The 57,671-nt window shown below is 29.6% G+C and carries 56 protein-coding genes, 7 pseudogenes and 1 riboswitch (2 of these 64 only partly in view); of the genes and pseudogenes, 49 read left to right on the plus strand and 14 right to left on the minus strand.

Features of this window, described 5'->3' with window-relative positions; translation table 11 throughout:
- Positions 1-202 carry the 3' end of a magnesium transporter CorA family protein gene (locus tag AGR56_RS14010; RefSeq protein ID WP_053242750.1) on the plus strand. It extends 749 nt beyond the left edge of the window, so 202 of the gene's 951 nt are visible here — the last part of the coding sequence; its start codon lies beyond the left edge, outside the window; its stop codon occupies positions 200-202.
- A gap of 548 nt (positions 203-750) precedes the next feature.
- Positions 751-861, minus strand: a riboswitch (SAM riboswitch).
- Between the two features lie 191 nt (positions 862-1,052).
- On the opposite strand, the gene AGR56_RS14015 is transcribed toward AGR56_RS14010, so the two are convergent.
- Genes AGR56_RS14015 through AGR56_RS23500 form a run of 4 tightly spaced genes read right to left on the minus strand, consistent with a single transcriptional unit; the run spans position 1,053 to position 3,587 of the window.
- Positions 1,053-1,481, minus strand: a complete 429-nt coding sequence (locus AGR56_RS14015) for an EamA family transporter (RefSeq protein WP_053242751.1) — start codon at positions 1,479-1,481, stop codon at positions 1,053-1,055.
- Positions 1,482-1,517: 36 nt separating this feature from the next.
- Positions 1,518-2,969, minus strand: coding sequence for a PLP-dependent aminotransferase family protein (locus AGR56_RS14020; RefSeq protein ID WP_053242752.1), 1,452 nt, complete (start codon positions 2,967-2,969; stop codon positions 1,518-1,520).
- Positions 2,966-3,283, minus strand: coding sequence for a LysE family transporter (locus AGR56_RS23495; protein ID WP_347460483.1), 318 nt, complete (start codon positions 3,281-3,283; stop codon positions 2,966-2,968). Before AGR56_RS23495 ends, AGR56_RS14020 begins: the two co-directional genes overlap by 4 nt.
- A complete protein-coding gene (locus AGR56_RS23500; protein WP_347460484.1) occupies positions 3,228-3,587 on the minus strand; it encodes a LysE family transporter in 360 nt (119 codons plus the stop codon). The genes AGR56_RS23495 and AGR56_RS23500 overlap by 56 nt, the downstream gene beginning before the upstream one ends.
- 397 nt (positions 3,588-3,984) lie before the next feature.
- Between AGR56_RS23500 and AGR56_RS14030 the strand changes: the two genes are divergently transcribed.
- Positions 3,985-4,407 (plus strand): hypothetical protein, encoded by a 423-nt coding sequence (locus tag AGR56_RS14030; RefSeq protein ID WP_084757040.1) that lies wholly within the window; start codon positions 3,985-3,987, stop codon positions 4,405-4,407.
- A gap of 91 nt (positions 4,408-4,498) precedes the next feature.
- Here the strand turns inward: AGR56_RS14030 and AGR56_RS22925 are convergent, their stop codons facing one another.
- The 4 genes and pseudogenes from AGR56_RS22925 to AGR56_RS14045 form a co-directional block, all read right to left on the minus strand.
- Positions 4,499-5,059 carry a glycosyl hydrolase family 18 protein gene (locus tag AGR56_RS22925; protein WP_278279643.1) on the minus strand — a complete coding sequence of 187 codons (561 nt, stop codon included), beginning with the start codon at positions 5,057-5,059 and terminating at the stop codon, positions 4,499-4,501.
- Positions 5,028-5,795 (minus strand): LysM peptidoglycan-binding domain-containing protein, encoded by a 768-nt coding sequence (locus AGR56_RS22930; protein ID WP_278279644.1) that lies wholly within the window; start codon positions 5,793-5,795, stop codon positions 5,028-5,030. The genes AGR56_RS22925 and AGR56_RS22930 overlap by 32 nt, the downstream gene beginning before the upstream one ends.
- Positions 5,796-5,843: 48 nt before the next feature.
- Positions 5,844-7,290: pseudogene (locus AGR56_RS14040) on the minus strand (DEAD/DEAH box helicase).
- A 160-nt stretch (positions 7,291-7,450) separates the two neighbouring features.
- Entirely contained in the window at positions 7,451-7,774 is a 324-nt protein-coding gene (locus AGR56_RS14045) for a hypothetical protein (protein WP_053242754.1), read from the minus strand.
- 211 nt (positions 7,775-7,985) lie between these two features.
- Here AGR56_RS14045 and AGR56_RS14050 point away from each other — a divergent pair, with 211 nt between their 5' ends.
- Positions 7,986-8,324 (plus strand): class I SAM-dependent methyltransferase, encoded by a 339-nt coding sequence (locus AGR56_RS14050; protein ID WP_084757042.1) that lies wholly within the window; start codon positions 7,986-7,988, stop codon positions 8,322-8,324.
- A 25-nt stretch (positions 8,325-8,349) separates the two neighbouring features.
- A pseudogene (gene yfcE / locus AGR56_RS14055) lies at positions 8,350-8,891 on the plus strand (phosphodiesterase).
- A 99-nt stretch (positions 8,892-8,990) separates the two neighbouring features.
- Here the strand turns inward: yfcE and AGR56_RS14060 are convergent.
- Entirely contained in the window at positions 8,991-9,824 is an 834-nt protein-coding gene (locus AGR56_RS14060; RefSeq protein ID WP_053242756.1) for an AraC family transcriptional regulator, read from the minus strand.
- A 384-nt stretch (positions 9,825-10,208) separates the two neighbouring features.
- Here AGR56_RS14060 and AGR56_RS14065 point away from each other — a divergent pair, with 384 nt between their 5' ends.
- The 5 genes from AGR56_RS14065 to AGR56_RS14085 all read left to right on the plus strand — a co-directional run bounded on the left by AGR56_RS14065 (position 10,209) and on the right by AGR56_RS14085 (position 14,713).
- Positions 10,209-11,492, plus strand: a complete 1,284-nt coding sequence (locus tag AGR56_RS14065) for an extracellular solute-binding protein (RefSeq protein WP_053242757.1) — start codon at positions 10,209-10,211, stop codon at positions 11,490-11,492.
- Positions 11,493-11,639: 147 nt separating this feature from the next.
- Entirely contained in the window at positions 11,640-12,551 is a 912-nt protein-coding gene (locus tag AGR56_RS14070) for a sugar ABC transporter permease (RefSeq protein WP_053242758.1), read from the plus strand.
- Between the two features lie 25 nt (positions 12,552-12,576).
- Positions 12,577-13,428 carry an ABC transporter permease subunit gene (locus tag AGR56_RS14075; RefSeq protein WP_053242759.1) on the plus strand — a complete coding sequence of 284 codons (852 nt, stop codon included), beginning with the start codon at positions 12,577-12,579 and terminating at the stop codon, positions 13,426-13,428.
- Positions 13,429-13,463: 35 nt separating this feature from the next.
- Positions 13,464-14,225: a PHP domain-containing protein gene (locus AGR56_RS14080; protein ID WP_053242760.1), complete on the plus strand. Its 762-nt coding sequence runs from the start codon at positions 13,464-13,466 to the stop codon at positions 14,223-14,225.
- 35 nt (positions 14,226-14,260) lie between these two features.
- The gene (locus AGR56_RS14085; protein ID WP_053242761.1) at positions 14,261-14,713 is read left to right on the plus strand and encodes an MgtC/SapB family protein; all 453 of its coding nucleotides are present in this window, start codon (positions 14,261-14,263) and stop codon (positions 14,711-14,713) included.
- A gap of 328 nt (positions 14,714-15,041) precedes the next feature.
- Here the strand turns inward: AGR56_RS14085 and galU are convergent, their stop codons facing one another.
- The 3 genes and pseudogenes from galU to AGR56_RS14100 form a co-directional block, all read right to left on the minus strand.
- Positions 15,042-15,974, minus strand: coding sequence for a UTP--glucose-1-phosphate uridylyltransferase GalU (gene galU / locus AGR56_RS14090; protein WP_053242762.1), 933 nt, complete (start codon positions 15,972-15,974; stop codon positions 15,042-15,044).
- A gap of 417 nt (positions 15,975-16,391) precedes the next feature.
- Positions 16,392-18,099: pseudogene (gene hcp, locus AGR56_RS14095) on the minus strand (hydroxylamine reductase).
- A 113-nt stretch (positions 18,100-18,212) separates the two neighbouring features.
- Positions 18,213-19,049: a pentapeptide repeat-containing protein gene (locus AGR56_RS14100; protein WP_053242763.1), complete on the minus strand. Its 837-nt coding sequence runs from the start codon at positions 19,047-19,049 to the stop codon at positions 18,213-18,215.
- A gap of 379 nt (positions 19,050-19,428) precedes the next feature.
- Between AGR56_RS14100 and AGR56_RS14105 the strand changes: the two genes are divergently transcribed.
- From AGR56_RS14105 to AGR56_RS22080, 20 genes and pseudogenes are all read left to right on the plus strand, one after another.
- Positions 19,429-20,262: a hypothetical protein gene (locus AGR56_RS14105; RefSeq protein ID WP_053242764.1), complete on the plus strand. Its 834-nt coding sequence runs from the start codon at positions 19,429-19,431 to the stop codon at positions 20,260-20,262.
- Between the two features lie 84 nt (positions 20,263-20,346).
- A pseudogene (locus AGR56_RS14110) lies at positions 20,347-20,553 on the plus strand (transposase); the annotation flags it as partial.
- Between the two features lie 210 nt (positions 20,554-20,763).
- Positions 20,764-20,949 carry a hypothetical protein gene (locus AGR56_RS14115; protein WP_053242765.1) on the plus strand — a complete coding sequence of 62 codons (186 nt, stop codon included), beginning with the start codon at positions 20,764-20,766 and terminating at the stop codon, positions 20,947-20,949.
- 74 nt (positions 20,950-21,023) lie between these two features.
- Complete coding sequence (locus AGR56_RS14120) at positions 21,024-21,584, plus strand: DUF4355 domain-containing protein (RefSeq protein WP_242851460.1); 561 nt, start codon at positions 21,024-21,026, stop codon at positions 21,582-21,584.
- Between the two features lie 105 nt (positions 21,585-21,689).
- Positions 21,690-22,535: a phage major capsid protein gene (locus tag AGR56_RS14125; RefSeq protein ID WP_053242766.1), complete on the plus strand. Its 846-nt coding sequence runs from the start codon at positions 21,690-21,692 to the stop codon at positions 22,533-22,535.
- Positions 22,536-22,612: 77 nt separating this feature from the next.
- Positions 22,613-22,864: a helix-turn-helix transcriptional regulator gene (locus AGR56_RS14130; protein WP_053242767.1), complete on the plus strand. Its 252-nt coding sequence runs from the start codon at positions 22,613-22,615 to the stop codon at positions 22,862-22,864.
- Between the two features lie 261 nt (positions 22,865-23,125).
- A complete protein-coding gene (locus tag AGR56_RS14135) occupies positions 23,126-23,869 on the plus strand; it encodes a hypothetical protein (protein WP_053242768.1) in 744 nt (247 codons plus the stop codon).
- A gap of 147 nt (positions 23,870-24,016) precedes the next feature.
- Entirely contained in the window at positions 24,017-25,912 is a 1,896-nt protein-coding gene (locus tag AGR56_RS14140) for a hypothetical protein (protein WP_084757174.1), read from the plus strand.
- 415 nt (positions 25,913-26,327) lie between these two features.
- Complete coding sequence (locus AGR56_RS14145; protein ID WP_053242770.1) at positions 26,328-26,747, plus strand: hypothetical protein; 420 nt, start codon at positions 26,328-26,330, stop codon at positions 26,745-26,747.
- The gene (locus AGR56_RS14150; protein ID WP_053242771.1) at positions 26,747-28,318 is read left to right on the plus strand and encodes a terminase large subunit; all 1,572 of its coding nucleotides are present in this window, start codon (positions 26,747-26,749) and stop codon (positions 28,316-28,318) included. The genes AGR56_RS14145 and AGR56_RS14150 overlap by 1 nt, the downstream gene beginning before the upstream one ends.
- A gap of 46 nt (positions 28,319-28,364) precedes the next feature.
- Complete coding sequence (locus AGR56_RS14155; protein ID WP_053242772.1) at positions 28,365-28,697, plus strand: hypothetical protein; 333 nt, start codon at positions 28,365-28,367, stop codon at positions 28,695-28,697.
- Entirely contained in the window at positions 28,666-30,057 is a 1,392-nt protein-coding gene (locus tag AGR56_RS14160; RefSeq protein WP_084757047.1) for a phage portal protein, read from the plus strand. The genes AGR56_RS14155 and AGR56_RS14160 overlap by 32 nt, the downstream gene beginning before the upstream one ends.
- Before the next feature lie 422 nt (positions 30,058-30,479).
- Positions 30,480-31,367 carry a tyrosine-type recombinase/integrase gene (locus tag AGR56_RS14165; RefSeq protein ID WP_053242773.1) on the plus strand — a complete coding sequence of 296 codons (888 nt, stop codon included), beginning with the start codon at positions 30,480-30,482 and terminating at the stop codon, positions 31,365-31,367.
- A gap of 178 nt (positions 31,368-31,545) precedes the next feature.
- Positions 31,546-31,971, plus strand: coding sequence for an FxLYD domain-containing protein (locus tag AGR56_RS14170; RefSeq protein ID WP_053242774.1), 426 nt, complete (start codon positions 31,546-31,548; stop codon positions 31,969-31,971).
- A gap of 106 nt (positions 31,972-32,077) precedes the next feature.
- Positions 32,078-32,602 carry a hypothetical protein gene (locus AGR56_RS14175; RefSeq protein WP_053242775.1) on the plus strand — a complete coding sequence of 175 codons (525 nt, stop codon included), beginning with the start codon at positions 32,078-32,080 and terminating at the stop codon, positions 32,600-32,602.
- 40 nt (positions 32,603-32,642) lie between these two features.
- Positions 32,643-32,993 (plus strand): hypothetical protein, encoded by a 351-nt coding sequence (locus AGR56_RS14180; protein ID WP_053242776.1) that lies wholly within the window; start codon positions 32,643-32,645, stop codon positions 32,991-32,993.
- A gap of 154 nt (positions 32,994-33,147) precedes the next feature.
- Complete coding sequence (locus AGR56_RS14185) at positions 33,148-33,504, plus strand: hypothetical protein (protein WP_053242777.1); 357 nt, start codon at positions 33,148-33,150, stop codon at positions 33,502-33,504.
- 1 nt (position 33,505) lies between these two features.
- Entirely contained in the window at positions 33,506-34,606 is a 1,101-nt protein-coding gene (locus AGR56_RS14190) for an Ig-like domain-containing protein (RefSeq protein ID WP_053242778.1), read from the plus strand.
- Between the two features lie 432 nt (positions 34,607-35,038).
- Positions 35,039-36,361: pseudogene (locus AGR56_RS14200) on the plus strand (IS3 family transposase).
- Between the two features lie 198 nt (positions 36,362-36,559).
- Positions 36,560-36,871 (plus strand): hypothetical protein, encoded by a 312-nt coding sequence (locus tag AGR56_RS22080; protein WP_242851461.1) that lies wholly within the window; start codon positions 36,560-36,562, stop codon positions 36,869-36,871.
- Between the two features lie 343 nt (positions 36,872-37,214).
- On the opposite strand, the gene AGR56_RS14210 is transcribed toward AGR56_RS22080, so the two are convergent.
- A complete protein-coding gene (locus AGR56_RS14210; protein ID WP_053242781.1) occupies positions 37,215-37,994 on the minus strand; it encodes a hypothetical protein in 780 nt (259 codons plus the stop codon).
- A gap of 220 nt (positions 37,995-38,214) precedes the next feature.
- On the opposite strand from AGR56_RS14210, the gene AGR56_RS14215 reads away from it, so the two are divergent.
- The 19 genes and pseudogenes from AGR56_RS14215 (at position 38,215) to AGR56_RS14290 (ending at position 56,353) form a co-directional block, all read left to right on the plus strand.
- Complete coding sequence (locus tag AGR56_RS14215; protein ID WP_198150060.1) at positions 38,215-38,682, plus strand: hypothetical protein; 468 nt, start codon at positions 38,215-38,217, stop codon at positions 38,680-38,682.
- Between the two features lie 545 nt (positions 38,683-39,227).
- Positions 39,228-39,401 carry a hypothetical protein gene (locus tag AGR56_RS20390; protein ID WP_157055777.1) on the plus strand — a complete coding sequence of 58 codons (174 nt, stop codon included), beginning with the start codon at positions 39,228-39,230 and terminating at the stop codon, positions 39,399-39,401.
- A gap of 324 nt (positions 39,402-39,725) precedes the next feature.
- On the plus strand, positions 39,726-39,983 hold the full coding sequence (locus tag AGR56_RS14220; protein ID WP_053242783.1) for a hypothetical protein: 258 nt from the start codon (positions 39,726-39,728) through the stop codon (positions 39,981-39,983).
- Positions 39,984-40,152: 169 nt separating this feature from the next.
- Positions 40,153-40,599 carry a hypothetical protein gene (locus tag AGR56_RS14225; protein WP_053242784.1) on the plus strand — a complete coding sequence of 149 codons (447 nt, stop codon included), beginning with the start codon at positions 40,153-40,155 and terminating at the stop codon, positions 40,597-40,599.
- A 64-nt stretch (positions 40,600-40,663) separates the two neighbouring features.
- Entirely contained in the window at positions 40,664-41,539 is an 876-nt protein-coding gene (locus tag AGR56_RS14230) for a hypothetical protein (RefSeq protein WP_053242785.1), read from the plus strand.
- 866 nt (positions 41,540-42,405) lie between these two features.
- Positions 42,406-43,287: a hypothetical protein gene (locus AGR56_RS14235; RefSeq protein WP_053242786.1), complete on the plus strand. Its 882-nt coding sequence runs from the start codon at positions 42,406-42,408 to the stop codon at positions 43,285-43,287.
- A 1-nt stretch (position 43,288) separates the two neighbouring features.
- Positions 43,289-43,672 carry a hypothetical protein gene (locus AGR56_RS14240; protein ID WP_053242787.1) on the plus strand — a complete coding sequence of 128 codons (384 nt, stop codon included), beginning with the start codon at positions 43,289-43,291 and terminating at the stop codon, positions 43,670-43,672.
- Between the two features lie 12 nt (positions 43,673-43,684).
- Positions 43,685-43,987: a hypothetical protein gene (locus tag AGR56_RS14245; RefSeq protein ID WP_053242788.1), complete on the plus strand. Its 303-nt coding sequence runs from the start codon at positions 43,685-43,687 to the stop codon at positions 43,985-43,987.
- A 90-nt stretch (positions 43,988-44,077) separates the two neighbouring features.
- Positions 44,078-44,269: a YwbE family protein gene (locus tag AGR56_RS14250; RefSeq protein ID WP_053242789.1), complete on the plus strand. Its 192-nt coding sequence runs from the start codon at positions 44,078-44,080 to the stop codon at positions 44,267-44,269.
- Positions 44,270-45,014: 745 nt separating this feature from the next.
- Entirely contained in the window at positions 45,015-45,521 is a 507-nt protein-coding gene (locus AGR56_RS14255) for a GNAT family N-acetyltransferase (protein ID WP_053242790.1), read from the plus strand.
- Positions 45,522-45,879: 358 nt separating this feature from the next.
- Positions 45,880-46,449, plus strand: a complete 570-nt coding sequence (locus tag AGR56_RS22085; protein ID WP_242851462.1) for a hypothetical protein — start codon at positions 45,880-45,882, stop codon at positions 46,447-46,449.
- Between the two features lie 187 nt (positions 46,450-46,636).
- Positions 46,637-47,296, plus strand: a complete 660-nt coding sequence (locus AGR56_RS22090; protein WP_242851463.1) for a class I mannose-6-phosphate isomerase — start codon at positions 46,637-46,639, stop codon at positions 47,294-47,296.
- A complete protein-coding gene (locus tag AGR56_RS22095) occupies positions 47,259-47,639 on the plus strand; it encodes a hypothetical protein (RefSeq protein WP_242851464.1) in 381 nt (126 codons plus the stop codon). Before AGR56_RS22090 ends, AGR56_RS22095 begins: the two co-directional genes overlap by 38 nt.
- Before the next feature lie 467 nt (positions 47,640-48,106).
- On the plus strand, positions 48,107-48,682 hold the full coding sequence (locus AGR56_RS14265; RefSeq protein WP_053242791.1) for a restriction endonuclease subunit S: 576 nt from the start codon (positions 48,107-48,109) through the stop codon (positions 48,680-48,682).
- Positions 48,679-51,888: an HsdR family type I site-specific deoxyribonuclease gene (locus tag AGR56_RS14270; RefSeq protein WP_053242792.1), complete on the plus strand. Its 3,210-nt coding sequence runs from the start codon at positions 48,679-48,681 to the stop codon at positions 51,886-51,888. The genes AGR56_RS14265 and AGR56_RS14270 overlap by 4 nt, the downstream gene beginning before the upstream one ends.
- Positions 51,889-51,901: 13 nt before the next feature.
- Complete coding sequence (rhuM, locus tag AGR56_RS14275) at positions 51,902-52,918, plus strand: RhuM family protein (protein ID WP_053242793.1); 1,017 nt, start codon at positions 51,902-51,904, stop codon at positions 52,916-52,918.
- Positions 52,899-54,128 carry a restriction endonuclease subunit S gene (locus AGR56_RS14280; RefSeq protein WP_053242794.1) on the plus strand — a complete coding sequence of 410 codons (1,230 nt, stop codon included), beginning with the start codon at positions 52,899-52,901 and terminating at the stop codon, positions 54,126-54,128. The genes rhuM and AGR56_RS14280 overlap by 20 nt, the downstream gene beginning before the upstream one ends.
- Before the next feature lie 32 nt (positions 54,129-54,160).
- Positions 54,161-55,751, plus strand: a pseudogene (locus AGR56_RS14285) (type I restriction-modification system subunit M).
- A gap of 137 nt (positions 55,752-55,888) precedes the next feature.
- Positions 55,889-56,353: a restriction endonuclease subunit S gene (locus AGR56_RS14290; RefSeq protein ID WP_053242795.1), complete on the plus strand. Its 465-nt coding sequence runs from the start codon at positions 55,889-55,891 to the stop codon at positions 56,351-56,353.
- A 20-nt stretch (positions 56,354-56,373) separates the two neighbouring features.
- Here AGR56_RS14290 and AGR56_RS14295 read toward each other — a convergent pair whose 3' ends face one another.
- A complete protein-coding gene (locus AGR56_RS14295) occupies positions 56,374-57,300 on the minus strand; it encodes a site-specific integrase (protein WP_053242796.1) in 927 nt (308 codons plus the stop codon).
- Between the two features lie 356 nt (positions 57,301-57,656).
- Between AGR56_RS14295 and AGR56_RS22100 the strand changes: the two are divergent.
- Positions 57,657-57,671 (plus strand): annotated as a pseudogene (locus tag AGR56_RS22100) (hypothetical protein) (its annotated part continues 210 nt past the right edge of the window); the annotation flags it as partial.

Below are 57,671 nucleotides of genomic sequence, written 5' to 3' on the forward strand. Positions count from 1 at the left end.
TCAAAACTTAGTAATTAAATTTTTAACAACGATCACAATAGTACTTTCAGTACCAACAATGATATCAAATTTATTTTCAATGAACGTTACAGGTATTCCTCTAGCTAACTATAGATATGGTTTTGAAGTAATTTGCGGCATCTCCCTACTCTCCGTGATCATAGTAGCCTTGCTACTGTATAAAAGAGATATACACTTATAGGGGTTTGGGTGGAACCCATGTGATTCTGAAATTATATATTAGCGTTTCTATATTCTAGGGGTTTGGGTGGAACCCATGTGATTCTGAAATTATATATTAGCGTTTCTATATTCTAGGGGTTTGGGCGGAGCCCATGTGATTCTGAAATTATATATTAGCGTTTCTATATTCTAGGGGTTTGGGTGGAACCCCATAGCCATCAACCTAAGAAAAACAAAAATATGCATATATGATATAATTTTAGAAAAAAGTCTAACAAGGAAGGATGTTTAAAATGCCATTATGCATACAAAAATTCAATTATTAAATAAACACTTAAAAGATTTATTTTTAATTGAAACAATAAATAAATTAGCACGCAAAAGTGGTTTTACTCCAACTTTTTTTTTTTTTTGCCTCCATCTTCATAAACTTTTTATTATATTTTTTTAGTTCAATCACAATAATCCCCCTTTCCAAAATTCACGATATAAAAAATCCTCTTCCAAAAAGAAGAGGACAATATTAATAAAAAAAACCAGCGGAAGGGTTCTATTATTAAATACCTTCCCTCATCTTTCAGAATTTAATCTGCAGGATTTAGCACCTTTGCATGCAAATGAAACACGCTGGTTGCTGAAACGTCATCGGGCCAGCCCCTCAGTCTCTCTCGATAAGGATTTTATTCAATTTTGTTATAAACAATATACAAAAAAAATTTTTTGATGTCAAACAAGCAAAAAATTTTAATTTTTTATTTTTATGTGCATATTTTTACGTAACACATAATTGTTTTACGTTTACAAATACATATAAGTTTTTAATACAATATTATTTTTAACAATTGTATATTAATTCCTACTAATCTAATTCATTTTCTATTTATTAATATTAACCCAATTATACAAAAGGCTGCTCCCATTATTTTGTTAACTTCAAATCCCTCTTTATAAAATATAATTCCTATAGGTATAAGCACAATTGCTAAAATTATATTTGCAACTAGTGAACCTACACTAATATTCCATCCTGCTCTATATGCCATTAAATATCCAAATTCCAACCCAACTATTGAAAATCCCAAAACTATACTTGTCCAGTTTAATTGTTTAAATGAACCCCAAATCCCTTTATCATGTTTTGTAAAAAGCAGTGCCATTGATGATAAAACGGTCGCAGTAAAGTACGTAACAACTAAAGCCGAAAAAGGATTGGCTTTTTCTGGTGTTGATTTTTGGCATATATTATAAAACACATTTGATAATACTATCAGTACAATTGAAAAAACATACATAAACATAAAGTTTTCCTCCTTAAAACAAAGCTTTCTTATTTTTTAAAACACAGTCAAGTTTCTAATTATCTCTGAAAGTTTTCTTAGCCCTAAATACATTTCATCCTTCGAGGCATAGGAATAAGATATTCTTATATTGTTATTCTTATGAAAATCATATATATATCCAGGATTAATAAGTATGCCATTTTTCCAAGACATATTAAACAGTTTAATCATGTCTATCTTAACCTTTAATTTTAACCATATATAAAATCCACCTTTAGGTACGTTCCAATCAGCTATATCACAAAAATATTCTTTAAGTAGACTTATTGTAAAATCTCTCCTAATTTTAAGTCTATATCTAAGTTCCTCAATATAATTGTTATATAGTCCACTTGAAATCCATTCAACCGCAGCATATTGTGAAAGCGAACTAGCCCCATAATCCATTTGCATTTTAACATCTCCTAATCTATCTATAACAGCCTCAGGACCAATAACCCAGCCAATCCTCATGCCAGCAGAAAGACATTTTGATATTGTGCCTATATAAAGTACAATACCGTTATTATCCATAGACTTTAAAGTTTTAGGTGGAACTTCATCAAAACATAATTCTCTATATGCATCATCTTCAATAATTGGAAGTCTTTCTTTTGTACACACTTTAATAAGCTCATCTCTTCTATCATTACTCATTACTATGCCTGTAGGATTTTGAAAAGTTGGTATTGTATATAAAATAGAAGTTTCTTTACTTATGTTTTTTAGTACATCCCTTATATCAACCCCGTATCTATCCATAGATATTCCTTTTAATTTCATACCAGCAGATTCAAAAACATTAAGTGACTTTATGTACGATGGTTTTTCTACTAATACGTCATCTCCGGGTTTAAGTATACTCATAGAAATTAGCTGAAGCGCTTGAAGTGATCCTGAAACAATCAAAATAGATGATGCCGAGACATTAATTCCAAACTTTTTTACATAATTACTTATTACCTGCCTAAGCTCAAGCGAGCCCTTAGTTCTCTCATAACCCAATGAATTTATATTATCTGCCACCTTTAAAAGTACACTTTTCATGGTTTCCTTAGGAAAAAGCTCCGGCGAAAGTTCTCCCGTCCCTAGCCTAATAATGTTATCCTCATATTCAAGTTTATTTATCATTTGAATAGTAGATAAATTAGGTTCGTATATGCCGCTTTTTATATATTTTTGCCAATTTAGAGTTGGATCTGAAGCCAAAAGAGACCATGTATTATTAACTATTACTGTCCCACCCTTTGTCTTTCCCTCAACTAAACCATATGATTTTAATTCATCAATAGCTTCCACTACAGTACTTCTATTAACTCCAAATATTTGTGACATCTTTCTTTGAGATGGCAACCTTTCTCCTATACTCCATTCTCCTTTTGATATTTTTTCTTTTATATAATTCACTATTTGTCTAAATAATGGCAAATTAGAATTTTTATCAGGTTTCCAATCAATATTTATCATAAAACACCCAACCCTTTAATAAAACTAACTGCAAGCTTTAGTCCATAATAAGTTATTACAACTCCGCATATTTTATTAATTATCCCGACCAACCTCACACTAAAATTCTTTTTAAAATAATTTACAATTAATGAAAGACTTGTAAACCATAAAAATGAAGCAGTACAAACTCCTAGTATAAACAATTTAGAAGTTGAAAACGAAAGAGAAGCTTTAAAACCTCCAAGCATCAATGATCCATCAATAATAGCCTGTGGATTAAGCCATGTAACCGTAAAACAAGCAGTAACTAATTTTAAAAAATTTTTTGTCACTATTAACTTCGCCAAAAGAATTAGGTACTTCCATTATAAGCCTAACCCCTATATAAATAACAATAATTGCACCACACAAAAGTATAATATCTTTTAAAATTTGAGATTTACTTAAAACAATTCCAACACCATAATAACATGTAATTGCAAGTGAAATATCAAAAAATACTGTTACTAAGGCTGTTGTAAGTGCCATTATTCTCTTATTACATATAGCGGAATTAATGACATATAGATTTTGAACTCCAATCGGAGCAACATATGTAAATCCCAAAATTAGCCCTTCAATATAATATTTTATCACAGTTTTACCTCCAATACCTTATATAGGAAAATGTAAAAAATGTAGATATTCTTTTTTACGGGCCGCTCGTAATGCTTTATGCGTAGTGTAGCAAAACCTATATAATACCTTTTTTCACAATCTCTTATAGATAAACAAGCTGAAAGTTTCAAACTTTCACAAGTAATATTTTTCTGGTTCACAGTGCACTGTAAATTGTGCGCTTATTTCCTATAAATTAAATGCTACCAAAAAACTTTTCACTATTTTAACTTATAGGCTGTATACATTAATTATATACACCCAAGCCCCTTCTGTCTTCAACCATATCTTAAAATTTAATACCAACCAAATATCTTTCTAAAATTTAATAATAAAATTGTGAATAATAGTGAAGGAATAGTGACAAACTAATTGTATGAAAATTTTACGATTTATAATATATGGTTTAGCTGGATGGTGCATGGAAATATTATGGACTGGATTTGGTTCTCTTTTAAGCGGAGACATTTCAATGCATGCTTGGACCAGTATGTGGATGTTTTTAATATACGGTCTAGCAATTTTTATGGAACCAATACATAATGCTATAAGGCGTTGGCCAATTTTGATACGAGGAGGTATATATGCTGTACTTATATTAATAGTTGAATTTTGCACAGGTTCAATTTTGCGTCTTACAATAGGAACATGTCCATGGTATTATGATAAGGGTATTACAATACAAGGTATTACAAGACTAGACTATGCACCATATTGGTTTATCGCAGGACTTCTTTTTGAAAAACTTCACGATGAATTAATAAAAATACACAATATTTCAAGAGAATCTACAATCTAACTTGAAGTCGAAAAAAAGCAGTTGGAAGGGGGACTTACCAACTGCTACAAATTTTTATAATAATTATTAACTTTTTATCTAAGCTCAGTTATTATTTTATCACCTTTTCTATGTTAAACATATTATCTAAAACTTTAAAATTTTGAGGAAAAGGTTGTGCAAGTACCCAATAACTGACACCCCTAAGCCCATATTCACTAACAAGCTTATATTTTTCTTCTACACTTCTTGCATCTTCAAACCATACAACGTGCTGTCTGCCCGCTCTATCCGTATAATTATAATAAGGAGATTGTGATTTTTCGTCATATTTTATTTGTGCTCCGTATCTTCCTGCCCTAAGTATTGCCTCTTGATTTCCTATGCTTTCAGCAAATTCTCCTCCAGGCATATACGGAAGTGTCCAATCGTACCCATAAAGAGGCATCCCCATCATTATCTTTTTAGGAGGAATTACACTTACTGCATAATTTATTACTTTTCTCACTTCATTTATAGGTGCTACAGCCATTGGTGGACCTCCAGACCATCCCCATTCGTAGGTCATTATAATTACAAAATCAACGATTTCTCCATGTGCTCTATAATCATGAGCTCCATGCCATGCTCCCGTAGTAACATCATAAGTTTTTGGTGCAAGTGCTGTAGCCACAATATAATTTGGATGAAGCGCCGCCACAAGTTTTCTTAAAAAAATTATTATATTTTTGTCTGTCTTCAGGTGGAATTCTTTCAAAATCAACAACAACCCCATAGTATCCTTTACTTCTTATCATATTTAAAATATTGTTTATTAATGTTTGCTGCAGTGAATTGCTATTTAATATATTGCTTATAAGTTCACTATTAAAATTTGCACCTGTTGTACCTGATATATTTGTAACTGAAAGCATTGGCGCAACTTTATTTTCCTTTGCTATTCTTATTATATTCTCATCATTAAGTGGTGTAAGACCCGCATCGGCAGTTACATGGTGACTAAAAGGCGTTACGTAAGTTAAATATTGTATAGCCTCACCCAAAACAGCATTTTCTTTTTGTGGATTGGAAGGTTGTATAAACGCATTAACTTCAATATATCCATAATTTTTTGCATTTTCAGGTATTCTTATCATAAGTCCCGGATAAATTGGCGATGAATTTGTAATATTATTTAGTTGTGTAATAGCATCTACTGAAACTCTAAATTTCCTTGCAATAGACCACAAAGTGTCGCCAGATCTTACTCTATAAGCTATTTCTGTACTTGGAATAACAAGTGTTTGCCCAACTACTAAGCTGCTGTCCTGTGAAAGCTTATTTGCATTTATAATGCTTTGAGGTGTTACTCCAAACCTTCTAGCTATAGACCAAACAGTATCACCAGGTTTAACTACATATATTCTCACTAAATTCCTCACAAAAATTTCTATCAATAATTATTATATTCAATTAAACTATTTTTGTGCCTTTTCAGCCCTTATGGTTTTCCCCTTTATAGTTTTATTTCTAAGCCCTTCCAATACCAGTTCTCCTTTTCCAGAAAGGATTTCTACGTAAGAAAAATTATCTTGTATATCAATGATTCCAACATCTTCTGGATTAATCCCTTCAATGCTAGATACAGTACCAGCTATATCTCCTGGTCTTATTTTTTTCTTTTTTCCAGCACTAATATATATCTTTGTTATTTCTTTATTTATTTCTTTATTTTTAGCTTTCTTAAGTTTTACAGGATTTTTAAGCTTTTTATTGTATATTTCTTTTCCCTCTTTAACTTCCTCTTCTGAGGGAATATCACCTTTAAGAATTTTAAGAGCAAATTGTTCTTCAATCTCCTCCAAAAATCTATATTCCCTTGAGGTTACAAAAGTTATTGCAGTCCCTCTATTTCCTGCACGACCAGTTCTCCCCATTCTATGAATATAGCTTTCCTTCTCCATAGGTATATCATAATTTATAACATGAGTGACATCTTCCACATCAATTCCTCTAGCAGCTATATCTGTAGCCACAAGAAAATTAAATTCTCCTCTTTTAAATTTATTCATCATGCTAGTTCTATCATCTTGAAGCATTCCACCATGCAGAGCATTACATGAATATCCTTTAGTCTTCATTTGTGAAGCCAACTTTTCTACATTTTCCTTAGTTCTACAAAATATCATTGCGCTTTCTGGTCTTTCTACATATATCAATTTATTTAACAAATTAAACTTCTTATCACTTTCTACTTCATAATAAATTTGCTTAATTCTATCTGCAACAGAACTTTTAGCCTTAATTTCTATGCTAATAGGTTCTTTCATATATTTCTTGCTAAGTTCTAATATTTCCTCTGGCATAGTTGCCGAAAAGAGAAGAGTCAACTTTTTTATTAGGAAGCTTTTTCATTATATCCTTAACCTGATCTATAAACCCCATATTAAGCATTTCATCAGCTTCATCTATTACAAGATAGTTTATTCTAGAAACATCTAAAGCCCCTCTTTCTATAAGATCAAAGGTTCTCCCAGGTGTGCCAACCACAACATGAACTCTTTGTTTCAGTTCATTTACTTGAACACTTACTGGTTGTTTTCCAAAAATTGCTGAACATCTAAGCCTTTTGAATCTCCCTATATTGCCAAAATCCTCTTTTATTTGATATGCTAATTCTCTTGTTGGAGCTAAAACTAATACCTGCGGCTTATTTTCTTCAAGTTCTATTTTTTCTGAAATAGGTATTGCAAAGGCAGCCGTTTTTCCACTTCCCGTCTGTGATTTCGCCATAACATCTTTACCTTTAAGTATTAATGGTATAACCTTCTCCTGAACTTCCGATGGTTTTTTATATCCTAGCTTTTCTATTGCTTCTAAAATCTCTTCACTTAATCCTAAATCTTTAAAATTTGATTCACTCATTTTATTACCTCATACTTTACTCATTTTATATACACATGGTAGTATACCACGAATAAAGTTAAATTAATATTTTCAATAAAAAAAAGTTAAGTAACAGTTTCTAAAAAATGAAACCATAACCTAACTCAAATTCTTTATATCTAAAAATAGTGAATGTATTTTATTTTACAGCCTTTAATTTTGCAATATCCGACCAATTACTTGCAGTTATCATTTCTACATTACTTAAATCTTTTCTTATGCCTTTAACTTCTCCCTTAACTTCAGCTAGCTCATGTTTTAAATTTTCCTGTCCAGCTGAAATAACCGCTGTTCTATGTTCCAATGCTCTTAATAGCTGCATGTGCTCATCTTGAACAGCTTTTATTGATTTTACGTCTTCTTTAATTGTTCCAAGTTCTTGTTTTACAGATTTTACATCCTCTTTAAGTGACTTCATATCTTGCTGCATTGATTTTAAAATTTCTAGCATCTCTTTCTCCATACATTTCACCACCTAAGGAAATTATATCAAATTTTTAATTTTTAATCTATAAGAAAAACATGGAAATAAATTATAATTAATTTATAAAAAACTCGCTTTGTAAGTGATAATATTTTGAATAAAAAATTTAAAATTGACAGCACATGGGAAAATTACGAACTCTATATAACAAAAGAATAATACCCTATGATGATAATTTTTTGATGCTGTAATTTGTACTTCAACTTTGCATCATGCAACTCTTAGTGATATTAAACAAGGAATCAATGAAATATGCAGAATATTAAAGCCGAATAGATATTTTGTATTCAATTTTCTCTCTACATTAGATCCTTCTTATGGGATTGGCACTAAAATTGAAGAAAATACTTTTGTGGGCTCAAGAATCGGCGAAGAAAACATTCCACATCATTATACCGACGAAAACGAATTAGAAGCATTGCTAAATAAATTTTCATTTGCTAATATAAATAAAAGTATTTATAATTTTCATGATTCTAAAAATAATGAATACACATCAAAAGTATTTGATATACTAGCTGTTAAGTAAAATAAAAAAAGGGTTGGTGATACAAATGAAAATATTTTTTATATCTGATATTCACGGTTCACTGCATTATTTAAAAAAGGCTATGGAAAATTATGAAAAAGAAGCAGCAGATTTTATAGTAATCCTTGGAGATCAACTATACCATGGCGCAAGAAATGATCTGCCTGAAGGCTATAATCCTAGAGGCGTAACTGAACTTTTAAATAAATATAGCGAAAAAATAATTGCTGTAAGAGGAAATTGTGATAGTGAGGTTGATGAAATGGTCCTAAATTTCCCTATAATGTCAACCTACTCAACAATACTATATAATGGAAAAAGATTATTTTTAACTCATGGTCATATATATGGAGAAAATAATTTACCTAACTTAGCAATGGAGATGTACTAATTTATGGTCACACTCACATTCCTGTTGCAAAGAAAAAAGATGGCATTTTTATAATAAACCCAGGTTCTATATCTCTTCCAAAAGAAAATAATCCAAACTCTTATGGAATTTTGGAAGACAATGCTTTCAAAATAAAAGATTTAGCTGGAACTACCTTCATGAATATAAACCTATAAGAGGTTTGGGCTTTGCCCATTATCCTTCTAGAACAAAATATTATGCACTATAAGCTAATTGACTCGTGCTAAAATAGTAAAAAATATACACCTCCTAGCTTAATCTAAACTAGAAGGTGTATATCCTTTTATTTTTTTGAAAGCACGATTAAAAGTACGTACGCTATTAAAGCCACATTCAAAAGCAATTTCTGCAATGGATTTAGAAGTTGTTTTAATTAAAAACTCTGCATTTTCAACTCTCACTTCATTAAGGTAAGTTCCAAAATTTATTCCAGTAAATTTCTTAAACATTCTAGAAAAATAGCATGCACTAAAATGTACTCTTTGAGAAATATCATTTAAAGTTATATTATTTGCATAGTTATCTTCTATAAATTTCATAGCATTTTTAATTCTATTAATATCAGGAAGTCTATTACCTTTTTTAGTTTTATCACTACTACTAATAGGTAAATATCTTAGCGCAAAAGCACATAGTTCAATTAGTTTTCCTTTTATACATAAGTCATAGGCAGTTTCTTTATCCTTCATTTCATTGACAATTGAATGGAATATGTCTGCTATCTTTTTATAATTTTCTAGTTTTATCTTATTAATAACAGACTCATTTATAAAAGGAGTATTGAGTTTGAAAGTTTCAGGCCAACCAAAAGAATTACCCACAATATCAGGACGAAAAATAATCATATTGATTTTTGAACTCATATTGGTGCTATCAAGATAATGTATATCTGTGCTTCCAAATATGGCCATATCCCCTTTATTTAATATTTTAGAATCATCATTTATCCCTACCTTTATACTTCCTTCAATTACTAAAATAATTTCTACATCTATATGCCAATGAGGCATATTACTGCAATTTTCTAAGCAATATAATTTCACAGCAAGCTCTGATGAATACAATTTAGTTTGAAGATATGGATTCATAATTTTCACCCCAGCGGCATTATTTGTAAATAAGTGTATAGATTATTTAATACAAATAAATATTTATGTATTTATTATATATAAAAGGACAAAATTTGTCTACTAATAAGATAATATTGACGAGATATATGGAAATATTAAAGATATAATATACACATAGCAACAAACAAATTCAATTGATTCATATTATTAGGTTTTGAATTAAATTATAGTTGCACTAAAAAAATAAGAGAGAGGTGTAAGAACCTAAGTTTTAGGTAAAATAAGAAACAATAATTGGGGTTTATAATGTTAGCCTAAGCACTTATTATTATTTTACCACTTTATTTAGTCGATAAAGGAAAACGTATTCAATATCGTTACGTTTTAAAAACTAGGGAGATCATGAATCATCATTTAAAAAAACTTCTAACTTGTATAACAACACTTACTTTAGTATCAAGCGTGTTGGTAGGCTGTGGCAGCAGTGCCGATACAGCGAAAAAAAGTCAAGATACTACCATCAATAAAAAGGTTTCTTTAAAATTATGGATAGCAGAAAATAGTGCTACTCAAAAAGCAATCAATGACTTAAATGCTAAATTCCATAAGAAATATCCTTTAATTAATGTTACAGTATCCCAATTCAACCTAGAAGATATGAGAAAAAACTTTGTAAGTACTTCTGTTTCAGGCAGTGGACCAGATATTATTCTTGGACCTGGAGACAACATTGGAGTTTTTCAAACTGGTAATCTTATTCAACCTATTGAAGATGTAGTTGCAAAAGACTTTTTAAACAGATTTACCAAAGAATCCGTTAAAGCTGCTACATATAAAGGAAAAGTTTGGGAGGTACCAGATAGAGTAAGTAGTGGATTATTCTTAATATACAATAAAAAAATTGTTGATAAAATACCTAATACTTTTGAAGACTTACAACTATTAGGCAAAAAGTTACAAGATGAGAAAAAGGTTCAATATGGATTAGTTTTTGATGAAGTGGAGCCATATTATTCTTCAATGTTTATGAGCTGTTTTAATGCAAAATTCTTTGATAATGTAAATGCATCCAAACCTAAGCCAACTCTTGACTCTAATGCAATGAAACAATGGGCAACATATTTAAATAAATTGCATAGCAGCGGCTTAATTCCTAAAGAAGCAGATGCAAATATGGCAGATAACTTATTCGAAGAGGGTAAATCCGCTTTTATAATAAGTGGACCATGGGCTTTCAACACTTATAAAAAAGCAGGTGTTGACTTTGGAGTTGCAACACTTCCAACCGTCAATGGTAAACTTATGAAGCCTCTATCTTCAATTAGTGGTTTTGCAGTTTCTGCAAATGTAAAGGATGCCACTAAAAAAGCTGCAGTTGCTAAATTTTTAGATTTTATGTCATCAAAAGGTTCTCAATTAACGTTATCTGATGCACATGGCAAGTTACCTACTAATACTGAAACATTAAAAACTGATAAATACAAAACAGATCCTATATATTCAATACAAACTGAACAATATAAAAACTGTTTACCAATGCCTATTATTCCACAAATGAGAGCAATATGGGATGCTATGAGACCTGTACAACAAGATATGTTTAGTGGAAAAGTATCTCCAAATGAAGCACCAGCTCAAATGCAACAAAAAGCAGAGGATGGAATTAAAAATTTAGGAGTAAACTAATATATTTGAAATAAAGGGCTGTTTATATTAATAATTTAAAAATAAATCTAATAAACTTCTTGTGCTATGAAAACCTTTATATTGTTAATTATATAAAATTATAATAGCAACAGCCCTTTAAAATAAATGAGGAAAAGGAGAAAAACAATGGAATGCTCTAAAAATAAGAAACATTTAACTATCAAAGCTCAAAAAAAATTAGTAACAATTTGTTTTTTACTTCCTGCATTTTTAGTTATGTGCGCCGTTATCTTATATCCGTTATTATATGAATTAAATTTATCCTTTAGAAATGTAACACTTATGAATTTAAAATCTAATATTTACCCATTTATTGGATTTGATAATTATTTAAGCATTTTAAAAGATAGTTCATTTTATAGTACATTATTAAGGACATTAATTTGGACATTTGTAAATGTAGGGCTTACGGTTTGCATAGGTTTATTTTTAGCAATGTTACTAAATGCTAAATTTCCAGGGAAGAAAATTTACAGAACGCTATTAATACTTCCATGGGCTGTACCAAGTTACATTTCGGTACTAACCTGGAAAGGTATGTTCAACTCCCAGTATGGTGCAGTAAATATAATTCTATCTAAAATATTTCCATGGGCACATTCTATTCCATGGCTTACTGATCCAAGTTATACATTTTTAGCATGTATCTTTATTAATGTATGGGTAGGTATACCATTCATGATGATGATATCTATTGGTGGTTTACAAAGTATATCAAACGAATTATATGAAGCAGCAGATGTTGATGGTGCTACTAGATGGCAAAAAACAAAAAATATAACCCTACCACTTATGAAATCTGTTTTAACACCATCTATAGTTTTAAGTTGTGTTTGGACATTTAACGTAGTTAATACAATATTAATAATGACAAGTGGTGTCCAATCTGAAAAATCTCAAATACTTGTTACATTAATGTACAAAGATGCATTTGAGTACTATAAATATGGTCATGCCGCAGCTTTCTCTGTAATAATATTCTTAATATTATTATGTTTTAGTTCATTGTTTTTAAAAGCCCAAAAGCTAGATGACTAATTTTTAAAAAATGGAGGAAAAAATGATGAAAAAGGAAAAATTCGGTATTAGGGATACTAAGTTTATGATAATATTTAGATATGTAATATTAACCTTTGCTGCAATTCTTACCGTATATCCTATATTAAACGTACTAGCAGTAGCTCTAAGACCATCAAATAATTTATATTCAACCTCACTAGCAATAGTAACTAAAAACTCAACACTTAACAATTTCAAATTAGCATTTACGGAATATCATATTCAAGATTGGCTTTTGCACAGCTTAATTATAGCCGGTTCTGCAACTGCTATTAGTGTAACAATCTCAATGTTCGCTTCGTATGCCTTCTCCAGGTTTGAATTTAAAGGAAAAAGAGCTGGAATGGTTTCCTTACTAATTACACAAATGTTTCCTGCAACAATGATGCTGCTTCCACTATTTATGCTTATGTTCAAAATAGACCTCATAAACAAATTCCAAGGTTTAATTATAGTATATATTTCTACAGCAGTACCTTTTAATATATGGATGATGAAGGGATACTTTGATACAATTCCTAAATCACTTGAAGAAAGTGCTTATGTAGATGGGGCCAGTATACCCTATGCTTTTTATAAAATAATATTACCTTTAGCTAAACCTGCTATTGCACTAACCACATTATTTTCATTCATGAATAGCTGGTCTGAATATATAATCGCTAGAGTTATAATTACAGATCCAACAAAGACAACTCTTCCTGTAGGTCTTGTTAATATGCAAAGCCAATTTTCAACCGATTGGGGAGTATACTCAGCTGCAGCATTAATTACCTCTGTACCAGTAATAATTTTGTTTGTATGTCTTTCAAAATATCTCGTAGGAGGTCTTACAATAGGAGGTGTAAAAGGTTAATTAAAATATAATTTTTATAGGATGGAAGTGTATATATGAAAATAGATTTACATGTTCACGATAAAGAACGTTCAGCTTGTAGTAAATCAAGTGAGGAAGAACAAATTAGAGCTGCAATAAAGTTCGGTTTAAATGGTCTAATATTTACAGACCATAATATTCTAACACCGCTAGAACGTATAAAAGAACTTAATGATAAGTATAAGCCATTTAAAATTTATGGTGGCATTGAAATTGAAATGCAGGATACACATGAACATATTCTTGTTCTTGGATTGCATGATAAAATACTTCAAGATAAAAAATGGATATATGAGGAATTACATGCTTATGTAAGAGAAAATAACGGGTATATCGCATTTGCTCACCCTTTTAGATATAAGGACTTTATAAAGGAAAATCTAGAAAAGTTCGTACCTGATGCAATAGAAATACATTCTACCAATATAGGAATAGACGATACAGAAAAAATTAGACAGTTAGCTAAAAAACTAAACACCAATTTAATTGCTGATTCAGATGCGCATCATTACACTAATGTTGGAATTTACTGCAATAATCTAGTAAATTCCCCTAACAGCGAAAAAGAACTAATTGAAATGCTAAAAAATGGGGCTTACAAGATTTCTTCAGATCAAGAAAGAATTAAAAAGCACAATAATGAAGTAAATAAAAAAGAACTTCTAATAAAAAAATTGATCAAAGAAGGTAAAGATAAAAATTATTATCACAGCATTACTGGAAATTGGGAAGGTGAATTTGAAAGAGTTGCACAAGGAAAAACTTATAAAATTTAATTTAATTTTAATTTAATAAGAAAAGAGGTGATCTTTTGTCTGACTTTTTTATAAGAATAACCTTATCTGGAATTCTTTCTGGAATAATTGGATTAGAAAGAGAAAGACGCTCAAAAGATGCAGGCCTTAAAACACACTTTTTGGTTGGCATAGGCAGCGCTCTCATGATGATAGTTTCATTATACACATTTCATGATAGCAGAGTAGCCGCTCAAGTTGTATCTGGAATTAGTTTTTTAGGTGCTGGAACAATAATCCTAGAAAAACATTATGTAAAAGGTTTAACTACAGCAGCAGGAATTTGGACAACATCTGGTATAGGTTTAGCAATCGGTTCTGGAATGTATACACTTGGGATATTTTCAACTACTTTAGTTTTAGCTGGTTTAGAAATACTAGATAGAATATTTAAAAATACTTCAAGTAAATATTTATATATAAATATATGGGTAAAACCAGAAGAATTAATTAATTTAAGTAAAAAATAGATGATAATAGTTTTTCTATTATTGAATACAAAACTGAAAGAATTGAATATAATGGTGATGAAAACGTAATGTTTGTTGACCTAAAACTAAAAATTCCAAATAAAAAAGATTATTACAAATTAATGGATAATTTATATAAAAATATAGAAATATTAAAAATAAAAATCTTATAAAACTTACTATATATGATATCAACTACAAAATGGAGAAAAAAATATGATTTTAAATTGATTTAAAATCATATTTTTTCCCCCATTAAAGGTTACCACAATAAAACTTATATTGCATACATAAGTTTTATTGCGGTAACCCTATATATTATGACCTATCACTTAATTTTTTCCAAATTTTTCATGAGAGATTTTTCACTATTAAAAAACAAACCTTTAAATTCATCATTTTTCTGTAGTTCCTTAAGATAAGCCGCAAATTGACCATTTATTCCTTTTCTTTTTAAGGCATATTCAACAGTAGCTTCTAAAAATCCAAGTTTATCTCCAACATCGTACCTTCTACCCTCAAAAGCACACGCGTACATGGCCTCTGACTGCATTAAAGCCTTTAGTGCATCAGTTAGTTGTATTTCTCCACCCTTCCCTGGTTTTGTATTAGATAATACATTAAATATTTCTGGTGTTATTATATATCTTCCTAAAATAGCCATATCTGAAGGTGCTTCTTCAAGTTTAGGTTTTTCAACCATATCTTTTACCTTATATACATTATCTTCTATATGCATTGCATCTATAATTCCATATTTATAAACATCATTGTGGTTTACCTTTTGAACGCCAACAATAGTTGTTTTATATTGATTATAACAATCCATAAGCTGCTTTAAACATGGTTTTCTTGAATCTACTACATCATCTCCAAGCATAACAGCAAATGGCTCATTTCCAACAAATGTTCTAGCACAACTAATCGCATGCCCAAGTCCTTTAGGTTCCTTCTGCCTTATATAATATATATTAGCTAAGTTAGATATATCCCTTGCAATCTTAAGCAAGTCTTTTTTTCCTTTACTCTCAAGTTCATTCTCAAGTTCTACAGATTTATCGAAATGATCCTCTATAGCTCTTTTATTTTTTCCAGTGATTATAAGTATTTCTTCTATCCCAGAAGCTACTGCTTCTTCTACAATATATTGTATAGTTGGTTTATCAACTATTGGAAGCATTTCCTTAGGTTGTGCTTTTGTTGCTGGTAAAAATCTAGTTCCAAGTCCTGCTGCTGGTATAACAGCTTTTTTAACTTTCATAATCGTTACTCCCCTCTAGTTATAATAAATATATTTTATTTATACTCTTACAAATGTTATATAATTATAATAAAACATAAATATTAAAATACTATTACGAGAATGTGGCAAAAATAAGGCAACATTTCATTATTATATATAAACAACCTGGAAGGTTTAAAATCTAATTAGCAAATTTTACAAATAATTTATAAATATTAAGAGTAAGAGGAATTTTTTCCTTGTACTACCGTGGGAGCAAAGTAATAATGCTGAAGGAACGATTTAAAAAGGATCCAATAAATCTTGGTAGAAAAATCACAAAATGCTTAGATATTTCAATCTGTCTGAGCATCCAGCGAGTTATTGAAATATCTTAAGATTTTGTGATTTTTCTACCTTAGATTTATGGATTCTTTTTAATGTTACAAAGCATTATTACTTCGCAATATTTTCAAACATTTTTATATCATCATCAACATTAGTTATTCCACCAATTCCAAAGTTATCTACAAGAACCTTAGCAACATTTGGAGATAAGAATGCTGGTAGTGTTGGTCCAAGGTGAATGTTTTTAACTCCAATGTATAATAGTGCAAGTAATACTATTACAGCTTTCTGCTCATACCAAGCTATATTGTAGGATATAGGAAGTTCATTTATATCTGAAAGTCCAAATACCTCTTTAAGCTTAAGTGCTATAACAACCAATGAATATGAATCATTACATTGTCCTGCATCAAGTACTCTTGGAATTCCGCCTATATCTCCAAGGTTCAATTTATTGTACTTGTATTTTGCGCAGCCAGCTGTAAGAATCACAGAATCCTTTGACAGTTTTTTCGCAAATTCAGTGTAATAATTTCTGCTCTTTGCTCTTCCATCACAACCTGCCATTACATAAAATCTCTTAATTGCTCCAGATTTAACTGCTTCAACAACCTTGTCTGCTAAAGCTATAACCTGATTATGTGCAAATCCTCCAATTATTTCTCCCTTTTCTATTTCAGTTGGTGGTGCACATTTTTTTAGCATGTTCAATTATTGCAGAAAAATCCTTTGGCTTTCCATTTTCAATATGCTTTACTCCTGGATATCCTGTTACACCTGTTGTATACATTCTATCTATATAAGATGCTTTTGGAGGAACTATGCAGTTTGTAGTCATGAGTATTGGTCCATTAAAGCTTTCAAATTCTTCATTTTGTTTCCACCATGCATTACCATAGTTTCCAACAAAGTGGCTGTATTTCTTAAATGCAGGATAGTAGTTTGCAGGAAGCATTTCACTATGAGTGTAAACATCTACTCCAGTTCCTTCTGTCTGTTTTAAAAGTTCTTCCATGTCCTTCAAATCATGTCCACTTATTAAAATTCCAGGGTTATTTCTAACACCTATATTAACCTTTGTTATTTCTGGATTTCCATAAGTTTCTGTATTAGCTTTATCTAAAAGTGCCATTGCATCAACGCCATACTTGCCACATTCTAAAACTAATGCTACTAATTCATCCGCTCCTAATGTGTCATCTAAAGTTGCCGCTAGTGCTTTTTGCATAAAACCATGTATGTTCTCATCATTATAATTTAAGTTATTTGCATGCTTAATGTACGCTGCCATGCCTTTAACTCCATATGTCAAAAGTTCTCTTAAAGATCTTATATCCTCATTTTCAGTTGCAAGAACTCCTACTTTTTCTGCCTTCTTATCAAATTCTTCTACATTATTAGCAAGCCAAACAGCTGCATCTGGAAGTTTTGCTTCTTCTTCTTTTTTAAGTCCTACTATATTCAACATTTTTTCTACCCATGTAGAATTCTGAGGTAATTTTCCACCCGCATTTACATACTGGTTTTTAATTTGCTCTCTCAACAAAAGTCCTGTTTTGATTCTATCTATAAAAATATTTCTATCAAAATTAGCATTAGTTATAGTAGCAAATAAGCTTTCCATTATAAATTTATCAACATCTTTATTTACAATGTTAATTTCTCTTGCCTTAGTGCTGTATATTGAAATTCCCTTTAAAATATATATTAATAAATCCTGTGATTTAGCTAAATCTTCTGTCTTTCCACAGACTCCTCTAACTGTACATCCTTTGCAGCCTGCTGCTTCCTGGCATTGATAACAAAACATACTCATATTTGTAACCTCCATATAAATTAATTTTTTAATTTGCTATGGTTAGATTATATTGTTATATGAGCTTTTAATCGGTAACCTATGTTACAAATTTTAAAAATATATTTACTTTTTTAAAGATGCTTTAACCAATAAGTTGGTTTAACAAGTAACTTAGGTAATTTTGTATCACTATCCCCCTTAGCCGCATTAACTTGAGCTTGCGTTAGATAAATACTCCTAGAAAGGTTTGCTCCACTTATATCAGCATCCCTCATATCTGCGCCAATAAGGTCTGCAAAACTTAAATCAACCCCTTTTAAGTTTGCTGCAATAAGGTATGCACCACTTAAATCTGCACCTCTAAGATTTTTTCTTCTGAGGTCTGCTCCCATAAGATTTAGCCCTCCAGCAATAGTTTTTTTGCCTTTTAAAGAGTTTTTTTGATTATAAGCAGCCTTTTTTCGCATAAGTTCACTTGTCTTAAAAAGCAGCGAATTAACCCCTACCCGTATTGTTACTAAATCCAATTTTATAATTGCTTCTGCACTTAAATGAGTTAATTTTTCTATTTCTTCTATTTTAGAATTTATCTGATCTTTCATATTATTATCAGCCTGCAGCAAAAACGCTTCCGTCAAATACCAAAGCATTTCATGAAGCTGCCTCATAATGATAAACACCTCAAACATTTCATTTGAAGTTTCTGGTTTTTCTCTCCAGCTATGCCCATCATAAGCAACCTGAGATACCTTCTGCCCTGCACCAAGACATTCATAAGAAATGCAACCCTTAAGTCCTTTTTTATTTAAACTTTCGTGTACCTTACATCTGAAATCTTCTTTTAAATTAATGCAAGACTTTCCTGCCACCTTATCTTGTGGAAAACCTTCAGCAGCTGAAAAATACAATGCAGTGCAGCAAAGTCCAAAACATTTTTCACAATCTGGTTTTAAATCATAGCTATTCATATTACTTCATCTCTCATTCGTAAATTATACATTATTAATTTTTTAATTATATCATAGATAACAGTTTATTTAATATCTATTTTGTTATAAAAATTTGTATATGGACTGTACAAGTTTAAATCTAAAATTCCGTAGGTACGGAGAAATTTTTTCCTTGCACTACCGTGGGATCGAAGTAACAATGATGAAGGAGCAGTTTAAAAAAATTCTAATAAATCTAAGTTCTTTTTCTTCCAAAAACATCCCACCTACACTATGTATGACAATTAAATCAGAAAAAAGTTCATTATTTTTATAATATCATATAAAATAAGTTTAAATGGCACTAAAGTTAAGCTATAATATAAAGATATTTTTCTTTAGAAAAGTGGTGAAAAAAGTGAATTTAGAAGAATTAAAGAACATAATTTCATGCTCTTCTTCAAATATTATTAGAAAATATGGCAAAGAACTTTTCCTTGGTGGAGCAGTTTCAAGTATTAAGGGTAGAAAAATAGATAATGTATATCATATATATGGTGATGTAATAAATAGCATTAATTTTACACATTATAAAACTCATATAAAAATAGATTTATTAAATAAAAAACTAATAGGCACAAATTGCAGCTGTGATGATTTTACAGAGAATTCTATACACGGCTATAATTTCATGTGCCCTCATTTAAGTGCAACAGCATACAAATTTTTTGATTCAGTATATAAAAAAAGTAACATTAAAAGAACTGCAAATATGGAAAGTAAAAAAACCCACATAAACATTGGCATAAAAATAATTTCTATTTTAAATAATAATATCCTTAATTTTAAAGTTGAATTTAAATTAGAAGAAAAACATAAATATTTGATTACCGACTTAAAAGATTTTATTTTAAATTTAAAACTTATGAAACCATTTTTCCTAAACAACCAATTTGTATACAATCCTTCAAAATTTGATATTGCACCTAGTGACATAAAAATATTAAATTTTATAAAACAGCATGCTCATAAAAACACAACAGATTCAGGAAGAGCACTTACAGTTGAACCTGAAAAGCTAAGCGAATTTTTAAAATGTGCTGAAAATAAAAAAATACAATTTAAATATAATGGTCTAGAATACCCAGTTACCATTGTTAAAGCAAACTTACCCGTTAGTTTTACTTTAAAAACTGAAAATGATTTTTTTATACTAACTACTCATAAAAAAATTGCCTATACCCCTAACTAAAGATAAATCAGTATACTTTTTAATGATAAACTATATTTACCTTCAAAAGAGCAGCTTTCAAGATACAATCCCCTATATGATAATGATCAGCATGCAAATTTGAAATATAAATATGGCAACAGAGAATTTTGGTGTAGAGGATACTATGTTGATACAGTTGGAAAAAACAAAAACAAAATAGAACAGTATATAAGAAATCAATTGCAAGAAGATTTGGCATATGAACAGATGAGTATAAAAGAACTTGTTGATCCGTTTACCGGTGAGCCAGTAAAGAAGAACAAAAAATAGTCGCTTTAGCGACTGCACGGAAAAGTATGCGGGTGGCGGACCATTCAGAGGGCTTTTAGCCCAGCCAGTAATATGCCTTACAGGGCTGAGCAAACCACCGGCTTAGCCGGTGGTCATGATTATGTTTACAATTAAAAATTTATATATATTTTTTTTATATGCAACATTTGTTGGTGTAAATTTATAGAAATTAATAGAGGAGAAAGGAAAATGAATGATGATGAAATAAGGAAACAAGTAATTAATTATGTTGAAAGCAGAGGTATTAAATATACATATATAGCAACAAAAATTTGTGTACATAAGAGTACACTGAGCCATTTCATGAAAAATGATAGAAAAGTAGCAGACAAAGTTAGTAAGAACTTACAAGAGTTTTTACTTAATAATAAATAAAATTTTTATAAGGGTCTTCTATTGTAACTATTTATAGGGATGATATAGGAAACTTGAAAGGAGAAATGATTAATATGGCAGAAGAAACAAAAACTGAAACACAAGAAACTAAACAAGATGATACAAAGGTAAATGAGGTAAAAACTTATACAGAAGAGGAAGTAACACAATTACTTAATGCAAAAATTCAATCTGAAACTGATAAGGTTAGAACAGAATACAGTAAAAAATTAAAGACAGCAGAGGATGAACTAAATAAGTACAAGCCAAAAGAGAAAAGTGATGGTGAAATTGAACTTGAAAACAGGTTGAAAGTGCTTGAGGATAAAGAAAAAGAAGTATCTAAGAAAGAAAAATTATTGAATATTGAAAATGAACTTAAAGAGCAGGGTTTGCCTTCTGGACTGGGAAAATATCTTACAGGAGCAGAGGATGTAAAAACTGAAATAAGCAGTTTAAAGGAGATATTCAATAATACAATAAAAAACAATGCAATAGATAATTCGTATAAACCTACACAGCATAATTCACAGAAGGATTCTATTACAAAGGAACAATTCTTAAAAATGAGTTATACGGATAGAGTTAATTTATTTAAAAGTAATAAAGATTTATATAATAGATTATCAAAATAATTAAAACTTAATAAAAATGTGTGTAATTAACAACTGATCTGCAATTGTAGGTCAGTTGTTTTTTATATAAAAAAATAATTGAAAAACGAAAGGATGATGTTTATTATGGCATTTACAGGAAGTATGAGAGCAGATATGTTAATCCCCGAGGTGTATACACCATTTATAGAACAAGCAATTTTAACTAATAGTGTTATGTTAGGTTTTGCTGATGTTAATAATGATTTAGAAGGACAAGCAGGCGATAGTTTAACTATCCCAAAATGGAGTTTAGGAAGTTCAGCAGTTATTTTAAATGAAGGAGATTCAATTCCTTATGATAAGCTAACACATACAACTCAAAAAATTGAACTACAACAGTTTGCGAAAGGTTATCAGATAACAGATAGAGCATTACTTGCAAGTTATGGTGACCCAGTAGGTGAAATGTCTAAACAAATAGGACAATTAATTGCAGAAAAATTAGATGATACAGTTGTAAGTGTAGCAGGTACTACACCACTTGTTTCAAATTGTGCAAGTGCAACAACTATAACAGCAGCAGAAGTAGATACTGCATTAAATCTATACGGAGACAAGCAAAATATAGCTGATTTTGAAGGCATAGTTATTAGTCCAAAATTGAAATCTGCATTTATTAATATGCCTGAATTTGTAAATAGTACAAATACTACAGTTACAAAAGATAATGGAATTATAAAGCAGAATATAATTGGAGATTTTAGAGGTCTGCCCGTTACATTATCTTCTAAAGGAACATGGGATGCAACAAATAGCCAATGCATAACATACATAATAAAGAAAAATTCATTATTAGTTGCATATAAGAGACAACTTAATACAGAGCAAGCAAGGGATATTGATACAAAATCAACTAAAATCAATGCAGATTTAATTGCAGGTGTTGGCTTAGTTAATGATGCAGGTATAGTTGTAATAAAAAATAAATAGTTTTTATGGAGTAGGTGGGTAAAACTATCTATTCCTTTTTTTTAATTAACTTTTAAACAAAGAATGGAGGAAAACTAATGTTATCAGGTAGACAGATAAAAACAGTTTTAATAATGAAAGATATTAGGCAACAAGAAATTGCAAATTATTTGGGTGTTTCAAAAAATTATATATCTATGATTATGAATGAAAAAGAAATTATACCTTCAGTAAATTATGAAAAAATTATAAAATATATAAATTTAACTGAAGGCGAAAGAAAAAAGGTAAAAGAACTATTTAAAGAAGAATCTAAAGAGGAAGTTAAGAAAAAAACAACTAAAAAATAGCCATTATGAGCGTTATTTAGTGTTTAAATTGGAGTAATGTAATTACACTAATTAGCGTTTAAAATGCGTTCTAGGGGCAAATAACACTTATACAATTTTACATATAAAGAAATGTAATACAGAAACAAAATTTTGAAAGGTAGGTGTAAAAATGTTAATAATTAACATTGTAACTTAGAATAGTACGGGAAGGTGAGGCGATGGAAACAGAAAAATATATAAACGTTTTTTTACAATAATAAATTATAAACATAAAAAATTATGAATAAAGAAATTAAAAAGAGTTTTCCAGCATGGGTTGATAATGATAAGAAATATTATATGTGTTTAACAGACGATATAGATAGTTTATTTTCATGTATTTTATTACAGCAGATAAAAGGATATGAACTATCTCATTTTTATAGTTTTAGTAAGTTGTATAGAGCAGATAATTATAAAAATGGCTTAAAATTATGTGGAATTGATATGGATTTAAATGTTGGCAGGTGTTGGGGAAATCATACTACATTAAATAAAAATGAAAATAGTGCAAATATTAATGTAATTAAAGGTATAAATGAAAATACATATTATAGCAAATATGCAGGTTCTACAGCACTAGAGATAATAAGTTACTATGATTATGATATATCTAATTTAACAGAAGAGGCATTAATGGTCTTACTTGCGATTGATGGAATGTATATACCATTCTTTCCTTTGAAGATTGATTTTAGTGGAACACAAAGAAGATATCTTAAGTATATGGAACTAGATATATTAATAGATGTTGCAGAAAGGCATACAAAGCAAGAATTTATCAATATAATAGAAAAATATAAATTAAATAAAAAGATATTCATGAATGAAGATGGTGAGTTAAAAACTTCTATAGACCTTAACGGACTAAGTAAGTTATTTAACTTGCCTTTTTGTTTACCTAAAATAAATATAATCAAACAAATACATATACAGATAAAGGATTACCATTATATCAATTTAGCAGATTTAAAGCAGATTTAGAAGCAAATAATGGTGAAATTTTCACACAAGCATTAACAAATAAAAATTATATAAAATTTAGTTATTAAAAGTTTATAGGGGTGCAACAATAGCACCTCTTAATTTTTTATGTCAAAGAAAGTTAAAGTCAAAGGAGAAATATATATAATGAAAATAAAATGTATGTTAGATACAATAGAATATAAAAATAAACCACAAGGATATGAAATAGCAAAGATTACAAATAGATTAGCAAATGGAGCAATAGAAATAAATGTTGAGGATTTATCAAAAAAATTAACAAATGGATGTACCTTTAAACCTTCAGAACTATCAGGGAAAAGGGAAGAAAATTGGATACAACAACAATTATTTGCATTAGATTTTGATGATGGAATAACTATAAAACAAGCATTAAATAAATGTACTGAATTAAATATATTACCAGTATTCGGATATACTTCATTTAGTCATACGAAAGAAAAAAATAGATTTAGATTGGTATTTTGTACTGATAATGTTATAACAGATTATAAAATCGCCAAACAATTACAATTAACATTAATGAGTATATTTGTTGAATGTGATGATAAATGTAAAAACTTATCAAGATTATATTTTGGAGGAAGAGAATTAATATATAAAGGGTATGATAATAGAATTGATTATAAAAATATTATACAAAAATACCATATAAATATTGATAAAGACATCTCTAAAGCTAGTAATATAAAGGGCGGAGAGAAAAAGCCACAAGATAATAATAGAATGTATAATACTCATATATTATCTTGTGGCGAAAAACCCCCTAAAACCCAAACTATTGATAATTACTATAATATTAAAGCCATTAGGGAAAGAAATGCTGAATATTTAAAGAATAAAATTAATAATCCACATATAATATTAGAGAATAATCAAGCATTTTATGAGTACATATTTAAAGAAATTAATTTAGGTGAATTCTTAGAATATCAATATCCTAAAAGTATTAAGTGTCTTTTTCATGAAGATAATAACCCTTCTGCATCAATATTTCAGAATGAGGAAGGTTATTGGATTTATCATTGTTTTAGTTGTGGTGTATCTTATAATTTATTAAATATAATTGAAGTTTTAGGTAATTTTAAATCAAGACCTAAAGCATATAAGTTTATAAGGGAAATATTTAATATTGAAATATCTGAAACTGAATGGCAGAAAGAACAAAAGGAAATATTAAGAGAAAATCATAAAATGCTATTGAGTGGAGAATTAGAAAGACAATGTCCTACAGCATATAAAAATATTAAAAGAAATATAAAATATTTAGACCAGTTATTTTTAATTGCAGAAGATAATGTTTATAGTGAAAAATTCACAGATAATGATGATAATGTAGTTTTTTATGCAAGTACGAAATATATTTGTGATAAATTAGGATTAAGCAAAAATAGTGCTATTGAAGTAAGTAAAAAGAATGTATTATTTCAATATCATAATTTGTTAAATAAAATAGCAGATGAAGAAATCCCTGTTGATATGTTAAAACGTAGTCAAGCCATAGGAGCGAACAATGAAAATAAACATATGAAACACGTAAATTATTTTAGTATTCCAAGTTATACAACTATTTTATTTAATGATATAGAAAATCAAGGCAAGCAATGGAATGAGAATAATTATAAGATGAAAGGTTTATCACGAGAAATGTTTTATAGAACAGAAGGGGAAGAGGTTGCAAATAAATTATATCCACAATATAAAGAAGTTTATGATAAGAAAAATAAAGAAGTTGTAAAAAGAACTACAACAAATATAAGTAATGTTAGAACGGATTTAATAGTTACAATTATATTTGATACATTAAAAGTAAAATCTTATGTGACTGATAAAGAAATAATTGATGAATTAAATTCTAATGAGGAAGTTAAAACAAGCAAAACAGAAGGAGAACGACAATTAAAAAAATCTATTCAGGAAATATTAGATTCATATAATTTAAAACGTATAAGATGTAATAAAAAAATAAAGGAACAATATGGGGTAGCCGAAAATGGCTATCCTTTTATTATTGTCAAATAAAATGGGTTATCTATTATGGTAATCCTTTTTATGCGATATTCAGCTAGTTGAACGGATAAATATTAAGTATATTAAAAAATAATCGTTAAAGTATTGATATATAAGGCTTTAAAGGAAATATTTAAAAAGTTGTAAGTTACGATGCTTATATTTGGTCAAATAAATTGATTAAATTAAAATACAATCGTTACATGCGATTTTTTCTCTTATTTTCTCTTGAAGCCAACTAATTGAGGAGGAATGTAATTATGTTAAAAAAATAATCAATAAAATTTTCAATAGAAATAAGAAGGATGTTAAATACAAATATTATAAGCCAAGCGAGGAACAGAAGGCATATGCAAAAAAAATATATGAAGAAACGGGAGAGAGAGTTGTATTATAAATAATTTTGAATAGGAGGGGCAACTAATATATGAAAACTAAAACAACAAAGGGAACAATAATGCAAAAATTAGATGTTAATTCAAATAAAATATATCCTTTTGTGAAATGGTACGTAGACACAAGTGCAAAGGACAGAACTAAAGAAAATTTTGATAAGAGTTGTAAAAATAGTTGTGGATGTGAATTTGAAAATGCTATGGAAAATTGGCTAATTAGGGAAGATGTTCAAGAAGCAATACGTACATACATGAAGCAAAAGAGGTTTGTTAAAATCTGTGATGTATATGATGCTATGTATATAAAAGCAATTGAAAAAGGAGATACCAATGCTGCGAAATGGGTAGTTGATTTCTCTAAGAGTGAATTCTTTGAAGATAAACAAAATGAAATGGACAATTATCTTAGTGGTATAGATATTCCTGCTTTAAAGAAGAGTGGTGGTAAGTAATGGCTTTATCAATAGAAAATGCTAAGAAGTTAAAATGGTTATGGGAAGATGGTCATGAAGTTGAATGGATAGGTGCTTTTATTAAGATAGTAAATAAAGATACTAAAACAGTACCGTTCATACTTACACCAGAGCAGAAAACATTTGTTGAAGGATTAGAAAAATTTAATATTGTATTGAAATCAAGACAACTAGGATTATCAGTTTGCACAGTAGGACTAGCAATAAGGCAATGTATTGTATATCCTAATAGTGCGTGTTTACTGGTATCACATGACCAAAAATCATGTAATGCAATATTTGATAAATTAAAACAGCAATTTAATAGTTTGCCTACATGGCTTAAACCTAAGACAGTTGCCAATAATAGACAAGAAATAAAGATGACTAATGGCAGTAAAATTACTTGTACTTGCGCAGGCAACAAGGACGTAGCAAGAGGCGATACATTACATTTAGTACATTTAAGTGAGTTTGCTTTTTGGAAGATGCCTAAAAAACAGTTAAATTCGATTACACAAGCACTTGCACCAACAGGAAAATTAATTATCGAATCCACTGCAAACGGACTCAACTATTTTCACGATTTATATTTTCAAGCAAAAAATAATGAAAATAACTATAAAAGTTTCTTCTTTAATTGGATCAATGGAAGTACACTTTTCAAAAAAGATTATAAGAATGCAGTCGAATTATATAAATCAAGAAATAATAATAAATTACTTACAGAAAATGAACTTGATGAAGAGGAACGAGAATTATCAAAAATGGGTGCTACTATAGAGCAATTAATGTGGCGTAGAGGTAAAGTTGCAAGTAGTGGACTAGATATGTTTCATCAAGAATATCCTTCAACAGCAGTAGAAGCATTTATAAGTACAGGGGGTAATATATTTGATAATAAACGAATTGATGCAGTAGAACGTGCAATAATTAATAATAAAACTACATATATAAAGAAAGAAAATATTATAGATTTGCCTATGGTACTTAAAAATCATTATGGCAGGTCTTTTTTTATATATCAAATTCCAAAGAGTGGCGAAAGGTACTTTTTAGGTGCGGACTTGAGTGAAGGGGCAATGCAAGATTATTCTGTTATAGAAGTTTTCGACAAAAATGGCGAACAAGTAGCAGAGTTTTATAATAATAAATTAAAGCCTTTTCAAATGGCTGAAATAATAGATGAACTGGGCAGATATTATAATAAAGGTCTTATTACAGTGGAAAAAGCTTCAGGAGGACATAGTGCAATTGAAAAATTAAGATATGAATATAAGTATATGAATATGACTAAATATCAATCCTATGATGAATTAAACAGAGCAGTTTGGAATGTTGGATTTGACACTAATAATAAAAGTAAATCACTAATTATAAATGATTTTGTTGAATTGTTTGCTAAAGGACAATTAAAAATTAATTCAAGAAGGTTGCTACAGGAAATGAAGGTATTTGAAATTAATGATAACGGAAGTATGGGAGCAATTTCAGGAAGTCATGATGATAGTGTAATGGCTACCGCATTCGCAATAGTAAGTATGAAGAATAGATTTTATTATAAATTTTAACGTCCTAAGTTTAACTTAGGATGGTTATATGAAGGAGGGACTGGTTATGGAAAATAAAGACATAATAGAAAAATTAAATAATCACGAGCAAAGGATAACTGCAAATGAGAAAGATATTAATAATATTAAGGTTGATACGGCAACACAGCAGGAAACAATTAAAAATTTAAATGCAAGTATGCAAAAATTAAACGATACAATAGAGAAATTAAGTGAAAAACTAGAAAATTTTATGTTGGGTACTGAAAACAAAGGTACAGAAAACTGGAAATATGTTATTAGTGTAATATTAATTCCAACTATTTTTCTATCTACTAACAAAAATAAAATAGAAAGGATGATTATATATGCAAACTTTAGAGGATTATATTTCAGATAGATATAATAATAATGTGAATTGGTTTGAAGATGAAGTTGAACAAGCTAATCACATTGTAAGAATAAGTAATGTAGTAAATAATAAAGAGTATTTATTGGGACATCATAAGATATTAGAAAGAGAAGATGCAGAATGGAAAGGACAAGAATACATAACTAAAAAGTTAATTTTAAATCAAGCAAAAACAATACTAAACTTTCATAGCACATATTTATTGGGAAAACCTTTATCACTTACTGGAAGCGAGGGGAAAGTTAAGGAATATCAAAACGTATATAGGAGAGGCAATTATAATAATATGGATTTTAAATTACTTGATAATGTAATTAAATATGGTGATTCATATGAGTATGTTTATATTGATAGTAATAAGAACATATGCAGTAAAATAATTAAAAGTGAAGATGGATATCCTATCTATAGCGAAGATACAGGCGACTACATTGGCTTTATAGAGTATTATACAATGCAGAGCAATAGTGTTAGTTATTATAATGTATATTATGCTGATAGGGTTGAACAATGGAATAATCAAGGCGGAGATTTACGTTTAATTAGTACAAGCAATAATATAAGTGGATTACCTATTCATTACAGTAACAATGAAAGTGAATATGATAATTTTGGTAGAAGTATATTAGAGGATTTAAAACCTTTGTTTGATGAATTTGAGGATATATTTTCAAAAATGTCTGATAGTATATACACGTTATCACTTAATCCCATGCCAGTAACAACAGGTCAGAAAATAGAAGGAAGTATTCCAGCAGATGCGTGTGGATATTCAATTAATTTGGATGCAGGTTCATTTGATTATAAAAATGCTGTAATTGATAGCAATACAGTTAAATTATATTTGGATAAGTTACAGCAACAATTAAATTCAATAGCACATATGCCTTCGATTGCATTGGGCAATAGTAACGTTGCTAATGTTAGTGAAGTTAGTTTAAAGTTATTGTATCAATTGGCTGATGTTGAAGCAATGTTAAATGAAAAATGGATGAGGAGAGGATTACAACAGAGATTTCTTTATTTTGATAAGTTGTTAGGATTATTGGGTATTACATTCAATAATAATGATTATGTAGATGTAGAATTTAATTATAGTAGACCAGTTAATGGACAAGATTTATTAAATGAGATACAGACACAGTTTAATATGGGTGCTATAAGCAAACAGAGCATTATAGAGAAGTCACCATTGACTACAGATGTATCTACAGAAATGGAAAGATTAAAAGAAGAAAATAATTCAGATAATTCTACGGGAAATAATACAGATAATAATGATAATGAGAAGTCGCAAAACACGACATCTAATGTACAAGATAATGAAGTTAAAAATGAGGGAAAATAGTAATAAATTATTAACAATTATAAATATTAAATTTATGGGTAACTAAAGTTGAAGTGAGTTTCAAGTTTTTAATTAAAAATTTTTGCCTGTTACCCTTGAGAAATTTTTAAAAAATTTTTTTGAAGTTGAAATTTTTTAAAAAAAATCGCCACCATATGGAAATTTTTTGAAATATGATAAATATGAAATGAGTTTCATGTTTGCATTTGAAAAGTTTCCACACTTATGTGGAATGTATATCATATATAAAATCCTTCTTGTTTATTCTTAAATAGTTATGTATAGAGTTTTTCTATTCTTAATTAACTATTTTGAGTATAAATTCATAACTTTTTTATCAAAACTCTATACATAACATAAGATTATGTTGCAAAGTTATGTATAGAGTAGTATAATAAAGATAGTGAAAGAAGGGGCAATAGATGAATATGATAGATAAATTCATTGATGAATTAAAAAGGGAAGGCAAGAGCAGTAATACAATAAGTGCATATAGAACAGATGTGAAACAATTTAATAGTTGGTTATTAGATACAATTGGAACAGATACAAATACAATAACTGAAATAGATGTAAAACAATATGTACAATACTTAAACATTAATAAGAAGCAAAGCACCAATACCATTAATAGAAAAGTCAAAAGTATTGTGCAGTATGTAAAGTATCTTAATAATACTGATATTAGTAATATAAAAGTAGAAACTAAAGATGTAAAGCAAAAGAGTGTTGACAATATAGAAGTAAAAGTAATAGATAAACAGGACTTATATAAATTAAAACGTACAATATATGCAAGTAATAACAAGCGTGATATATGCATATATGAAATACTAATTAATACAGGGGTAAGATGTTCGGAACTATGCAATATTGAACTTGATGATATATGCTTGACGGAGAGGAATGGAAGTAATAACTATAGTTATGTAGATATAAGGAACGGTAAAGGCAATAAGAATAGAAAAATTAATCTTAATAGTGCAGTAGTAAAAGCAATAAAAGATTACCTAGAAATAAGACCAATCACAAAAATTAGTACATTGCTAATAGGGCAACGTGGAGCATTAACAAGGATAGCAATAAATAAAATGTTAGATGGTTATTGTAGAGATGCACATATTGATACAGTTAATCCTCATATGTTTAGGCATACATTTTGTACTACTTTAATTAAAAATGGTACTGATGTTAAAACAGTTGCACAACTTGCAGGACATAGCAGTACAGATATTACTTATAAATATTATGTTAATTCTAGTTCAGAAGACAAACAAAATGCAGTAGATATATTAAATAATATATTCTGATTAGGGAATAAGGATTTATTCTCTATTTTTTTATGTAGAAATTTATTTTTTTTAATGCAATTACCCCTTTTCTTCAAGCCGACCTATAGTTAGTGTATTTTTTACCCACAGAAAAAAAATGAAAAATAAGAGGAATTTTTACATAAGTATAGAATATTTATCGTATGAGAGGTATACTATGATGAGGAATAAAAAGAATATTATAATAATTGTTTTATTAGTAGTTGTTGCATGTTTATCAATAATTATAATAAAAAATCACATTAATAAAAATAATTTATCTTCGACGATTAATGATACAGAAACTACTAAAGAAATAAATTATTCTAAGTATTTAAAGTTTTCAAATGTATCAATTAATAGAGACCAAGTATTCCCTAAAAATGGTGAAGTTGATGGAGAAGTTACAAATAATTATACTGAAGCCTTAGATGGATATATTGAAGTTACTTTTTATGATGATGATGGTAAAATAATAAAAGATTGGACAAGTACATTGCCAAGTGATTTAGGAGCAGGCGAAACAAAAACATTTTCAGTGCCAATCAATATGTATAAATATGCTAAATATAAAATAGAAGCAAATACTGTGTCGGTAAAATAGTAAATAATTAAAAAACCAAGGTTCCCATAGTATTTACAGACCAAGGTTATTAAGTTTTGCAAAGTGACAGCAGAAGTATATCAATAATAGAAAGTAGGCTAATTGTATGAAAAAAATCATGATTTTTTTTGTAGGAATGATTTTAATTATATTTGCAATTATTGGTTGTAGGTATTATGTTGATAAGAAAGATCAAATATATAATTCAAGGTTAACAAGTGTTGCGAATAAAATATACGAGCAGGAAAGAATATGTGAAAATATATCATCTGATGTAATGAAGACTTGGAATGAAGGGATAATTACAGATAATGTTTGTGTAGATTTATCAGAATTGTACCAAAAACCTAATGAGAAAAGATTAATAAATCAAGTGGATTTTGGCAAAAGCGATATAGAAGCAAAAATGAAATTAATTGAAAATCCATCTAGTAAAAATAAGCAAAAATATGATTTGTTAGTTCAGTTTTATAATAAGTATAATGATTTATATAAACAGATAGTGGAAATAAATATTTCATCTTCAAAATTAGATTCATTAGATGCATATAGTGAAGATGTAAAGGATACGGAAAGTGATTTTAAGGAAATAAAACATCAGTTAATAAAAATTGGCGTAAATGTAAATTAAAATTAATTTTTGAGTCAATATGAAAGTAGGTGGCAATTTTATGAAAAAAATAATTGTATTATTGAGTTTATTTTTAATTATTTTTTCAGGATGTGGAAGCAATAGTGGATTAAGTTACAGAGTAGGGGATACTGTTACATTAAAAGAAAGTGCATATATTTGTATATCAAAGGATGATGAAGATGATATGTTGAAGTATATGAATGCTAAAGATGAAGATTCAATTAATCAAATGATTGCAGATGGCAAAATATTAAATGTATCAGAAGGTGAAACTTTAAAAATAGAGGATTTTAGTGGAGCAAGTGCAGATGTCAAAATAGCATCAGGGGATTATAATGGAGATGAAGGATATATTCCATCAGATACATTAAATAAATTAATTCAGTAAATTTACATTTAGAATAATAGAATTGTTTAGTAATAACATATATAGCGAGGGAATTTGAAAGTGTTTCTTTAATTATGGAAGCACTTTTTTTATGTGCAAAATTTGGTGACAGTCAATCCTAAAAATTAATTAAATAGAAAGGAAGATTGATAATATGACAGCATTAGACCGTTTAAAAATAGAATTAAATAACAAAGATTATTTTGAAGATGATGTATATACAATGTATTTATCAGAAAATAATTTAGCTTCAACTGATAATTATGATAAATCTACAATGCAACGTAATTTATTATTGTCCGTTGTGGACATTATTGAAGCAGTTGCAAATGATGTTGACTTAATGAGAAAGGTTTCAGACGATACAACTGGATTAAATACAAGTGAAGCATATAAACTTTTACAGAGTAGAATACAAGATATAAAAAGCAGAATAGCAACAATACCCTCTACAGATACAACAGAAGAATATTCTAATGTAAGTTTATTATTTACAAAGGGCAGGCGATAATATGAATACTCAACTTAATCAATTTAATGCTTTACTTAAAAGAAGTGGTAAAAGTTGCATGTTAAATAATTCTACTAATATAAAAGGTGTATTTAAGGAGATAGATGATAAGGCAAAAGAAATTGACACCAAGTATTTTTATACTGCCGAAACTCTCCATCAAGGCGATATGATTACATATAATAGTATCATATATATTGTAATTACATTAAATCAAAATATCAATAATGTATATTGTATCTATGTTGTTCGTGAATGTCCTTTTTATTTGAACTATTGGTGTGGGGACATTTTAAAGAAAACTCCTGTATTTGTAGATACAAAAGTATTTGATACAACAACTACAAAATATATGCAACTAGTTGATGGACAAGTGTATATTACAGTACAGAGCAATGCAAGTACAAATGTGATAGCATTAAATGATAGAATTATTAAATTTGGTTGTGCATGGAACATTATTGCAATAGATAGAACTGTAATAGGATTATTAAAATTAAATTGCCAAGCACAAGGATTTATGAATGGTGATGATATTGCAGGTGAAATAACAAGTCATACTGTAACACATACTTATACTTTAAGTGTAGCACCACAGAGCATTAATATTAGCAATGGAAGTACACAGCAAATTACAGCAAAAGTTTCAGATGAAACAGGAGCATCAGTTACTAGTGCAACTTATACATATTCAAGTGATAATGTGAATATTGCTACAGTGGATTCAAATGGATTAGTTACCGCAGTTGGTATTGGCACTTGTAATATTACAGTAAGTTATATAGATGCAAGTAATAAAGCATATACTAAAATAATATCAACTACAGTAACCGCACCAGCAACTATAGATTATGTAATTACAGGGAATGCTGGTGTAAATGTTAATAAAACAACAATTTATGCAGTAAAATTAAAGGCAGATAATTCAACACCTACAGGTAACTTTACATGGAGTTTGAGTGATAATGTTCATGCACAAATTACTGTAAATAGTAATACTCAAATTACAGTTGAAGGATTAAAAGCAGGACAAGTTAAATTAACAGTTTCAGATGGAACTAATACGGCATCTAGGATAGTAAATATTACAAACTATTATTAGAAAATAATGGATTTTTGTACAATTTAGGTATTGATTTTATATAAGAATTGATTTATACTAATTATTAAATAAAAGTGAGTAAACCGTTGGTCGATTAGACCGTTAAATACCGTATAATGTATATATATCAATAGATTTAGGACAGATAAGTTTTTTGTTTGGTTTCCTAAACCGCGTGCCGGAGGTTCGAATCCCCTCGGGCGCACCATATATAAACCTTGTGATATGAATGTATTGCAAGGTTTTTTGTTTTTTGAGAAATGAGGGTGAAATGTTGAATTGGGTTTTATTTGGGATTTATTAATATAGAAAATCACTTCAAATTAAGGTGAAATACAACATAAAATGGACCCTATATAGTAGACACTAAAAAAAGACTCTATCTATATAGAGTCTTTTTTTGTACAATAAGTCTATGAGGTGATTTTACTAATGAGTAAAAAAATATTTACCAGTGAAGAAATTGAAAATTTATCCCAAAATAAATATGTAAAAAAGATCAGTAATAAAGCTATCACGTATACTAATGAATTTAAAATTCATTTTATTGCAAAATTTAATAACGGAAAATCTCCAAGATTAATTTTCAAGGAAGCTGGATTCAATATTAATATAATTGGTTTAAAACGTATTGAATGTGAATCAGACAGATGGAAAAAAGCTTATAATAAAAATGGAGTCTTAGGATTAGATGATACTCGCCACAATAATAGTGGTCGTCCGCGTGAGCGTGAACTTACTAAGGACGATATCATAGCAAAGCAAAATGCTGGAATTGAATATTTAAAAGCGGAGGTTGCGTTGTTAAAAAAACTAGAGCTGCAAGAAAGGTAGGTGAGAAAAAGTAAAGTGACTGCAGCAGAAGCATTTGGTTTAATAGAAAATCTAGTTAATAATCCTAAGAAAAACCATTTTGATATTAGCCATTTATGTACCTTAGCTGAAGTTTCACGTTCAGGCTATTATAGATATTTAAAAACTAAATCATTAAAACTCGAACGTGATAACAGTGATTTAGTTGTTAGAGATAATATACTAAAAGCATTTAATTTTAAGGGATATAGGAAAGGATCACGTTCAATTAAAATGATTTTAGAAAACAGTTTTGGTATTGTATATAACAGGAAACGCATTCAAAGGATTATGAGAAAATATAATATAGTTTGCCCAATAAGAAAAGCTAATCCATATCGAAGAATGGCCAAAGCAACAAAAGAGCATAGAGTTGTTTCAAATCTTCTTAATAGAAACTTCAAGCAAAACATAGTTGGAAAAGTACTTCTTACTGATATTGCATATTTGCCATATGGTACTAATCAGATGGCTTATTTGTCAACCATAAAAGATGCTTCAACTAATGAAATATTATCTTATAATGTGTCAAATAGTCTAGAATTAGATATAGTTATGATTACTGTATCTAATTTAATGTCTAATAAAAATCTTAAAATAGCTAGTGACGCATTTATTCATTCGGATCAAGGTGTTCATTATACTAGTCCTAAATATCAAAAATTATTAAAAGAAAATAATCTTGGACAATCCATGTCCAGACGCGGTAATTGTTGGGATAATGCTCCTCAAGAATCTTTTTTCGGTCATCTAAAAGATGAGGTTGATTATAAAAGTTGTACTACATTGGAAGAAGTTGAGAATTCTATTAATAAGCATATTGACTATTATAATAATCATCGTTACCAATGGAATTTAAAAAAGCTGACTCCTGTAAAGTACAGGAATCAGCTTTTAGCTTAACCTCTTTTTTAATTGTCCTTGACAATGGGTCCATTTTACAATTCAAATAAACCTTTTATTAAACATCATAATGAAAAATATGATGGCAAGTTACATATTTGGGTTGCTACTGAAATAATGTCATTTGGGATGCTATCTAAATTATACTCTAATTTAATTCCTGAAGATAAATCATTTATTAAAGCAAATTTTTGAAATTTGAATGTTAAGCTGGTAGATTCTTGGTTGCAATCATTAACGCATTTGAGAAATCAATGTGCATATTACGGAAGAATATACAATGAATTTTTTCCAAACGTAAAGATAGCAAATAAGGACAAAGGATATGATCTTGATAAGAGAAGAATTTTTATACATATAGTTATTATAAAGCATTTGGTATCTGATGATAAAATATGGAATAAATTTTTTATAAGTTTGCAGCAATTAGTTAGTGAATATGCTAATTATATTGATTTGCACCTAATAGGTTTTCCAGCAAATTGGGTGGAAATATTATCAAAAATATAGATTATATAATTATTTGGCGCATTATTATATAAGCACTTGCTATGAAAATGGCGGGTGCTTTTTTAGTGTGTACCTCACAGATAAGCTAATAATAAAAAAGGTGTAAATTAATATCAATAAAAATAAAACTCAAATATAAGCCTTATAGAAGTACTAAAATATATGCTGAAACTATTTAAAATATAGCATTTACATCATATAATAAAACAACACAACAATAACACAACCGGAGTCAAAAAACTTATGTTTTTAAAGGTAATACATAGAATGCAATAAAGTTTAAATATAGGAAAGTCCCTAGAATAATTAAAAATAAATCTAGGGATTAGTTTTGATGGATATATTAATAATTTAATTGATATCCAAGTGCAGGACTTTTATCATATTGTGCAACAGCACTAATACCTATATCTGCACCACTAGTAAATGATATTGTTGGGTTAACAGTTATACCAATTTGCTGATGTGCGTAATGAAGTACTATGTCACTGCTTCCTGGAGAAGCATGGGCTTTTTTGGCTTGTACACAAATGGAACCGTACGGTATATGAGTATTTGAATGACTTATATCAAATTTATAGCCTATTCCGTATGTTTCTTCTTTAATTCTAGAAGTTGTCGCATTAGTAAATTCAGTTTGAGAAGTTACTACGTTACCATTATCTAAGTAAACATCATCCATAATCATTGCATATGTGTTAGAATAAGAAAATGTTATATTTGAATCATGAGCTAATGCAATAAAATCTATTCCAGAGAAAAATGGAACCGTTAGCCATGTATAATATCCAATAATGGTATAATTCTGACCAGAAATATTTGAAGTCCCAATTTCCATATCTAATTCCATCCATCCATCATATGTTCCACTTGTTCTTCCAATTAATGCCATTGTATTGGCTGTCGAATTTAATACTGTTGGATTAGAGACTGAATTTATATTTTTACGTTCACTAATTGAATTTTTTAACTTATTTATTCTAGTTTCTGAAGAACCTAAATTTAATTCCTGTTTATTAGGTGAAATAGTCTCTGCATTAGCTTTTATAGGCCAAATAGAAATAATAGCAAGAGCAATGCAAAAAATAAATGCAATTGAAATTAGTTGCTTATTTTTTTTCATATTGTATTCCCCCATCATAAAGATTTATATCATATAACACTTAATCATATTATTAACTATACCCCCTTAAAATTTATATTTTTACAATATATGATATTTAATGAATATTATGGCATATAATTAATGAAAAAAGTAAAGAAATATGATATATTTTTTATATAGAGTATTTTTTAGGAGGTTCCAATATGAAGAAAAAATTAAATTTACTATAGGCTTGACCGTGAGTTTCATATTACTAGGAATGTCAATATTTTTATATTATTTGGATTATTCAATTAAAGATAATGATTTACTTATGCAAAAGTATTTAGTTGGTAAAGGTGTAATTGGAGATAATTTAAAAGTAAAAAAACAGCTTTATTTACAAAATTATAAAATTGTTTTATTTAATTATAGTGATTCTAAAACAACATATGCAGTGTTGAAAAGAGGATTAAATAATAGGTATAAATATTTAAATTCAGGAATGTGTTATGGTAATATTTGTAGATTTAAGCATAAAATAGGTAAACAAACTTATTATATATGTGTTGGTTATAATAGCAATAATAAGTATCTGCAGATATCAACAAATTCGTATTTTAAAAATGATATTTCAAATTATAAAATAAAAAATCACAATTATTTTATATTATACAAATTGATTGATCCACATAAATTTTATTATTTTAGATATAGTGATATTTAATTAATGAATATATCTCTCAATAAAACGCGAATATAAGATTTATGGAGGCATTAAAACACTATGTATTTATAATTTGACAAAAAATGGCAGGTAAATGTTAAATTAATATGATTAATAATTTATAAATCCCATTGGGTTTTATTTGGAATTTATAAACACCAAAAATCATTAAAAGTAGCCATAAAATACAATAAGCCAAAATTAAGAAATGGCTTAAAACCAAAGGCTAATACAAAATACTGAATTACAAAATAAGCACTCATACACATTCCTAAACCGCGTGCCGGAGGCTCGAATCCCATCGGGCCCACCATATGCAAACCTTGTGATATGAATGTATTGCAAGGTTTTTTTATTGTGTGTAATTAAGGAAAGAGGGTGTTGCCTTAGCATATTTTTTTATGCTAAGGATATCATATTTTTAATTTAAAGAATGAAGAAATTTTAAATTTTCAATTAAATAATGAATTATTATCTACACTTACTGATGATATAAAAGTGAAAAATTTACTTCTAGGAAGATAACAAAATGAGGAGACGAAATTTTGAGAGGCAATAATACTTGCATTTGTAAGCTAGAAAAGAGTTTAAATGAAATAATTCCTTTATTAAATAGGGATTATTCAAAATATATAGATGATTTACTACCGTATAATATAGCTGATGATGATAAACCATTACCTAAAGAAATAAGAATATTAGTACTGTATTATTTTTAGAATTATTAGGTTCAACATATTGTATTATGATAGGATCAAAATCATGTGAAGATAGAATAAGAAGTAACTTGATGAAAATAAAATCATCACAAAAAGAAAAACTTCTGAATGGGGAATAATACAATCAAAACAAGTACCAGGATACATTTTTGATAAACATTTTTATTGTTTGTTGATAAAAAACGAAGGAAATTTAATAAATATTAATAACGGGCGAAGTATATTGTTAAATGATGTAAAAGTGATACAGATAGACAGGCTAATTTGTATAGTGGAGAATGATCAAATATAGACTTAGAAGTACCTTTAAAATCTTTAGTTAGTATGGATGAAAAGTTGGTAAGTTTATATGTTAATATATTATTGGATAATACTATAACTTATAATTTTTTTCTAGATTATGATGGAAGAATAAATGTTGATCAGCATGCTTGTGGTGAATTTAATATATCGAAAATGAACGGATGGGGTACTATAGAAGATAATTTTAAGAAAAAATTATGTATTGATGTTATTATAGAATTAATTAAGCAAAACAATATTCAAATTGGAGAAATTCAACAAGCAATAACAAAGCTGTAAAAATCATAAAGCATTTATATATCTATTTTTTATAGAGGTTTCTTAATACATTATTTTTAGTAATATAAAGATATATAAATTAAATAAAAAATTACAACTATATGGAATAGATATTGATAACAATAATATTGAAATTGATAAAGATTTTTTCTATAGACTTTTTATAAAAATGCCTGTAAAAACTAATAAGCACCTTACAAGTTTATCATTAAGAATGGCATCATTATTATTAGAATACTTAAGTATGTTTCAATATAGAAAGTTGCCACAAAGAAAAGCTTTATCATTTAAATTAAATGTTTCACAGCAATCAATAATTGATAGCTTAATAGAATTAGAAAATGTTGGATTTATTATAAGAAGAACAAATGAACTCGAACATATAGTATATGCTGATGAAGAAGAAGGAAAAAATATAAGAACTGAATGCGAAAAAATAAAAGCTAAAGAAAGAAAGGCACGTCGGTTTTCTGATGAATTTATTATAAATTATAACTATAATATGACAAAAGGAGAAATTGAAAAAGATGTAATAAGAACTATAGAAAATGCATTGATAACAAAAGGTTTGGAACATGATGATATTGTAAATATTGTTGAAAAATTAAGCAAATAATATGCGTCTGTAAGTGAGAAGTTTAATAATTTAAAGAAATGCTATTGTGAGGGGTGAACATAAAATGGATGGTCAATTGATTGTAGGGATTAAGGATGCAAAAGGTAGATTAATTTTAGAACAATCTTATGAAGATTATGTAAGAGGAGAAAGAAATGTAGCAATGTCTATATATAGCTATGGGCAGAAACTATTTAATATTTTGAATGATGAACTTGGATACATAAATCTTGAAAATAATATTTTTGCATTCAATTATATATTTATGAGTAATGTACAGGAAACAGCTATGAGATTACTTGGGAAAATAGCAGAGGCAATCATTGTAAGGCGATGTAACGAAGATGCAGAAATTAATAAAAAGTGGGTTAAAATTGCTAGAATGGGTGATAGAATAAGTAAAATCGCTAATAAATACATTGCCATAGGAACAGGTCTAGTATCAACTAAAAATATATATTGTGCTAAGTATAATCCAGGCGATACACAAAGAGATATAAAATGGATTAATAAAGATAACTTACAGTCGGAACTAATGATGGTTAAAAGAGGAAATGCTGATGGTAATGTGGCAGGATTACAAAGTAAAGTTAGTATTATAGGAAAACAATATATATTTAATGATTTAGTTGTACAGAGATATGAAGTTCCAATTGTTTATTTTGGAATAAATAATGACTATAATGAAATAGTATATAAATTAATTAATTCAAGGAAGGATATTGATATACCTAAACATTTTGTGGATGCTAATTCGGTAGATTTCTATGCTTTTGAAGAATTAAGAAGCTATATTCCACTTATTAAAGGATTAATAGAGGGCAAAATAAGACCCGATCAGCTATTAAATTCTAGTAAGTTAAGAAATGACAGTACTTTAAAATCTGCAATTATTGCTACAGCAACAGAGCCTTTTATTACTAAATCAATTTGCTATTAATGTATTCATTGTAGAACTTTTTTTTTAATAAGATTTGTTCATAAATAAAATTTTATGAGTAAGTCTTTTGATTAATAAAAGCAATATATGGGTGGAGAATAGATGTAAGAATAATACTTAGAGGAAGTGGATTTGATTCGGTGGACGTTCCTCTATTTATCAAAGAAAAACATCATGTAGCAGTGCATGTATATAAGAAATTGTAATAGTTGATAGATGGTATATTTGGGCGATGTGGCAGATTGCAAATTACACATTTGTAACCCAAAATGTAGAAAGTTATAGGGTGTCTCCATTTTTCGTTAGTTCAAAGATTTAAAAATAAATAAAATTATACTCTTATTAGCAGAATAGATAAGCAGTTTGTTTGGGGATATATTCAAGTAGATGAAATACAAAGTATATAAGAACAAATGAAGAGAGTTGTTACAAGACAGCGAATTTTTCAGCGAAAAAGACAAAAATAACGGCAGTAGAAATTTTGATAAATTTTAATCATTGACAATGAGCCTCCATGCATAAGATATTAGCCTATTAACGTGGCATGTATGTAAAGGCTTAATAATGCCACGATTGGCAAAAGTATATCATATGCACCCTCATTATCAATGACAAGCCTACGGTTAAAATTTATCAAAATAATAACAGTTATACCAATTAATTTACTGCAAGTAATTCTGTCTTTTCAAACGTTTTGTATACTGCAATTTTGACTGACCTGTAACAAGCGTGTAAAGATTAGAAGCTTATAGTTGATTTAAACTGTAAGTAATTGGGCTATATATGCAAATGACTATTAAATTATGGAAAAAAGGATTTTATAGAGTATAATAAAGTTATAAAAAATAGCGAAGGAAGGTTATTTTATGTTTGGCAAATCACCATTGGGATCTTTGTTTGATATTGTAAAAGATGTAATACAGGATGATATTCCTACTAGAGGTGGGGGGTACTCTAGTGGAGGAATTGTAAACAATCCACTTGATAATTTATCTAATATTATTTCAAGTTCAGAGGAAAAAGAGATTAATGATATGATTAATCAAGCAGATGAAATTATTTCAAATGTTAAGTCTAAATATGAGCGTGAAGAAAGAAAAACTAGAAATTATGTAGATGAAACAAATAGAATAGTTAGCAAGGAATTTAATTTTAAGAAAGAATTATTAGTTAACTTAAAGGATAAATATCAACCAATAGTAAATAAGTTTGCTGAGTTTAAAGTCTACGCTTCAATTTATGAACCACAGAAAATTAATACATATTCATCAGAATCTTCAATTCCAATAGTCAGTATGAGTAGTTTTACTGGTGATGCAGGGATGCTAGATGTCTTTAGCCTTATTAGTACGATAAGTAGAAAGAAAAGAAAGGAGAAGGCAAAAGGGTATCTTGAAGAAGCACGAGATTTTAGAACAGAAGTCAACTACGAAATATCAAAATTGGGGCATATAGTATCTAAGGCTGAGTATATAAGAAAGGTTGTTGAAGAAGAACATAATTTACTCAGTAACCTAAGCTCTAAATTAGCTATTATGACTGCTAAATTAAGTGATACAATGAATGAACAGAAAGTTACAAATGAAGAGAAGCAAGGAGCTAATTATGAATTTGAATTTTCAAAATATTTAATTGAATTGCTAAGTTCAAAGTTTATTGCTGATGAAGGTACTATATCCATGGACTATGAGAGAGCTTTAGATAAATTAAGAATTCTCGAAAATGAATTAAAGAAAGTAGGGATATAAAATGAACCAAGAGGTTTATGTTGCATCATCAGAAATTTCAACAATTGTAAAGGAAACTATAGGTTCTATTACGGACTACTTAAAGCACAGAGAAATTGAAAAGACAGAGCGTGAGAGAGTAAGAGCTACACTAAGAGCAGTAACTGCTAAATTTGAAAATGATAGAAAGATGTTTGAGTTATATCTTAATAAAAGTTTTGATGAAAGAGCACGCTTATATGAAAGTGGAGAAAAGTTATTGCAAAAGGCAATGAAAGATCAAGATATAGAAACCACTAAGCTTGCACTAAACTTCATGTTAAGTGTATACGATAAGAATCCAATTGATGGATTTTCCTTGGAAGGTGGTCCATTAAATATGTCTTTGTTATCAAATAGATTGTAATTAGGTGAGATAATGAATTGTGATAAAGGTGATAAAAACGAGAAGAAAATCTTAGATGAAATTAATAAATCTACAAAAGAGCTTTTAGATGTACATAATCAAGAGAAAGCGAAAAGAGACAATATTAAAAGCGCAGAGCAACAAATTATTGGTAGTCTAGATGATAGAAAAAGGCTATATCTTGAACAACTAAATGCTAATAGCAAATCTAAAGATAATATTATAAAACAATTACAAAGTGAACTTGACGAGGCTATGGAGGTAAATGACTTAGAAGCAATTCAACAAATAGTGAATAAAATTAGAAACTTATAAGTTAGAATTTCCTTTTAACCCTTTAGACGTCTTCATGCACGTGGAAACTGTCGTTAAGCTTTATAGAAAATAAGAAAGAAGAGTAATACTATGGATGGAACGATACGAAAAGATATCAAAGTAGGAACAAAAGTCCTTGTTGTTCAAAAGCAAGACCAGCGTTCTGGAAAGTTAACTGAAGGTGTTGTGCAGAGAATCCTTACAAACTCAGAGGTTCATCCTCGTGGTATCAAAGTAATGCTTGAGGGTGGAATTGTAGGAAGAGTTAAAGAAATAAAATAATATTTAGGTATAATAAAAGGCATTCAATCTTGGGGTTGAGTGCCTTTTATTAGGTTAAATAGGTGGATATGTTTCCATAAACATATAAAATGGTAATAATTAAAGATAATCAAAGAAGGGATTATTAGAATACATATACTTAAGGAATAAAGAGTTGGTGGAAGGAAATGGAGTGTGTGAGCACAAAAGAATAGACTTAGAAAAAAGAGATATTGTGAAAAATATCATTGAAAATCACTTACTTTTTTTATGAGAAAAGGCAAGTGATTTTTGGCTTTTTATATAATTATGGAGGATAATATAATTATATGTAGAATTATAATTTATTCAAGGAATTAATATAAAACAGTTTATTATTTCTATAATGGGTAGCTAAGAGAAATTAAAAATTAGTTATACTAATAAATATTTCAATAGAATTTACTGATGATGTATTTAATGAGGTTAGAGATGAAAAGTGTTGTATAGCCTTTCAACTATCCGGAAAATTTAAGCAAATTAATTTTAGTAATTATAAAGTTTATAGTGCTTTTGAAATTATATCTCGTGGATATAGTCCTTCAGAAAAGAGAGACTATAACGGATTATCAGATGAAATTATTAAAAGATTTAACATAAACTCTTAATAAAAAACATTTTAATATTTAAGCTTTTCAATATTTAGATACCAATTAGGCTAATAATGTGAATTTAAGGTTTATTTATATAAATAGCATTTGACAATGTTTGGAAGGGTGGTTACAAAATGGTCATTAGAAAGGCAAATGATTCTGATATAGAATTGATTGCTAATTTGTATATTGGAAATTGGAAGAAAACATATGCAGAGTTGTTGCCAAATGAATTTTTAAATAATTTAAAAGTTAGCGATGGAATACAAAAATGGAGAGAATATCTTGGAAATGAAAGATATATGATTTTTGTTGTATATAAAGATGAAAAATTTCTTGGTTTCTCTGCCTGTAAAGAAGATGATGAAATAGAGCATTGTTTATATTTAGATTCGTTACATGTATCTGAAGCTTCAAGGGGAAAAGGCATTGGTACGAAATTAATCAACACAGTAAGTCATTATGCTTATAGCAAAGGTTATAAATGTATGAGTATTTGTATTGTAAAAGGAAATTCAAATGCAAAGAGTTTGTATGAAAAACTTGGCGCAAAGCATTATAAAGATTTTATTGATTATTTTGGTAGCACTGAATCCAATTCAGAAAAACTTATTTGGAATAATTTAAATTCTTTCAGATAAATTCCAATTTAAAATTAAGTTATAAATAGCATGAGGTTGTAAGTAAATGGTGAAATCAATAGAACCCAATATTGCAGATTTAGCGAACAGTTGGCTTCTCTACACCAGAAGTATATGAAATATGGGAAGGAGAGGCTGTGATTTATATGCAGCAGTCAGGAGAGGATAATCGAGATCTTTGGGATCACTACGAGCCATAGGAATATGAAAAGTAGATTGTTCTTCTTACTTTGAAAACGTTATCACACAAGTGTAGCATTATTTAAGTCAATCATAATACTCTAATCATAAAATATATAAATTAAGCAGTAGCATTGAGTTTAAATAAAATAGACTTTTTATGTAAGGAGTGAAAATTTTGAAATATAAAAATAGAGAAACTAACTATGATAAGGAACCAGAGGTAGTAGTAAAAGGATACGAAAACAGTGCTTTTAGTGGATATCATAATATTATTAGTGAAATAAAATCAAAGGTAAACAAAGAGAAATTTATTATTACAATAGATTGTTATCCAGGAGTAAAAGATGAAGAAGTATTAAATGCTTTTATTAATGGATTAAATCCAGATTGTGTAATTGCAAGTAAAGATATTTTTTATGATGGAAATATGTTAAATAATTTACTAAATAGAAATTTAACGGAAGATAGAGTATTTGGAATAATGTATTATGGCACAATCCAAGATTTCGTTGTAAAAGAAAAATATGTAGAGACTAAAAAGAAATTAGATGATATAGATAATGGTATAATTTTAATATATGGTGTAGGAGCTAGCCTTATAAGTGAAGGCGACATATTTGTGTATGCTGATTTAGCAAGATGGGAAATACAACAAAGGTTTAGAAGAAAAGAGCTAGGCAATTTTAAAGTGAACAACCTTGAGGAAGATATTTTAAGGAAATACAAGAGAGCTTTTTTTTATTGAATGGAGAATAGCAGATAGACATAAAAAAGGATTATATGATAAGATTGATTACTTATTAGACAGCAATACTTACAATGATCCTAAATTAGTAACTGGAGATGCTTTAAGAGCAGGATTACAAGAAACTGCAAATAGACCATTTAGGGTAGTACCATATTTTGATCCAGGGGTATGGGGAGGCCAATGGATGAAAGATGTATGTAATCTAGATAAGAATGAAGAAAACTTTGCGTGGTGTTTTGATGGTGTACCTGAGGAGAATAGCTTATTTTTAAGATATGGGGATATAAGAATAGAAGTACCTTCTATAAATATAGTTCTATATAAACCTAAAGAGCTTTTAGGTGACAAAGTATATTCAAGATTTGGAGCTGAATTTCCAATAAGATTTGATTTTCTAGATACTATTGAAGGTCAAAACTTAAGTCTTCAGGTACATCCTACTACTGAATATATTCAAGAAAGTTTTGGAATGCATTATACTCAAGATGAAAGTTATTATATTTTAGATGCTACAGATGATGCGAGTGTTTATTTAGGTCTAAAGGAAGGCGTAAACAAGGAAGAAATGATTAAAGATTTAGAAGATGCACAAGCTGGAGTAATAGTTTTTAATGCAGAAAAATACATCAATAAATTTCCAGCTAAAACTCACGACCATTTTCTGATTCCTGCGGGAACTGTACATTGTTCAGGCAGTGGAGCTATGGTATTAGAGATTAGTGCAACTCCTTATATATTTACATTTAAATTGTGGGACTGGGGAAGAGTTGGTCTGGATGGATTGCCTAGGCCTATTCACATTGAACATGGTAAAAAAAGTAATTCAATGTGGCAGAACTACTAATTGGGTAAAAAATAACTTAGTTAATAATGTTCAAATAATAAGCGAGAATAAAAATGTTAAGGAAGAAAAAACCGGATTACATGAGCTTCAATTTATAGAAACAAGAAGATATTGGTTTAAAGAGAAAACTAATCATGATACTAAAAGGATAGTAAATGTACTTAATTTAGTAGAAGGTGAAGAAGTGATAGTAGAAAGTCCTGAGAATAAATTTGAACCTTTTATAGTGCACTATGCAGAAACATTTATAGTACCTGCTTCTGTTGGAGAATATTCAATAAGACCTTATGGTAAAAGTGATGGAAAAGAAGTTGGGGTAATTAAAGCTTATGTAAGATTTTAAAGTAGCAGGCAGCTGCAGCTAAGGAGGCTAATGCTTTGAGTCCATTTGTTACTTTTGGAGATAGATAAAAAATTGTTTATATTAGTAACTTATTAGGCTATATAAAATTTGTAAGCCTTAAGGGCTTTTTATTTTGAGGTGATTTTATCACACTAAAAATTATAACACCACTTGCAATGGAAAAAAGCTTATATTTGATTCAAGCAATTATGTTGTTGATACTGATAGCTTTGTTAATGGAATTGTGCTGGGGTACTGCAAGTTGTGACTGTACTTCATGTTCTTTCTGCACCAGAGGTGTGTAAAATGGTGCAAGGTGTGTGCACTTTTTAGCGGAAGTAATTAGTAAAAAATAATTAAAAGTGTAATTTTTTAAAATTACACTTTTAATAGTTGCTATAAAATTCCTTTTATGATATGATTACATCATAGTAAATAAAGTTAATTTTAGAAAGGCACAATATTTTATGAAAAAGTTGAGTGAATTAGTTGCGTTAGTAAGTGGATCGCCTCAGTTTAGAATTACTGAAGTGTTTGATGAGAAAACACCGCTTTTTACTTATTATAGTCAAACAAATTTAACAGATGATTTGGTAGGTATTATTTCAAACGATGTGGGCAATAAACAAGTCAGAACCAATGATAAAGTAAATACCCTATGCGATGGTGATGTGGTGTTTAGTTTGATCACGGGAATTGCAACGATTGTAAGAAAAGAGCATGAGGGATATCTTTATACACAAAACTACGTTAAGTTATTACCTAGCCATAAAATTGATTCAAAGTTTTTGGTTTATCTACTTAATGAAAACAAAACAATCAAGAAACAGTTTGTGCTGGGACTTCAAGGTTCGCAAGTTTTAAAATATACTTTAAAGCAACTTAAAGAGCTTGAAATACCGAAAATACCTTCCATAGATAAGCAAAAAATTATAGGACAAGTCTATTTTAATCAGTTAAGGTTGCAAGCTCTTAGAAATAGAGCGGCAGAACTTGAAACAAAAATCAGATTATCCAAGTTAGAGGAGGCAAGTGAGAAATGAATGAAGAGCAATTTGAAACTGAATTAATACAATATATTACCAGTGGAACCATAACTAAACCTGAACACCTAGAAGGAATCAGCGACTTTATGGTTAGTGAGAAGCCTGCTCGTTACGGTGTAAAAACAAAGCTATGGAAGTATGAAACCAAAATTAAAACTACAGAAAAGCTTTGGGATAACTTCAAAGAGATTCTTGAGAGGCACAATCAAAATACACTTGATCATCCACTAAGTACTGTCGAATTTAATCAAGTTAAAAAGATTATATCTGATATTAAAACACCATATGAGGCTGGACAATTTTTATATGGACTTAATGGTGTATCACAAATCGAAATTGATTTAGATGACGGTCGTCATGTGTTTTTAACGGTTTTCGATCAAAAACAAATTGGTGCTGGAGATACGGTGTATCAAGTAGTTAATCAAATTGAACGCCCTGCAATTATCACTGGGAAACAAAATCGTCGCTTTGATACGACACTTCTTATTAATGGTTTACCTATTATACAAATTGAAGAAAAACGTGATACACACGATGTTAATGAAGCACTAAATCAAATGCATCAATATTCCGAAGAAAACCAATATGGTGATATTTTTTCTACTTTACAAATATTAGTGGCAATTACGCCTAATAACGTAAAATATATGGCAAATACCACGTCGGATAAGTTCAATAAGGACTTTGCTTTTAACTGGCAACGTAAAAGTGATAATACGATTGTGCGTAATTGGAAAGAGTTCGCTGATTCAATGTTAAGTATCCCAATGGCACATCAGATGGCTACTAATTATATGATTTTGGATGGCACAAAAAACAAACAAACGTTAAAGGTAATGCGTCCATATCAAGTATATGCTACTCAGAATGTAATTGAAAATTTAAAGCAAGTTGATTTTGAACTTGGCACAAATAAAGTAGGTTATATCTGGCATACCACTGGTTCTGGCAAAACTATAACTAGTTTCAAAACTGCGTGGCTTGCAAGTCGCATGCCCAAAATTGATAAAGTTGTCTTCTTAGTAGATAGAATTGCCTTAACGAAACAAACAAATGAAAATTATAGAGCCTATGATCCGGATGCTAGTGAAGATATGATTGGTAGTGTTCAAAATACTTATAATACTAATGATTTGAGTCGTAAACTAAAGAGTAAAGATAACAGTATCGTTGTTACTTCTGTTCAAAAGATTGATACCTTAGTGAAACGTAAATCTTTTAAAGCACCTGATAAAAATATTGTATTTATCGTGGATGAGGCACACCGTTCAACTGGTAGTGAAAATTTTGAAAAGATACAAAAAGCTTTTAAGAAATCTGCTTGGGTTGGTTATACAGGAACACCGATGTTTGATGAAACTACTAGTGGTTTACGAACTGAAGATATTTTTGGACCTTTGTTACATGCCTATACTATTCGTGAAGCAATTGCAGATAGAAATGTTTTAGGTTTTAAAGTGGATTTTGAAACAACAATTGATGAAGAACAAATGAAATTAAAATATCTGCCAAATTTCTATAGAGAACGTTATCCGAAGTGGACTGAAGAAAAAATTACAGAAAAGATTAATAATTTAAGTCAAGAAGATATGGATGATGCGGTTGAACCAAGTTTTTATGATGAAAATCCGGATCACATCAAGTTAGTAGTTGAAGATATTTTCAAGAACTGGCGAAATCGTTCAAACGAAGGTAAGTATAATGCACTTTTTACAACTCATGTTGGTGGTGGAAAAGCCAGTACTCCAATGGCAATAATGTACTTCAATGAATTTCAACGAGTAAATGATGAGAATAAGAAAAATGGTGGACAAACATTGAAAGTAGCAGTTACATTTAGCCAAAATTCATCCAATAATGATAGTATGCTTACCACTAATCAAGGCTTATATGATGCTATTAAAGCTTATAACAAAGAATTTGGTACAAGCTTTGGCATGGATGATGTAGCAGGATATACACAAGATGTTACTAGTCGTTTGAATAAAACTGCTACAGATAAGAAATTTTTAGATATTGTGATTGTGGTAGATCAACTTTTGACTGGATTTGATGCACCAGAACTTAATACCCTTTATGTAGATAGAACACTTAAAGGGGCTGGACTTATTCAAGCCTATTCAAGAACAAATCGTATTGCTGATATGCAAGAAAAACCTTGGGGGCGTATTGTAAATTATCGTTGGCCTGCTCAAAATGAGAAGTTGATGAATAAAGCTCTCGCAATTTATGCTAATAAAGATTCTGCAATTTTATCAGAAGATGAACAACATAAATCTAACCAAAAGGATGGTATTATCGCTAAATCTTTTGAAGATGTATTTAATGAAGTTAAAGAGGTTACTCAGAAATTAGGCAGCTTAACTAATGAGTTTCAACAATTACCACCTTCTGAGAGGCAGAAAGAATATATGCTTGATTTGCTTAGAGATTATAATGTTGGTATGGCTAAATTAAAGCAATATGCACCTGAAGAAGTTGATGGAAATGTAGCGGGTTTCAATTACGAAAATCCTGATGAGTTAGTTGAAAAATTAGGGATGACAAGTGTTCAAGAAACCATGCTTACTACAGTTTTAACCAATGAGCTTAAACAATATATAGCAAAAGAAAAGAAAATTCCTTTTTATCAAATTGAGTTAAGAATGACTCATGTGAAGGATGTGAAAATAGATTATGATTATTTAACTGAATTGGTGGAACAATTATTGAATCAAGTGCATGAGGGCAAGAAACAAGAAGCAAAAGCTACGAAAGAGAAAATTGATCAATTTGCCAATGGTTTGGAAGACAGAAATTACGCTGCGAAGATTATGAATGCAGCAATGGCTATTATCAAAGGGCATTATCCGCCGGAAGGTACTAATCTTAAATATCCAGTAAAATTGAGAGATAGCGAGCAAATTATTCAAGCGGCTAACAATGTGAGTTTTGATAGAATGTTCTTAGATTTTCGAGTGAAGTGGGGAATTACAGATATTATCACAAGTGCTCAGATGCGTGAATTATTTAGTCGTCATCGTTATGGCGTGCAGGATTTAGATGATGCTGGTCAAATTCGAGATATAATTGCAAAAGCAAGCGTGGATTATAAGACGTTAGCACATAACGAAGAGATACAAGCTTTGTCTAAAATCAAGTACCGTAATGGTTTGCGTGAGGCCATTTATGAATTAGCTGATGAGTTAGTAGAAAACTAAGAAGGGTGATTAAATGAACGAGATACAATTTTTAATGTATGATGCAGATGAAAAAATCGAAGTCGTGATGAAAGATGAAACAATCTGGGCAACACAAAAAGCTATATCTGAGCTTTTTGATGTGGGTGTTTCTGCTATAAGCAAACATTTTAAAAACATTTTTGAGTCTGGAGAGCTTGATGAGAAAGTGGTTGTTTCCATTTTGGAAAATACCACAAAGCACGGCGCTATAGAGGGAAAAACCCAAACAAAACAGGTCAAGTTTTATAATCTGGATGCCATTATCTCAGTTGGCTACCGTGTTAATTCTCAAAAAGCAACAAAGTTTAGAATTTGGGCCACTGATATCTTGAAAGACTATATCAGAAAAGGATTTAAGATTGATGTTGAGCGCATGAAGCAAGGTGAGAATGTTTTCGGTAAAGATTACTTCCGTGAGTTGCTTGAAACTGTTCGCTCAATTAGAGCAAGTGAACGTAGAATTTGGCAACAAATCACAGATGTGTTTGCAGAAATTTCATATGACTACGATAAAAATTCAGAAATCACAAAAAAATTTTATGCAACTGTTCAAAATAAATTTCATTTTGCAATAACTGGTAAAACAGCTGCAGAAATTATTCATGCTAGTGCAGATAGAAATAAAGAACATATGGGACTCACTACTTGGAAGAACTCTCCTAATGGTCGAATTTTGCAGTCTGATGTGCTTGTGGCTAAAAATTACTTATCAGAAAAGGAAATTCGTGGTCTTGAACGTAACGTCTCAGCTTATTTTGATTATGTTGAGCGACTTCTTGAAGATGAAACGTTGTTATCTATGGAAGATTTTGCGGTAAGTATTGATGAGTTTTTGAAATTCAATCGTTATGAAATCTTAAAAGGTCATGGACGTATTTCACATAACACTGCTAAGGAAAAAGCAATAGGAGAATATCAAGAGTTTAACAAAACTCAAAAAATAGTTTCTGATTTTGATAAGGAAATCAGAAAGATTAAAGGAGATAGCAATGGAAAAAAACAACAATAAACCAAAGTTAAGATTTCCGGGATTCACTGACCCTTGGGAACAGCGTGAGTTGAATGAATGTATTGAAACATCCAACGAAAAGAATAGTGACAATGTTTATACCAAGGAGGATGTGCTATCTGTGTCTGGCGATTTTGGTATTGTCAATCAGATAGAACTTCAAGGAAGAAGTTTTGCAGGAGCATCTGTTTCTAATTATGGTGTAGTTAATACTGGAAATATCGTATACACAAAGTCTCCTCTTAAGCGTAATCCATTTGGAATAATCAAAACAAATAAAGGAAAATCAGGTATTGTCTCTACTCTTTATGCGGTGTATAAACCAAAAGAGAATACAAATCCCAACTTTGTACAGTGTTATTTTGAGTCTGATTATCGTTTGAATAAATATCTTAAGCCATTGGTTAATAAGGGCGCAAAAAATGATATGAAGGTCAGTGATGATAATGCACTTTTAGGGTTGGTTATATTCCCGTCTTATGAGGAGCAGACAGAAATATCCGCTTTTTTGGAGATACTAGATAACCTTATCACCCTTCATCAGCGTAAGTTAAATCACTTGCAAGATAAGAAGAAAAGTTTGTTACAAAAAATGTTTCCGAAAAATGGTGAAGATTTTCCGGAACTTCGTTTTCCAGGATTTACTGACCCTTGGGAACGGCGTAAGGTCGGTGAGTTGCTAATTGAACGAAATACACAAGCTCCAAAAAGTGATGAGTATCCTCTAATGGCATTTGTAGCATATGAAGGGGTTGCACCCAAAGGAGATAGATATAATCGCGAATTTTTAGTTAGTGATGAAGATAATAAGAAATATAAACAGACGGAATATGGAGATTTTATTTACAGTTCTAATAATCTTACAACTGGATCTATTGGGCTAAACAAATACGGAAAAGCTTCTATTTCTCCTGTTTACAGTATTTTTCAACCAACTGAATTAGCTGATTCTGATTTTATTGGTCGCGTATTAGTTCGTAAAAGCTTTATAAATCAAATGATTCGTTGGCGCCAAGGGGTTATTTATGGACAATGGCGAATTCATGAATCTGATTTTGTAAAAATGGAAGCTCAAGCTCCTTCAGTTGTAGAACAAAAACAGATTGGAGACTTTTTCAATAATCTCGACGGCCTTATTATCCTTCATCAACGTAAATTAAATCACTTGCAAGAACAAAAGAAAGCATTACTACAACAGATGTTTGTATAAAATAATTTCAAAATAGAAAGGAAATAAAAATAATGAGTAATAATCTACAAACAATTACAAGCAAACTTTGGGCTATGGCAAATGAACTGCGTGGCACAATGGATGCATCAGAGTATAAAAATTATATATTGGCATTTATGTTTTATCGATACCTTTCAGAACATCAAGAGAAGTATTTAGTAGGAAATAATGTTATTGATGTTGCAGAGGGAGAATCTATCAATGATGCTTACCTAAAACAAGCGGTAGGTGCAGATTTAGATGACTATTTACAAGATATTTCATTAAGCTTGGGGTATGCGATTGCGCCAAATGATACATGGGAGTCTTTGATTAATAAAATTAATGATGCACAAGTTATTCCTAGTGACTATCAAACTATTTTTGATAACTTTAATAAAAATGCGGAATTAAATAAAGAAGCGGTGAAAGATTTTCGTGGTATATTCAACGATATTAATTTGGGAGATTCACGTCTTGGAAGTTCTACAAATGAACGTGCAAAATCACTTAACAATATAGTTAAGTTAGTTGATGGAATTGAATACAAGGGGATGATGGAAAAGATATTCTAGGTGAAATATATGAATACTTAATCGGTCAATTTGCTGCAAAGTGCTGGTAAAAAAAGGTGGAGAATTTTATACGCCTCATCAAGTAAGTAAGATTTTAGCTAAAGTAGTCACGAGCGGTGTAGAAAAATCAGATGAATTCTTCAATGTATATGATCCAACAATGGGCTCAGGTTCCTTACTACTTACTGTTGGACAAGAATTGCCTGATGGTACTCCTATGAAGTATTTTGGTCAAGAGTTGAATACAACAACTTATAACTTGGCTCGTATGAACTTGATGATGCACGATGTGCCTTATAACAATATGACACTAAATAATGCTGATACTCTGGAAAGCGATTGGCCAGATGGACCAGATGGAAAAGGAACTGACCATCCACGTAGTTTTGATGCAGTGGTTGCAAATCCACCATATTCTGCAAAATGGGATAATGATGAAACAAAATTAAAAGATCCACGTTTTAGTGATTATGGGAAATTAGCACCAGCTTCAAAGGCGGATTATGCTTTTATCTTACACAGTATATATCATTTAAACAACACTGGCACAATGGCTATTGTTTTGCCTCACGGCGTGCTATTTCGTGGTGCAGCAGAAGGTAAAATTCGTCAGACTCTGATTGAAAAAAATTATCTTGACACGGTTATTGGCCTGCCAGCTAACTTATTTTATGGAACAAGTATACCAACAATCATTTTAGTATTTAAGAAGAATCGTAAAACGAAAGATGTATTATTTATTGATGCAAGTAATGATTTTGAAAAAGGTAAGAATCAAAATAACTTAAGTAATGAAAATATAGATAAAATAATCAATACGTTTAAAGAACGTAAAGATGTTGATAAATATGCTCACGTAGCATCAATTGAGGAAATCAAGGAAAATGGGTTTAACTTGAATATTCCACGTTATGTTGACACTTTTGAAGAAGAAGCCCCAATTGATTTGGAAGAAGTAAATAAGCAGTTAGAACAAGATAATAAGGAAATTGCGGAACTTGAAGCAGAGATTAATGAGCAATTAAAGATTTTAGGTGTAAAAATTTAGATTTGTTGGTAGTGGAAAAGTGAGAAGTTCACTTTTCCACATTTGTTTGGGAACAGCGTAAGTTTTCAGAACTCTTTACTACACTCAAAAACAGTGCTTTATCCAGAGCTGAACTTAGCACTGAACATGGTGTTGCAATGAATGTTCATTATGGTGATGTGTTAATAAAATTCGGAGAGTGCTTAGACGTTAGCAAAGAGGAAGTTACCTTTATTATGGATGATACGAGTGTAAACAAGTACAAGTCTTCATTTTTGAATAATGGTGATGTGATTATTGCAGATGCTGCGGAGGATGAAACAGTTGGAAAGTGTACTGAAATAGTAGGTTTGACTACTCAAACTGTAATTTCTGGATTGCATACAATTCCGTGTAGACCTATTCAAGTTTTTGCAAGTGGCTATCTTGGATATTATATGAATTCAAATGCGTATCATGACCAATTATTACCGTTAATTCAAGGGACAAAAGTATCTTCTATTTCGAAGTCGGCTTTAAATGATACGGTACTAATATACCCGAAATCTAATGAAGAACAAACTGTAATAGCTAAGAGTTTTACCAATCTCAACAACCTTATCACCCTTCATCAGCGTGAGTGATTTTTGATAATTGTTCATATTTAACTTAATCCTGACAATGAACGCATAACCAAATCTACATCCTTATTTTCAAGTTCCTGAATAATATGTAAATAGGTTTTTTGAGTTGTTGTCATACTAGCATGCCCCAATCTTCTTGCGACACTTGCAATTGATACACCAGCAAATAACAAAAGAGAGGCATGCGTGTGACGTAATCCGTGAATTGAAATTACTGGAACCTTTGCATTTTTACAGTATCTTGTTAATATGTCATTAACAGTTGAATTATATACTTTGTTTTTTGTAAATATAGGTTTATCTTCTGGCAATCCCTTTAGCAACTCAGAAAACTGAATTACTGTTTGCCAGTCTATTTGTACTTTTCGTACAGAAGATTGATTCTTTGTTGGAAGAAAGCCACCACTTCCTTTATAATCCCATGTTTTACTGATTGAAAGCATCTGATGTGAAAAATCAAAATCTTTAGGTGTAAGTGCTAATGCTTCTGAAAAGCGCATCCCAGTTTTTGCAACTAATAGTATAAACCAATCCCAACTTACTTCAGACTTTAATTCAAGATTGCTTAATAGAGTATGCAACTCAAACTGATTCAGATACTTTGTTTTTTTATCTTTTGGAGTTTTTCCTTTGATTATTGCTTTTCGTGTAGGATCTCTATCAATTAGACCTTCGTCCACTGCATCCAAAATTGCAGCTTTTAATTGATGATGAAAATCCATTGTTGTTTGACGCTCATGCCACGCAGCATAGTCATTAAGTAATTGTTGGTAAGTTATACGATTCAAATCGGAAATTATAAGGTTTGGAATAAGTTTTTCAAGCCACTTTTCCGTCATAAGATATTTATCCATAGTCACTTTTCTTATAGCACCATCTTTGTATACTGTAATCCATTGTGCATAATATTGGTAAAATAAATCAGTTCCTTTTACTTTTTCTAACATTATTAATTCCTCCTTTTGATTTATCGAAAATTGCCTCACGCTGATCATTTGAATGAGATCTTGCTTGAGTAAGCCTTTCTGAAATAATAAGTGTGTGTTCAAATGAATGATTGGGAAAACATACCTATTTTCTTAGTATAACCATATGTAAGAATTTAGTACCATTACACTATAAGAGTGATATAGAAGAAATTGAGAAATGTATTTGTGGGATTTTAATCCTCAAATATTAAAAGAATCTATGCTAGACATTGTGAAACATCTCATTGGAAAAATAAAGTTAGCAAGCCCCACTTTTAAAGGAGTTTGTAGATAATGAACTAGTACCTGAAAATTTGTCTGCAACTTAAATTTTGATGAGATCTTTGATA

The organism is Clostridium sp. DMHC 10 (assembly GCF_001270375.1).
Taxonomy (GTDB): Bacteria; Bacillota; Clostridia; order Clostridiales; family Clostridiaceae; genus Clostridium_S; species Clostridium_S guangxiense.

What these genes read in the sequence shown, in the direction of transcription:
- AGR56_RS14015 (WP_053242751.1), bottom strand. Translation starts at nt 1,481, where the DNA reads ATGTTTATGTATGTTTTTTCAATTGTACTGATAGTATTATCAAATGTG.
- AGR56_RS14020 (WP_053242752.1), bottom strand. Translation starts at nt 2,969, where the DNA reads ATGATAAATATTGATTGGAAACCTGATAAAAATTCTAATTTGCCATTA.
- AGR56_RS14030 (WP_084757040.1), top strand. Translation starts at nt 3,985, where the DNA reads ATGAAAATTTTACGATTTATAATATATGGTTTAGCTGGATGGTGCATG.
- AGR56_RS14045 (WP_053242754.1), bottom strand. Translation starts at nt 7,774, where the DNA reads ATGGAGAAAGAGATGCTAGAAATTTTAAAATCAATGCAGCAAGATATG.
- AGR56_RS14060 (WP_053242756.1), bottom strand. Translation starts at nt 9,824, where the DNA reads ATGAATCCATATCTTCAAACTAAATTGTATTCATCAGAGCTTGCTGTG.
- AGR56_RS14065 (WP_053242757.1), top strand. Translation starts at nt 10,209, where the DNA reads ATGAATCATCATTTAAAAAAACTTCTAACTTGTATAACAACACTTACT.
- AGR56_RS14070 (WP_053242758.1), top strand. Translation starts at nt 11,640, where the DNA reads ATGGAATGCTCTAAAAATAAGAAACATTTAACTATCAAAGCTCAAAAA.
- AGR56_RS14075 (WP_053242759.1), top strand. Translation starts at nt 12,577, where the DNA reads ATGAAAAAGGAAAAATTCGGTATTAGGGATACTAAGTTTATGATAATA.
- AGR56_RS14080 (WP_053242760.1), top strand. Translation starts at nt 13,464, where the DNA reads ATGAAAATAGATTTACATGTTCACGATAAAGAACGTTCAGCTTGTAGT.
- galU (WP_053242762.1), bottom strand. Translation starts at nt 15,974, where the DNA reads ATGAAAGTTAAAAAAGCTGTTATACCAGCAGCAGGACTTGGAACTAGA.
- AGR56_RS14100 (WP_053242763.1), bottom strand. Translation starts at nt 19,049, where the DNA reads ATGAATAGCTATGATTTAAAACCAGATTGTGAAAAATGTTTTGGACTT.
- AGR56_RS14115 (WP_053242765.1), top strand. Translation starts at nt 20,764, where the DNA reads ATGAATGATGATGAAATAAGGAAACAAGTAATTAATTATGTTGAAAGC.
- AGR56_RS14120 (WP_242851460.1), top strand. Translation starts at nt 21,024, where the DNA reads ATGGCAGAAGAAACAAAAACTGAAACACAAGAAACTAAACAAGATGAT.
- AGR56_RS14125 (WP_053242766.1), top strand. Translation starts at nt 21,690, where the DNA reads ATGGCATTTACAGGAAGTATGAGAGCAGATATGTTAATCCCCGAGGTG.
- AGR56_RS14130 (WP_053242767.1), top strand. Translation starts at nt 22,613, where the DNA reads ATGTTATCAGGTAGACAGATAAAAACAGTTTTAATAATGAAAGATATT.
- AGR56_RS14135 (WP_053242768.1), top strand. Translation starts at nt 23,126, where the DNA reads ATGAATAAAGAAATTAAAAAGAGTTTTCCAGCATGGGTTGATAATGAT.
- AGR56_RS14140 (WP_084757174.1), top strand. Translation starts at nt 24,017, where the DNA reads ATGAAAATAAAATGTATGTTAGATACAATAGAATATAAAAATAAACCA.
- AGR56_RS14145 (WP_053242770.1), top strand. Translation starts at nt 26,328, where the DNA reads ATGAAAACTAAAACAACAAAGGGAACAATAATGCAAAAATTAGATGTT.
- AGR56_RS14150 (WP_053242771.1), top strand. Translation starts at nt 26,747, where the DNA reads ATGGCTTTATCAATAGAAAATGCTAAGAAGTTAAAATGGTTATGGGAA.
- AGR56_RS14155 (WP_053242772.1), top strand. Translation starts at nt 28,365, where the DNA reads ATGGAAAATAAAGACATAATAGAAAAATTAAATAATCACGAGCAAAGG.
- AGR56_RS14160 (WP_084757047.1), top strand. Translation starts at nt 28,666, where the DNA reads ATGCAAACTTTAGAGGATTATATTTCAGATAGATATAATAATAATGTG.
- AGR56_RS14165 (WP_053242773.1), top strand. Translation starts at nt 30,480, where the DNA reads ATGAATATGATAGATAAATTCATTGATGAATTAAAAAGGGAAGGCAAG.
- AGR56_RS14170 (WP_053242774.1), top strand. Translation starts at nt 31,546, where the DNA reads ATGATGAGGAATAAAAAGAATATTATAATAATTGTTTTATTAGTAGTT.
- AGR56_RS14175 (WP_053242775.1), top strand. Translation starts at nt 32,078, where the DNA reads ATGAAAAAAATCATGATTTTTTTTGTAGGAATGATTTTAATTATATTT.
- AGR56_RS14180 (WP_053242776.1), top strand. Translation starts at nt 32,643, where the DNA reads ATGAAAAAAATAATTGTATTATTGAGTTTATTTTTAATTATTTTTTCA.
- AGR56_RS14185 (WP_053242777.1), top strand. Translation starts at nt 33,148, where the DNA reads ATGACAGCATTAGACCGTTTAAAAATAGAATTAAATAACAAAGATTAT.
- AGR56_RS14190 (WP_053242778.1), top strand. Translation starts at nt 33,506, where the DNA reads ATGAATACTCAACTTAATCAATTTAATGCTTTACTTAAAAGAAGTGGT.
- AGR56_RS14210 (WP_053242781.1), bottom strand. Translation starts at nt 37,994, where the DNA reads ATGAAAAAAAATAAGCAACTAATTTCAATTGCATTTATTTTTTGCATT.
- AGR56_RS14220 (WP_053242783.1), top strand. Translation starts at nt 39,726, where the DNA reads ATGGATGAAAAGTTGGTAAGTTTATATGTTAATATATTATTGGATAAT.
- AGR56_RS14225 (WP_053242784.1), top strand. Translation starts at nt 40,153, where the DNA reads ATGCCTGTAAAAACTAATAAGCACCTTACAAGTTTATCATTAAGAATG.
- AGR56_RS14230 (WP_053242785.1), top strand. Translation starts at nt 40,664, where the DNA reads ATGGATGGTCAATTGATTGTAGGGATTAAGGATGCAAAAGGTAGATTA.
- AGR56_RS14235 (WP_053242786.1), top strand. Translation starts at nt 42,406, where the DNA reads ATGTTTGGCAAATCACCATTGGGATCTTTGTTTGATATTGTAAAAGAT.
- AGR56_RS14240 (WP_053242787.1), top strand. Translation starts at nt 43,289, where the DNA reads ATGAACCAAGAGGTTTATGTTGCATCATCAGAAATTTCAACAATTGTA.
- AGR56_RS14245 (WP_053242788.1), top strand. Translation starts at nt 43,685, where the DNA reads ATGAATTGTGATAAAGGTGATAAAAACGAGAAGAAAATCTTAGATGAA.
- AGR56_RS14250 (WP_053242789.1), top strand. Translation starts at nt 44,078, where the DNA reads ATGGATGGAACGATACGAAAAGATATCAAAGTAGGAACAAAAGTCCTT.
- AGR56_RS14255 (WP_053242790.1), top strand. Translation starts at nt 45,015, where the DNA reads ATGGTCATTAGAAAGGCAAATGATTCTGATATAGAATTGATTGCTAAT.
- AGR56_RS22090 (WP_242851463.1), top strand. Translation starts at nt 46,637, where the DNA reads ATGAAAGATGTATGTAATCTAGATAAGAATGAAGAAAACTTTGCGTGG.
- AGR56_RS22095 (WP_242851464.1), top strand. Translation starts at nt 47,259, where the DNA reads ATGGTAAAAAAAGTAATTCAATGTGGCAGAACTACTAATTGGGTAAAA.
- AGR56_RS14265 (WP_053242791.1), top strand. Translation starts at nt 48,107, where the DNA reads ATGAAAAAGTTGAGTGAATTAGTTGCGTTAGTAAGTGGATCGCCTCAG.
- AGR56_RS14270 (WP_053242792.1), top strand. Translation starts at nt 48,679, where the DNA reads ATGAATGAAGAGCAATTTGAAACTGAATTAATACAATATATTACCAGT.
- rhuM (WP_053242793.1), top strand. Translation starts at nt 51,902, where the DNA reads ATGAACGAGATACAATTTTTAATGTATGATGCAGATGAAAAAATCGAA.
- AGR56_RS14280 (WP_053242794.1), top strand. Translation starts at nt 52,899, where the DNA reads ATGGAAAAAAACAACAATAAACCAAAGTTAAGATTTCCGGGATTCACT.
- AGR56_RS14290 (WP_053242795.1), top strand. Translation starts at nt 55,889, where the DNA reads ATGAATGTTCATTATGGTGATGTGTTAATAAAATTCGGAGAGTGCTTA.
- AGR56_RS14295 (WP_053242796.1), bottom strand. Translation starts at nt 57,300, where the DNA reads ATGTTAGAAAAAGTAAAAGGAACTGATTTATTTTACCAATATTATGCA.